This is a genomic window from Occallatibacter riparius (assembly GCF_025264625.1).
Taxonomy (GTDB): domain Bacteria; phylum Acidobacteriota; class Terriglobia; order Terriglobales; family Acidobacteriaceae; genus Telmatobacter; species Telmatobacter riparius.
On record NZ_CP093313.1, the window covers coordinates 6,102,130 to 6,159,800 of the forward strand.

The following is a 57,671-nucleotide window of genomic DNA, read 5'->3' on the forward strand; positions in this document are numbered from 1 at the left end:
CAGGCGGCCTCGCAGAACACCGCGGCAGTCACAGCGCTGCAGTCCACGGTCACAGATCTGAAGGCGAATGCCTCGTCGCTGGCCATCACGGTCTCCGATGAGAGCTCGAAGATTCGCAAGGAAATGGAGAGCCCCGAAGCATTGCACTACAAAGGCATCACGCTATCACCGGCAGGAAGCTTCCTGGCGGCTGAAACCGTGTGGCGCCAGGGTGCCACCGGCGGCGACATCAACACTGCCTTCACGGGCGTGCCACTCGATCATGCCGATGCCGCCCAGATGAGCGAGTTCCAGGGAACGGGCCGGCAGTCACGCCTTGCACTGAAGGCCACCGGCAAGCTGGCGAGCGCTACTCTCACCGGCTACTACGAAATGGATTGGCTCGGCACCGGCATCACGTCGAACAACAACCAATCCAATAGCTACGTGCTGCGCATGCGTCAGCTGTGGGCAGATGCTCGCTTCAACAACGGCTGGGACTTCTCCGCCGGACAGGGCTGGTCGCTGGCAACTGAAACCACCAAGGGCCTGCAACGCACCAGTGAGATTCTTCCCTCCGTTATCGATCCGCAGTACACCGCGGGCTTTGTGTGGACCCGTCAGTACGGCGCGCGTGTCACCAGGGACTTCGGAAACAAGTTCTTCGTGGGTATCTCAGCGGAAAATGCTGAGACTCTGAATCCTGCCGGTGCCAACTTGCCGACCAACCTGCTGATCGGCTCCCCCGGCACAGGCGGCGGCCTGTACAACTCCACAGCCAACTACTCCTTCAACCTGACGCCTGACTTCGTGGCCAAGCTCGCCGTCGAGCCCGGCTGGGGACACTGGGAACTGTTCGGCATCGGCCGCAGCTTCCGGGACCGCATCTATCCTACGGCTGCCGGTGCAACTCCCTACAACGACACGGTCTGGGGCGGCGGCGTCGGAGGCGGCTTCCGCGGTCCTCTTCTCAACAAGAAAGTCTCGATCGGTCTGAAGGGTCTGTGGGGTCAGGGTGTCGGCCGCTACGGCTCGTCCACGATTGCGGACGTAACTCTGCGTCCGGATGCAACGATCTCTCCGTTGCATGGATTCTCGGCGCTGAGCACGTTGGAGTTCACGCCCACCCCACGGTTGTCGGCGTATATCAACTATGGTGGCGACTATATCGGTCGTAACTGGGCAGTTGATCCGGTGAGCGGAAAGAACGTCGGTTACGGCACCTACGATACAGACATGTCGGGTTGCAACATCGAGTCCACCACCGGAGGCTCTTTCAGCCCCAGCACTCCGGCGAAATGCAAGGGCAACAACAAGGACGTGCAGGAATTCACTGCCGGCTACTCCTACAACTTCTACAAGGGACCCAAGGGCACGTTCCGCTACGGCCTTCAGTACGCTCTGTTCCGGCGCGATCTCTGGTCGGGCAACGGTGGAGTTACCAACCCAGGTGGCGGAGCCAAGGGCACGGATAACATGTTCTGGACCCAGGTTCGTTATTACCTCCCGTAGTCCTCAAGATGCACGGCAAGAAGGGCAGCCCGATTGGGCTGCCCTTTCTGCTTGCAGAAGAAGCCTGCAATCAATGAAGCAGTGGTTCGCCCGTGGCTTGAAAAGCGACACCGTCGAGAGATGCCCCGGAAGCCAGCACATCGCGCAGACGCTCCGGATTTGCGCCGCTGTGTGCAGCCGCCGCTTGCAGCAGGCTGATCGCCGCGGCCGCCCTCGTATCCGCGGGAACCCGGAAGATCCACGGCACGTTCGTCGAGGTCAGTGTCTTGTCGCCGCTGACTGCAATCACCGGCACAAACGCCTTCAACGCCAACTGCTCTGCCAGATGCGCCGCATCGCGATCGAGCGCAACGATAGCCAGCGCATGCTCATCCATCAGCGCATGCACAAGCTGAGTCGATGCCGCGCCCCAGTTCTGCTTGCTGTCTACGGGCACCGGCTTCCATTGCCCTAACGCCGTTTGCACCTCGGCCGACTGCGCCGCCTCCGCTGCGTTCGCACCGAACAGCACCACGCGCACATTGCCTAACGCAATGTCCGTACCCGCTGGTCCCGAGTAGCTCACGCCCTCCTCGCCCACGCGCGCATACGGGATTTGCGCATGCAACGCTGTCGCCGTTCCGGTCTGCGCAGCCGGCGGCTCCTTCTCCATCGTCGCCCGTCGGTAGGAAATCGCGCCATCATGCACCGTTGCCATATACATCGGCGCCACATTCTTCTGGTTGGGATCGAAGACCATGTGACCCGTCACGCCGTCGTAAGTCTCGATACTCGCCAGCGCGTCGTGGATACGTGCCCGATTCAATCCCGCCTTGCAGATCGACTCCAGCAGCGCATTCATCGCGTCATAAGCGAGCGCAGCAAATTGCTCCGGCGGCTCGTGGAAGCGCTCTAAATATCGCTGCCGGAATGCAATCCACTTCGGATCTTTCCGCGACGGATCGTACGGGAACACCGCCTCAAATCCCTCCGCTGCACTGCCGGCTTCCGTCAGCAGTTCCGGTCCAACAGTCCTGTACGAACCAAACACCCGCTGCTTCATCCCCAGGGCGCGCATCTGCTTCAGGATGTTTGCAGTCGGAATCTCGTCAGCCCAGATCACAATTGCGTCCGCACGCGATGACTGAATGACCTTGAGAGCGCGCGTGTAATCCGTGTCGCCCGGCAGGAATTTCTGCTCGATCACGATGGGATGTCCGAGCCGCCGCGAAGCATCGCGCAGCTTCAGCACGCCGAACCGCCCATAGCGGTTGTTCACGCGAAGAATCGCTACCCGCTTCAGTCCCAGTTCTGTAAAGATCCGCCTCGCCAGCGTGAGGCACTGCACACGGTCATCCTGCAGATCGGTGAAGTACCAGGGTATATATGTCTCGGGAATCGTAGGATCCGTGGACGCTGAGTTCACAACTGGAATCTCGGCTCTCAAGGCCACGCGGATCGCGATGTGTGTCGATTCCGAACTGATCGATCCAAAGATGGCCCAGTCCTGATCGTCATACACCATCTTCACGGTCTCATTCGACGCGGAGCCCCATATCTCCGGATCGGTAGGACGGTCGTCGCCGTAGACTGCCTTGGCCTGCCAGTTGTCGTAGTCGTTGTGGAGCATGAGGCGGAACGGCGTGCCGCCGTAACCGCCGCTCGCGTTCCATTCTCCCACTGCCATTTGCGCGCCGTGCAGCATGCGCCGCCCGAAAATCGAATCCGGATTGCGCTCGATCGGACCGAAGAAGCCGATTCGAACTTCGCTCACGTCCTTCGGTTCCGGCAGATCGCGTCCGGCGCCTGAGTAAATGTTCGGATGGGTGTAGTTGAGGTCGTAGGGAGCGGCAAACTTCGCATAGGGACTCAGATCCGCCGGCTCGCCCGCATACGGAGTCACCTCGCGGTCGCGCGGCGGACCCGGCGGATGGGCGCCGCATGAACACACGTGCGCATCTCCACCCCCGCGACCAGGATCTGTCGCTGGGGAGCCCGCGGTATCCTGTCCTGGCGCGCTCACACTGAGCAGCGCGCCCCCCGCAACCAACAACATCCACGCCTTCCGACTCACGACTTACTCCTTGTTTTTGGTCAGAAACATCGCGATCGCTTCGATTTCGATCAGCAGTTCAGGCCGGCAGAGGTGCGCCTGGATTCCCGTTGAAGCGGGCAGCGGATCGAGGCCCTGCTCCTTGAAGAACTTGGTGCGCTCTTCGTTGAACACGTCGTAATCCCGGTCGATGTCGCGCAGGTAGCACGTCGTGCGCACGATATCCTTCCACGTGCAGCCTTCGCTCTCCAGCAGGCCGGTGATGTTGTCATAAGTGCGGCGAAGCTGCGCCTTGAAATCGCCAATGTGGACACTCACGCCGTTTTCATCAATCGAGGCCGTGCCGGAGATGAGCAGGATCGTCAGTCCGTTCAGATCGATCCGCATGCCGCGCGAGAACGAACTGGGCTTGGCATACGCGTATGCCTCGTTGAGGACGCCGTGGTTGGTAATCGCCCGCATCTTGATCGGCGCGTGCGCAATGGTCTCCAGAACTTCAGAAAGACTGCTCATGATTGTTGTTTCTCCTTATGGATGTTGTCGGATCCCGTGACTCAAACCTTTGGCGGTTGCGACCCAGATGTCTTCTCCCTGGAAGTCGATACCGAGAACGTAGTTGTGCGCCGGAGCGCTTGTTACCTGCACCGGATTAATATTTCCCTGCGCGTCGCGCACCGTCATCTCCGGCTTGCCGTCTTTCATAGAGGGCCGGTACACGGCCCAGTTGGTGCCGTCGTAATAAGCCAGTCCTTTGTCGGTGCCGAACCATGCGCGGTTGGCGTCAAGCCCCTTCACCACGTTCGTGAAGTTTGAGGGCAAGCCGCTGTCTTTCGTGAGGAAGTTGTGCCAGTAGCGGCCATCGTAGCGGCTGTCGCCGAAATAGGTTGCCGCCCAAAGGATATTGTCTACATAGCTGACCGATGTGACAATCTCGTGGATTAACCCCTGATCCTTGAACAGCACCATCTCGGTCTCGCCATCCGGATCGTCGTACTTATCCCAGCGCCCGGTCTTCTGGTCGTACTCGAGCAGTCCGCTTCCCCATACCGCCAGGTAGACCTTCGTCGGTGTCGCACTCACGCTGTACACCCAGATTTCGTTCATGGGCGTATTGCGCTCGTTGTACAGCGTCCACCGGTCCGTCTTCAGATCAAGCCGCGAAGCGCCGGCGGCCGTGGCAGTCCAGACACTCTCGCCGTCGACCGCCACTCCGTACACCACATCGTTGCTCAAGCCGGAATTCAACTGCGTGAAACTGTCGATGCGCCCGCCCGACACGCGGCTCAGGCCGCCCATCGTCCCGGCCCATACGTCGCCGGTCTTCTTATCCAAGGCGAGCGACAAGACGGCGCGATGCGCCAGGCCATCGGCTGTCGTGTACGTCTTCCACGCGCCGTTCTCGTAGACCGCCAGGCCGTTCTCCGTTCCCGCCCACACGCGATCTCTATCAACCAGCACCGAAAACACGTGGTTATCCGGAAGCCCATTGGCCGTGGTGAAGTTCTCAAACCGGAAGTAGGGCACCGCATCCACCGCACGCATCTTCGATACGTCGGCCTTCGCGCCGGCGGGATGTGCCGCAGCTTTCGCCGGAGGCGCGGCATGCAACAGCGATCCGGCTGCTACCAATAATGCGATTGCAAACAGCTTCTTCATCGCGTCCTCAAGTACTCGATCAAATCGTTGAGTTCGTCTTTGGTCAGGTCGTTTGTCCGGCCATGCTTGTCCTGGGGGTTGTACACGGTCCAGATCTCTTCCAGCGTCTTCGCCGTGCCGTCATGCAGATACGGCACCGTTAGGCCTACATTGATCAGTTGCGGCGTGTCGAGCAACCCGGAGTTATCCGTCGCCTTCCCGGTGCCCACATCAAACGATTTCTGGCTCGTCCCCTTCGGCCCGCTATGGCAATAGCCGCACCTGTTCGCTTCTGCAATGGGCTTGCCGAATTTGTCTATCGGCCGGTCGAACAATACTTTGCCACGCTCCTGTGCCGGAGTAAGACTTCCATCCGCCTGCCGCCAGCGGTTTGGGCGCAATGGCAAGTGCCGCACATAGACCACCAAGTCGGTCAGCGTCAGGTCGTCGTAGTTCTCTGAACGCCAGAAATACTTCTCGGTGCGCGGGCCGCATTCCGTCGGCAAGTTTGGATTGCCGCCGTTCCACTTGAACGGCTCGGTTCCGTCGAGATCCTCGAGCAGGCGGTTGTCCACAATGTCACGACCGAATCCATCCGGCTCCAGATCCCACGTCAGCCCATCGAACGTCGAATCGATGTGGCAATTCGCGCAGCCAATCTGCCGCTGGAACGAATAGCGCGAGGTATAAAACGCTTGCTCTCCATGCCGCAAAACGGTAATCGTCTTGGGGCTTTCAAGTTGCACTGTCCGGATCACCTGGTTGGTGCGCGCATCAATCACACTGATCGAATCATCAAGGCGGTTCGCCACCAGCAGCTTCGATCCGTCACGTGTCATCGCCATGCCGCGCGGATCATGCCCAACCTCGACACGCGTGATGACGTAGTTTGCGCTGGCACTTAGGTCCCGCGCGCTCGATCCCGGATGTGCACGCGCAAATTGCAGCAGCTTCAACACGTCAATGACCGTGACGAACTCCGCGCCCTCGCATGTGACAAAAATGCGCGACTTGTCTGGCGAGATCGCAACGGCGAAAGGACGCGTGGCGTATCGCTCCAGTTCATCCAGCGGCACCTCAACCGGATTGCCCACGTCTGCGCCAAACAGCATCAACGTATCCGCGAACGCGCCGCTGTGCTCCAGGTGCGCGAGCGGAACTAGATTCTTGGGATGCAGCTGCGCCAGCACGCCAAGCCGGCCATCGCGCGAAAACGCAATATGGAATCCATGCGCGATGTCCTTCAGATGAATGCGATCAGCAATCGTCGCGCGCGCTGCATCAATGACAGTGATCTCCGACTCCGGCACTGCCCGGTTGCCCAAAGCCGTCGATGCGCGTGTCGGGTTCGGATAAATGTGCGAGACGTACAGCCGCGTCCCATCCGGGGACGCCGTGATGTAGCTCGCTCCCCGTCCCGCTGCCAGTCGTTTCTGCTCGGCCCCCGTGGCCGCATCCAGCACAGCCACGTCGTTCGAAATGCGGTTCGCCACGAACACAAACTTGCCGGCATTGTCCTGCACAACGCCTGAGGGCTCCGCGCCCACGGCCCAGGTCGCCGTCACCGCCAGCGTCCGCGTGTCGATCACGCTAACCGTGTCATCCCAGGTGTTCGTCACGAGCAGCCGGCGCCCATCCGATGAAAGCGACATCCCGCGCGGGACACGTCCTACGGCGATCTTCTTGATCGGCTTGTAGGTTGCGCCGTTCAGGACCCGCACCTCGTCACTTCCCTGACACAGCACATACAGCCGCGCGCCATCGGGCGAGAACACCATCTCCAGCGGCGACGCATAGGCCAGGACCTCACCGGAGCGTGCTTTGGTGGCCGTGGCCTGCACAACTCTTTCGCTGCAGATGGTGATCATCGCCGCCGCGATCGACGCTGCAAGCACGCCGGCCGAGATCGCCTCGATCACAGGTCTTTGGAGGAACCGCCTCACTTCGTCTCCTCGATCGTGATCACGTGATCGGTCGCAAGCTTCTCAACAGTCTGGTCAGCCCCGCTCGGCCAGTGCACAACGATCTTGTCCACCGCTGCAACCGCGCCCAGCCCGAAGTGCATCCGCCCATCGTCCTGCGAGAGGTAGCCGGTCCCCGCCACGCGTTCTGCGAGCCACTTCTTGCCGCCCGCGAACACCTCAACCTTGGCACCGATACCATCGCGGTTACTCTTCGCGCCCTTCAGCGTCACGGCCAGCCAGTGTCCCGTGCTCGGCGATACGTTGTGAATCAGCGTCCCCTTTGCGCCGAGATTCACAACGAACCCATCCACCTTGCCATCGTTGTCATAGTCAGCGAAGCATGCACCACGTGCCGTCGTCCGCACGCTCAGCACCGACCCAGCATCGCGCGAAATATCTTCGAACTTCGCGCCGCCCAGTCCGCGGAATAACGTATGCTCCTGCGGAATCAGGTGAATCAGGCCGCCGTGAAATATGAGGATGTCGAGCAGGCCATCGTTGTCGTAGTCGTAAACGCCCGTCCCCCAACTCACATACTGCGCATTCGTCTGCGAGACACCGTTCGACGCACCCGCATCCTCAAATCCCTGCTTGCCTGCATTGCGCAAATATCGGTTGTAATGGCCGTCCGTGACCCACAGGTCGAACACGCCGCGCTGTTCGAAGTCCGCGAACACAGGACCCATCGACGAAGTCGATTCGCCGTTCTGGCCGAAGGCCGTGCCCGTATCATTTGCAACTTCTTCGAACGTGCCGTCGTGCTTGTTATGAAAGAGGAAGTTCTCGGTGCGGTCGTTGGCCACGTAGATGTCGTCCCAGCCGTCGCCGTCGTAGTCCGCTGCCGTCACGCCCATCGTGCGTCCCACAAACGCGCTGATGCTCGACTTCTCTGAAACGTCCGTGAACGTGCCGTCGCAGTTGTTGTGGAACAGCTTGTTTGTCTCGCCCTCGTAGTCAAGCGGCCCGGGGTAGTTGTCCGCCGCATAGAAGGCGCGATACTTCGGATCGAACTTCACATAGCGCCCGACAAACAAGTCGAGGCACCCGTCCTTGTCGTAGTCCAGCCACGTCGATGCAATTGCCCAGCCGTCCACCTTGATCCCGGCCTTCGCGGTCACATCCGTGAAATGTCCGTTGCCGTCGTTGTGATAGAGGATGGCGCGACCATATGCGGTAACGAGCAGATCCTCGAAGCCGTCGTTGTCGAAGTCTGCCGCGGCCACCGCGATCGAATACATGTCCGGATTCAGCCCGGCCTTGTCTGTAACATCCGTGAACGTGCCGTTGCCGTTGTTGCGAAACAGATGGTTGTGCGGCAGCGGATTCGGCTTATCCTTCAGCGGATACGGGTGCATCGAATCATCAAGTGGCCTGCCGTTCGCAACATACAGATCCGGCAGCCCGTCGTTGTTGTAGTCGAACCACACGCATCCCGCGCCCGTCCCCTCGAGCAGCGAACCTAGCTGGCGCGAGCCGAAGCTGTGCACGAAATCAATCCCGGCCTTCGCGGTCGCGTCTTCAAATTGGATCGCCGACTTCTGCGTTGGCTGAGGAGCTTTTGCCTGGGCCCATCCAATCTGCGCGCCGGAAACAGCAATCACTGCAAGTGCAACAAGCAACTTCATCTCAATGGCCCTCCACCGCGGTCTGTTGCGCCACGCCTGTCAGATTCACGGGCGTGGTCGTTCTCAACAGGACTGCCGGCACGCGATTCTCCGCGGCCCGTTCCGGACCCGTGTGGCAACCTACGCAAATGCGCTGTTCGCCCTTGCGAACCCAGAACCAGCCATGCTCCTGCCGTAAGACCGTTCCCTTTTCATCCAGCAGCGCGAACCGGATCGCCCGGTCTGCCGGCGTCTTCACGAAGAACGAGCCGTCCGCTTCCACCGGCGCCGTACCAAGCGCGACCGTGTTTCCGTTTACATCAAGTGAATCGACACGCACGCTTACCGGCAACGCCTTCAAATCACCTTCGCGCGATTCACGCGCATTCAGCGCCAGCAAATTGCCGGAATTCCACTCGTGCAGCCCGGAGGGGTGCCGGTGCGGCCGCTCTCTTTCCCGCACGAGCACCGGCTCAACCAGTTCCTCATCACGCTGAACAAAGAATTGCTGCAGCGACTGCGCACCCGTCTTCCACAGGTTCAGCGATGCATGCGCCTCATCGCCCGCCCGCGCACTCACCAGCCACTGGCTAGCTCCGACCTCCGCTACATCGCCGCCGTATTGCGCCTTCGGCGCATGGATCGCGGCCTCTGCCGCCAATGGGGACGTGAACCGCGCCAGCCCGTCGCCATGCGTGAACACCACGTCGCCGGATGCAAGTTGCCTTCCGCCCCAGCGCGCCGCTCCGTGATCGCAGCGGTACGACTCAACGCCTGAGCCATCCGCGTACACCAGATAAAGCTCCGGCGTCTTCCCTTCTCCCAGCGGATACATCGATTCGAAAAGAATGCGCCCATCGGCAAGAACGTCTGTCGGAACCGCGCTCGCGTTGATGTGCGTCAACTGCAGCGGATCGGATCCATTCACTTGCGCTGTCTCCAGCTGGAATCCCTGCGCGGTTCGCTGCGCATAAATCAGGCGTTCATCCGGTAGATACAGCGGCCGAATTGCATCCGCTTCGCCGCCAATCACCTTCCGCAGCGAATGATCTGCCAGCGTCAGCTCCCAAATCGACCACGGCTCGCTCGCATTCTTCTTTCCTGCGAACAGCACTCTCTTCGCGTCGAACGAAACATCCGCATCTGCGCTGGCGGCGAATCCCTCCACCAATGGCTCAGCCTTTCCCTTTTTCACCAGCAACAACTGCGCCCCGCGCGCAAATCGCTCCTCGCCGCGCAGTGCAGCCGTCGCGTCGTATGTCGAAGAAGCAGTCGCAATCACCGGCGCATCCGCGCTTCGCGCAGCCTGTCCCGCGAATCCGCAAATCCCCAGCACAACCGCGCCCGCAACAGAGGCCGCCAGCAGCCCGTACAACAGCCTCATCCCACGGCCTCCATCACGCGCGTGCGCTCACTCTCATGAGCCGGCATACGCATCGGCCGCAGGGCGATATAGGGCTCGAGCGACTCCATCATCTGGTCGAACTCGGCAAAGCTCAGCGTCTGGTCCGCATCGCTCCACGCCTTGTCGGGGTTGGGATGCACCTCGACGATCACGCCGTCCGCGCCCGCCGCAACTGCAACGCGCGACAGCGGCGCCACCAGATCGCGAACGCCCGCTGCATGGCTCGGGTCCGCAATCACCGGCAGATGCGAAATTTGCTTGAGCAACGCGATGGCCGCAACATCGAACGTGTTGCGCATAGCCGTTTCAAAGGTGCGAATGCCGCGCTCGCACAGGATCACGTTCGGGTTTCCATTGTCGAGAATGAGTTGCGCGGCGCGAAGAAAATCCGCAATTGTCGCCACCATGCCGCGCTTCAGCAGAATCGGCCGGCCCGACCTCGCAGCCGCCTCGAGAAGCGCATAGTTCTCCATGTTGCGCGTGCCGATCTGCAGAATGTCCGCATACTCGGAGACCATCGGCACATCGCACTCACTCATCACTTCGGTGACAATCGCGAGCCCGCTCTCCTCGCGCGCACGGGCGAGCATCTTCAGGCCGGCCAGGCCCAATCCTTGAAATGCATAAGGAGAACTGCGCGGCTTGAATGCGCCTCCACGAAGGATGCGCGCGCCCGCGCGGCGGATATGGTTGGCGGTTGCCATGAGCTGGAACTCCGTCTCAACCGAGCACGGCCCAGCCATGGTGATGAATTCGTTCCCGCCTATCTCTACATCCAGCACCGGCACTACTGTCTGTTCACGCCGCGTGCTCTTCAAAACATCCGGGGACTCGGAAAACTGCTCGTGCCAACTGACCCGCACGTCCGGCTCCATTCCGGGGAAGAAAGCTCAGCCTACTCCGTTCAGAGAGTCCGCGCCTCCACCCAAAGATTGAGCTTTGTGAGCCACTTACGGGCGCACCAGCCTCTCCGGTTCTACGTGCGAAATGAACGATTGTCTGTGACGAATGAACTTGACCGATACGCAGACGAAAGTGTCTAGTAATGTCCTCGAAGCGCTATCCTCCGCACTCTTCCCTCGTCCAATCTTCGGAGTGTCTGCCTTGTCGCAGCGAGCGCATCATCCTCGCGCCGTCGGCGGTGCGCAATAGCCGAAGGCAGCGTCGACGACTGCCGCCACGCCCAGCGCGACCTCGTCTTCGAACGGCCTCGCCGCAATCTGCACACCGATCGGCAATGCTTCTGCTGATTTGCCAACAGGCATAATTGCAGCCGGCGCAGCGAGCGCGTTGAACCACTGCGTGTAACGCCACGCATCCAGGTACTCCACGCGCTGCCCATCGACCATCCAGGCGCGCTCGCCATGCTTGAATGCCGGCACACTCGCCGCCGGGCACAGCAGCACCGGATACTCGCGCATCTCCTCCAGCGTCTTCGCGCGCAGCACATCGAGTTCCGCCCATGCATTCAACAGGTCGGCTACACTCAGCGGCCCCGCGTCCTCGGCGAATCCGAGAAACTCGCGGAAAATTGGACTGAGCTGTTCGCGACGCCCGCGGATCGCCGGCTCATAGAACATCGCGCCGCACTGCACAAAGAACGTCCACCACAACTTCCGCAACTGCTCCAGCGTGCGCGGCCGGAACGGCTCCACGTTGAAACCCGCCTCACGCAAGGCCAGTGCAGCCGACTGCACCGCGGCCCGCGTCTCCGCCGTCACCGGCGCCAACCCGTCATCCTCAAAGAATCCGATCTTGTGCGATCGCAGCTCATCGATTGTGTGCGTACGCAGAACCTGTGGCGGACTCACCGGATCGTCCGCATCCTGCCCTGCAAGCGTGCGAAAGATCAGCGATACATCCTCAATCGTTCGCGCCATCGGCCCAATCGCCCCTAGGATCGCAAACGGCCCCACGCACGGCGGCAGATGCCCGCGTCCCGGCACGCGTCCCGGAGTCGGTTTCAGCGAACATATTCCCGTGAAATGCGCCGGCACACGCACGGAGCCGCCGCTGTCCGATCCCAAACCAGCCGCCGACATACCCGCCGCAATCGCCGCCGACTCGCCACCGCTCGATCCACCGGGCGAGCGCTCCAGGTCCCACGGATTCCGCGTCTGCCCATGCAGCAGGTTGTCCGTCTCATAGGCCATCAGAAATTCCGGACAGTTCGTCGTGCCGAGAATCAGCGCTCCCGCCGCGCGCAGCCGCCGCACAACCTCGGCATCCTCGCGCGGCACATCGCCCCTGTTCAGCACGCTCCCGATCTCGCATCGATACCCCGCAGTCGCAATCGACGATTTCACCGTTACCGGCAGCCCGTGCAGCGGCCCTCGCGGTTCCCTCGCGACATCCATCGCACGCGCCTGTGCCCTCACTCGCTCTGCATCGAAATCCGCGAACGCGTTGATTTGCGGCTCCAGCCGCTCGATCTGCGCGATGTGCGCCTCGGCCAGTTCCGCAATGCTCACTTCACCGGCGCGCGACAACTCGAGCTGCCGGACAGCAGGCAGCAACACCAGTTCATTCATTGACGTGCGGCCCCACGCTTGGTGCTCGAGTCCTCCTGCGGCGTCGATACCAGGTCGCGATAGTCGAACCGGTACGAACGCACCGGCTCTCCCGAATCGAAGCGGTCATTCCAGTTCAACTGGTAGCTCAGCGCGCCATTCTCATCCGGGAACGACTCGCTCGCCGGATAGGGATACTTGCTCATTCCATGGAACGGCATTTGCGAAACCGTGAACGGCGAAGCATCCCACCAGTCCATGTCCTTCACAAATCCATTCGCATAGAAGAAGTAGTCGCGCTTCCAACCCCTCGGCAGCACAGGCAGCTTCGCTTCATCGAACCGCGCGGCGATCTCCTCGCCGCTTCCGAAGATCACGTATCGATCATCGATGCCCTTCACCAGTTCCGTCACGTCGCCGAAGCGCGTGTAGTTGCCGCGCTGGTGCTGGAACGGCCCTGTCAGGCTCACGCGATCGTAGTCATAATCCAGATCGCCCGGGCTCGCTCCATCAATCTGCTTCGGATAGCCACGGAAGTGCAGCGTAGCCGTACTCACCGGCACTTCAGTCGTTCGCGCCTGCGCGTGCTGGCTCTGATCGATGAGCACCTGGTCCCAGTAGATTTCGAGATTCGTCATCAGGCGAATCTTTTGCGCCCCCGCCGGAACCTTGCCCGTCAGGTCGATCACAATCGTGCGCTCCAGCCCAGCCGGGAATCCCGCCTCGCCCGGCGTGATCCGCTGCCATGTTCCATCCGGCATCTGCGCCTCCGCGTACGGCGACACAGGCTTGATCCCCGCCTGCCATGCACCGTACAGCGAAGTCGCGCTGAAGTAATTCACATAGCCCGTCATCAGCAGCCGCAGGGGCCCGCCCGCCTTCACGTCCCCCAGGTTCAGCGTCAGCGCGTGCATATTCGCAAACCCGTCATACGGAGTCGCCGTGAATCCGCTGGCGAAGCTGTGATCGCGCCGGCTCAGCACATCCAGCACATCGCGTCCTTCACCATCCCATGCGCCCGCGGGCAGACGCGCATCCTCTGATGCAACCACCTTGCCCGAAGCGAACGGCGGATCATCGAGGAACTTCTCATCCGGGTTCACCTCGACATTCGCCGGATGATCCACCGCTACCAGCCGCAACTGATCGATGTAGTTAACCTCTTCCATCGGCTCGATGAAGCGCACGCTCAGCTTGCCATCGATGCTCGCGAGCTGCTTGCCATCAACCTTGATCCACTCACCCGGATTCGGAATGTTTCTCCGCGTCGGCGTAAACCAATGCCCCACCACTCCTGCGCCAATCACATCCGTCACCAGCTTGTACTTGTGCCCATCCCATGCAAACAGCACAGGGCACGAGCTGCCGCGACGGTCCGCTTCCTTCATCGCGATCACCGGCCCCTCGGGCAGATCGATCTCGTCCTGCAGCACGCCCGTCGGCCACAGAATGCGCAGCAACTCCACCTGCTCCGCATCGCCCAAGCCCACCAGGATCTGCGGCGCCGATTGTGTCTGGTATCCCACCGCGCCCGCCAGCTCCCACTTCTGCCAGTGCCCGTTGGCGAAGATCTCCACCTTCGCGCCGATCGCCGTCTTGTTATCCGCGTAGCCGCTCAGATCCAGCCGCACCGAATGATTCTTATTTCCACCCACATTGCGCAGCAGCACCGGCGCAGCGTTCTCCTGGGTGACAATCACGTCCGCGGCACCATCGCCATCCACGTCCCCGGCGATCAATCCGCGCGGCGCGGTCAGCTTCACCGCATCAAGGCCCAGCGTCTTGCTCACATCTTCAAACGTGCCATCGCCGCGATTACGCAGCACACGCACCTGGGGCCCCGCACTTGTCTCCACCACGACAGCCAGATCGATCCAACCATCGTTGTCGATATCAAATGGAGTGACGCCCCACCCCCGCACTGCATCTTTCAGGGGCAGTTCCACGCGCTCAAACCGCCGTCCCAGGCCCTTCGGCCCTTCCACGTTGCGCCACAGCGTCACGCCCGGCGCTCCGGAGTGCGTCACAGCGATGTCCATCCAGCCGTCTTTATTAAAGTCCAGCACGGCGATACCTTCCGTCGCAGGCAGCTTCTCTTCATACAAAGCCTGAGTCGGATACTTCCCCTCGCGCGGATTCACAAAGAGCATCGGCGCAGCGCCATCTCCCGTCACCGCAATATCCACCGCACGATCGTTGTTGAAATCCGTCAGAATCGCCGCGGCCGTCCTGCTGCTTCCGCCCAGCCCTGTCGGCTCCGTCCACTCGGTAAACGTCTTGTTGCCGTTATTCCGCCACAACACGTTCTGCGTCCCACCCGTTGCAGCAGAGCCCGTCACGAACAGATCCAGATCGCCGTCGTGGTCGAAGTCGAGGAACGTAATCCCCGAAGGCTTATTCAGCGCCTTCAGCCCCGCATCCGCCGTCACATCCTGAAACTTGCCCTTGCCCAGATTCCGGAACAGCCGCACCGAATCATCCAGCACCACCGCCAGGTCATTCGATCCATCCGCGTCATAATCGCCAACTGCGCAAGCCACCGCACGCCCGCTCGCCTTCAGTCCTGCAGCTGCGGCATCCACACTCTCGAACTTCCCATCCGCCGTGCGATGCAGAACTCCAATCGCCTGCTCGCCCGACTGCATCACCACCAGGTCCATCTGCCCCGCCCCGGTCACGTCGAGCATGCAGGCCCCGCCCGTATCACGTTGAGATGATAGCGGCTCCGCCACCAGCTTCACCGGAATCATCCCCTTCGGCTTCGCCTCGTGCTCCTCGATTGGCGTCACCGTCGAATACCTTCCCTGCTCTCCATACGCCAGGCCGATCGCCGCTGATACCTTCGTGCTCGTCAAATGCTGGAACGTCTTGAAGTGCTCCCGCGCATCCTGCGTATTCCCACTCCGCTGCAGCGCACGCGCCAGCGCGAACTCCGCGGAAGCATGCATGGGATTGATCTCCAGTGCCTGCTTGAACGTCGCAATTGCCTTGTCGAACTCCTTCAGCTCGGCGTAGCAAACGCCTTCGAAGTAATACGAGTCGACATCCCGCGAGTCCAGCTTCACCGCCTCCTGGAAGCTCTTCAGCGCCGCATCAAGCTCATTGCCGGCGTGCTGCGCAAGGCCCAGGTTGTACCAGGCCTGCGGACTCTTCGGGTCCAGCGCGATCGCCTTCTGCAACACGTCTTTTGCGGCGTCCAGCTTCTGCAGGGTCATCAGCGCGATGCCCTCGTTGATCGCCGCCTGCGCCATCTTCGGATCTGCCTTCATTGCTTCGGCAAAGCTATCGGCGGCCTTCTCCGTAAACTGCTGCCCCATCTGCGCCACGCCGCGATTGTTCAGCCGCACGGCCGCATCCCTGGCGCCCGGCTCGCCGTGAACCCGAACCGCGGCCACAGTCAGAACCGCCAAAACCACAAGCTTCGACCCATCCATCAGCTTCTTGTCCACCACGACCCCAAACAGATTCGCAATTTCTGGAACTTTTCAGTGTATTCGAGGCAATGAACCCCTGGCTCGTTCGCATTGCCGTCGCATCCGTCCGATCGAAAATCCAGCCGGTTTTATACTCTGATATGTGAACCACAGAGTTGCATCATGAGTCCGGCCACCTCGCGCCGCCGCATCGGTGTGATTACCACCTCGCGCGCCGACTACAGTCATCTCTATTGGCCTCTTCGCGAGCTCGCCGCCCGGCCTGACGTAGAACTCGGCCTCTTCGTGCTCGGCGCGCACCTCTCCCCCGCCTTCGGCTCCACGGTTCAGGAGATCGAACGCGACGGATTTCCCATCCAGGCCCGCATCGAATGCCTGCTCGGCTCCGACACCGATACCGGTATGGCCAAGACCATCGGCATCGCCATGCTCGGCCTGGCCGACGCCTTGACCGCCTGGCGGCCAGACATACTCCTCCTCATCGCCGACCGGTACGAGATGCTCGCGCCCGCCTCCGCCGCACTCGCCATGCGCATTCCCATGGCTCACATCGAAGGCGGCGAGGTGAGCCAGGGCGCAATCGACGATGCCGTACGCAACGCGCTTACCAAGCTCGCCCACATCCACTTCACATCCACGCCGACGGCTCGCCTTCGCGTGATCTCCATGGGTGAGGAACCGTGGCGCGTTCATCACGCCGGTGCCCCCTCCATCGATCACCTGCATCGTTCGCCCCTGCTCGATCGTTCCGCACTCGAAGCACGCCTCGGCCTCAGCCTCGCGCACCCATGCGTTCTCGCCGCCTGGCATCCGGTCACAATTCATAACGACACCAACACCGAGGCCGATGCGCTCTTCACCGCTCTCGCTAAGTACGATGGGCAACTTATCTTCGTCTATCCCAACTCCGACGCGGGCGGTCACGCGCTCATCCAGCGCACACAGGAGCTCGCCTCCGTCCGCGCTGCGACACACGTATTCGTGAATCTCGATGCCGTAACTTACTGGAGCCTTCTCGCCCAGGTCGACGCAATGATCGGCAACTCGTCCAGCGGCATCATGGAAGCCGCTTCGTTCGCTCTGCCGGTGATCAATGTCGGCATGCGCCAGCAGGGCCGCGAACGTGCCCCCAACATCATCGACGCACCTGCGGAGGCCGCGCACATTGATCAGGCGCTCCATCGCGCCCTGAGCGTCGAGTACCGCAACTCACTGGCCGGAATGCAGAACCCTTACGGCAATGGCACCGCTGCACAAACCATCTCCCGGGTCCTCGCCGAGGCGCCTCTCGATCGGCTCCTGATCAAGGCGCCCGCGCCCCTCACCGTTACATCCGTGCAACATTCTTAGGACACAAATCGAGGCCGCGCCACGAAGGAGTCCGCTTCCGAATACTTATGCGGTCCTCATGAGGGCTTCACAATGTGGTCCGCGCGAATAAACGATTTACTGGTCAACTTAGCTCGAAGGTTGCCAAGTTATTGATTTCTTGATAGATTGTTAATGTCAGTTAGCTTCTCTTAGAGCACAATAATTCCATCAGAGTTGGACAACCGCACAAAGAAGGCTGGCATCCCTCAAGTTTTATCCGGGTTCACCCGATTTTGCTCCCAGGGCCACGAAGTTTCGGGTATTCCATCAATTCCAGAGCCGAAAGCAACTCTGTGAAAGATGATCGCATCAACTCTTGAGCAGGTTAACAAGCTGAATCAACCTGAATGTTTCAGTCTTTGGGTCTAAGCTGCGGCTGCGCCGCTTTCCCCATATCTGGCCTTCCGGTCACGCAAGTCTCAAGTTGTGATTGCACGGCAACGGACTCTCGTCGTTGTGATGCGGCCTTCGCGGTGTATCTCCCTTAACTGATTTCATTCAGGATGAAGAGCAGGTGTATATGGTGGTAAAAGCGCAGAGCAAAGGTCAGGGTCTCTCCGGGATCCACGTCGGCAGCGATAACGTCCGGCGTTACTTCCCCAAGACCGTCTCGACTATCGAATTGCAGTTGGATCATCTTCGGATCCAGTGTGGACTGGCTCCTGATTTCTGGCAGGGCCAGCCTGAAATTTACGACCCGCGTTTGTGCGCGTGGCTCGAAACCAAGCACATGCATGCGAGTCGCAACCGCACTCCCGTACCGCTGGCAATGATTCCGGCGGGCGAGAACGCTTTCCGCTTGCAACCTGTATCCGCAGTCAGTCTCCAGCGCGGCAAAGTTGCCAATCGCACCGCCGCCTGAGAGCCTCTGCTCCCTGCATCTACGCCGGAAGTGACGCGCTGATTTAATCGCCATCACTTCCGGCGTTGCTTTTTGTAGCATGTAAACGTTTCGCTTTTCGATTCCCGCCTGCGCCGCTCCGGGTTGATATCCTCAACAAGGAATGAACACAGCACAACTTCAGCAGGCCGTCGAACGTGCCTTCGCCGCCGGTCCCGGCGCCATCAGCGATCCCTCAGCGCGCACCGTCTTCAGCGAATTCCGCAGCAGCCTTGAGCGCGGCGATATCCGCTCCGCATCGCCCGACTCCGCCAGTTCCACCGGTTGGACGGTCAATGTCTGGGTCAAGCAGGGCATCCTTCTGGGCTTCCGCCTCGGCATCCTCGAAGACTTCTCGGGCTCCGGCCTCTACTTCGTCGACAAAAGCACCTATCCGGTGCGGCATTTCACCAGCAGTGACGGAGTGCGCGTCGTCCCCGGCGGCTCTTCCGTCCGCGCCGGCGCCTTCGTCGCCCGCGGCGTCGTCTGCATGCCGCCCATGTACATCAACGCGGGCGCCTATGTCGATGAAGGCACCATGGTCGACTCTCACGCGCTCGTCGGCTCCTGCGCCCAGATAGGCAAGCGCGTGCACATCAGCGCCGCCGCCCAGATCGGCGGTGTCCTCGAGCCGGTAAACGCCAGCCCCGTCATCATCGAAGACGATGTGCTCATCGGCGGCAACTGCGGCGTCTACGAGGGCACGCTCGTTCGCTCCGGTGCGGTACTCGCGGCCGGAACAATCCTCACGCGCGGCACTCCGGTCTACGACCTCGTGAATGGCGCCGTCCTCCGAGCCTCCGACGAAACCCCGCTCATCATCCCGCAGGATGCCGTCGTAGTCCCCGGCTCCCGCGCCGTCACCAAAGGCAAAGGCCAAGAGTGGGGCCTCAGCCTCTACTGCCCCGTCATCGTCAAATATCGCGACGACAAAACCAACCTCAGCACCACCCTTGAAGACCTGCTGCGATGATCCGTTTCGGCATCGTTGGACCGGGCCGCGCCGCGGCCCGCTTCGCGCAGGGGCTTGCCGCCGTACCCGGCTCTGAACTCGCAGCAGTCTGGGGCCGAAACCCCGAGCGCACCGCTCAGTTCGCACAGCGCTTCTCCGTTCCAAGGTCCGCTGCAACCGTCGCCGACCTGCTCGCCTCCAGCATCGATGCCGTCTACATCGCCACGCACCCTGACACGCACGCCGGTCTCTCCATCCAGGCCCTCGCCGCCGGCAAGCACGTCCTCTGCGAAAAGCCCGCCACGCTGAATGTCCGGCAACTCGAAGACGTTCTCTCCGCCGCGCGGCGGCATGATCGCCTCTTCATGGAAGCCATGAAGCCGCCCTTCTTCCCGCTCTACCGCAAGCTGCGCGAGCATCTTCAGCACGATCCCATCGGCCAGGTCGGCTTTGTCCGCGCCGGCCATTGCGACTCAACTATCGCGCCCGACTACCCGCTTAACTTCCCCGAGCTCGGCGGCGGCGGAATCCTCGGCATCGGCCCTTATGAAGCCTTCCTCGCGCTCGACTGGCTCGGCCCACTCAAGCGCATGCAGACCATGGGTCGCCTCAGTCCCGCCGGCGTCGATAACTTCGCCATCTTCCAGACCGAGCACGAGCGCGGCATGGCGCAGCTTCACACCGGACTCGACCTGCTCAGCCGCGGCGATGCCCTGCTCTGCGGACCGCTCGGCTACGTCCTTCTTCACGCCAACTGGTGGAACCCCACGCGCGCCACCATCCACTACACCGACAACCGCACCGTCACGCTCGAGGAGCCATTCACTCACGGTGGCTTCAACTACGAGACCGAGCACTTCTGCGAGCTGATCCGCCAGGGCAAATGCGAAAGTCCCGAGATCACGCATGCCCTCTCGCTCGGCATGGCGCAGCTCCTCGAACAGGCGCGCACCTCACTCGGCGTCCGCTTCCCCGGCGAATAGCAGCAAAAAGAAAAGCCGCCCCGAAGAGCGGCCTCGCTTCCTTCCTCTGATCGATTTCTACTGCTGCGTCGGACGCGCCGTGCTCTGTGTCTGCACGCCCTGTCCCGGCTGCGAAGCATCGCCCGTCTGCCCCGGCTGGCTCTCCTGCACGCCAATCGACTGCCCCGAAACCACAAGCTGCACGCGGCGATTCTGCGCGCGGCCCGACGACGTCGCGTTATCCGCCACCGGATGCGACTTGCCATAACCCTGCGCCGTCACGTTCGCATCCGGCACGCTCTGCTGTACAAGATAGTCGCGCACCGAATCGGCACGCTGATCACTGAGCTTGAGGTTGTACTCATCCGATCCGATGCTGTCGGTATATCCCTCCACCTGCACCTTCAAATCGGGATACGCCAGCAGAATGCCGGATACCTTCGCCAGCTTCTCGCGCGCTTCCGACTTGAGCGTGTACTTGTTGAAGTCAAACAGCACATCCGGCATGCTCACGATCAATCCGCGCGCCGTCTCCTGCGTCTGCAGCACCTGATTTAACTGCTGCTTCAGGCGCTCGCGCATCTGCTGCTCCTGCTGCTGCGCAGCGTTTGCCTGTTGCTGTGCTGCCTGCGCCTGCTGCTGCGCGGCCTGGGCTTGCGCTGCGGCCTGCGCAGCATCGGCCTCTGCCTTTTCGCGAGCCGCGCGCGCAGCCTCTTCGCGAGCCTTGGCTTCCTGCGCCGCTGCTTCAGCCTGCGCACGCTGGGCGGCTTCCTGCTGCTGCTGTGCCTGTGCGTCCTTTGCCGCGCGCTCCGCGTCCTCACGCGCCTTGGCCTGCGCCGCTTCGTCCTCTTCCTTGATCTTGCGAATGGTGATGATGCGCGCGTCTTCTGCGGCCTGCACAGCCTCACGCGCATACGTGATCGTCTCTTTGCGTTCCCTCTTGTGCAGGTCGCCCTGTTCCGCATTCTCCAGCGCGGTCTTCGCCGTCGCTATGGAGTCCGCAGCATACTTGTCAGCGCCGCCTGCCTCCGCAATCTGCACGGCATTCTCCGCCTCATAGATCTCCAGCGGCGAGCGCCCATTGCGCCCAATCGGCTTCAGCACGCTCTTACGCCCGGCCGTCTGTGCATAAGCTCCGCGCGGCATCAAGGAATAGTGCGCCACCACGCTCTCAACCACGCCCGTAGTGCGCTTCTCCACCACATTCTGCATCACCACCAGGTCGCTCGGCATAGTCACCGCGAAGTAAGGCTCCGCCGTCACAATCAGCCCGAACGCCTGCAGATTCGTTGTCACCTGCATCTCCAGCTTGCCCTTGCCGCCTGACGGAAGCACCTCACCCAGATTCACCGGCCGCCCCTCCGGCGTAATCGCCCACAGCACATACGTCAGATACTCCGCGCCAAACCCATTCGCCGGACTGAGCCCTTCCAACTCCAGATCAATCGAGGTCCGCCCAGCATGGGCATCCACCTTTGCGGTGCCCTTCGCTTCCGGCATCAGTTGCGTACCTTCGAATCCGATGTGCGTCGCGCCGCTGCGATGAAAATAGTTGACGGCCGGAATATCGCGCGCCACCACCTGGATTCGGTAAAGCGGCTCGCCTCCGTTGATCTGCGGAACCGGCTGCTGCGCCTGGGCCCCCTGCGTCTGGTCCTGCTGCTGCTGAACAGGGTTGCTTTCCTGCGCCTGCAATGCAGCGCATGCGGTCCCAGTCAGAAGAGCAATCGTCAATCTAAGTTTCCCGGTAGTCATTTTCTATACCTCGCAATAGGCGTTCTCTAGATAACTCGCTAACTCGCACTTAGCGCCAGTCATTGTGGCGCGATTTCACACGAGGAATGGATGCCGCCTCCCATAGCGCAGTTGGTTTTCAATGCAGTTTCCGCAACGCCCGCCGCCGCTCCGCTTCCCTCGTGGTTCCCACCATTTACGCGTGCATTGCATCCCCTGGCGCAAGGGATGCGGTATCATAATCCATCTATCAAAGGCCGCTTCGATTCCTATGGCTGATTTCAACGCCCTTCTACTTGATAAGACCCAGCCTCTCGATATCCGCAAGGACGCTGCGGTAAAGCTCGCGCATGAAGTCGAACATTGGGAGTTGGGGAGAATCTTCTTCCCCGTATTCGATTCCGAATCGGAAGATCCCGTTCTGCGACTATGGACATTGGCAATTCTCGCGGCTCAAAATCCGGCCGCCACCATCGAGACCCTGGTTAGGCCATTCGAAGACGCACAGGTCCGACGCGGCGCGATCGAAATCCTGAACAAACTCGCACCAGTGACTGGGGAGCGTGAGGTGCTGCTCACCACCGAACTTTCCGCGCTGCGCGGAGCACTCACGCAGCAAAAGATCGAGGCTTTGCCTCTGGATGAGCGATGGAAGCAGATCCTGTCTGCGAAGCTCAACCAATCGCGAGCTTCCGACTCTGAGATAAGTCGCAGTTGCGATGTGATCAATCTCCCTCGGCGGTGGGGTCGCGATCCCCGCGTGCTCGCATTTCTCAATGAGGAACTTCAGCATCCGGACAAAAACCGTCGACGCGATGCAGTTTCGGGGTTGTGCACACTGGGGGAAATCGCGGAAGCGCTTCGCGTTGTCGACGACTCATCACCAGCGGTCCGCTCCACGCTTGCCAACAGACTCGGCTACTACTACGAAACCGCGGGAATTGAAGCGCTGAAGCGCCTGCTCGCAGACAACGATCCGCTAGTTTCCAAAGATGCCAAAACTGCGCTCCGCCTCCTCAACCAAATCGATATGCCTGAAAGCAACGACCAACCTGCCCGATCGTCGGCTTTGGGCCAGCTTCTCTCCGAGATCAGCCGTTTACAGTTGGCAGACCGTAGAATCGCCGCAGAGATTCCCGACCACAAAATCGTTGCAAGCTGGCTGGGAGAACCGGGCGCTACAGAGACCGAGATCGCTTTAGCCGAAGAGCGCCTGGGAGTGCGGCTGCCGCCCACCTACCGGGCATTTCTGGCAGAGACTAATGGATTCGACCACATTGGCCCGTTCATCTACAGGCTCTATAAGGTCGAGGAAATCGAGTGGTTCCGGGTTCGCAATCAGGATTGGATCGAGGCGTATCAGGTCGGCGATGACACGTCCCCTGAAGAACACCTGGCCAACCCGGATGACTGTGTCCGTTTCAGAGCGGCCTACCTGTCATCCTGTCTGCAAATCAGTGAAGAAGGCGATAGCGCGGTGGTCCTACTCAACCCTGAAGTGGTCAACGACGAGGGCGAGTGGGAGGCATGGTTCTTCGCCAACTGGAATCCCGGCGCAAGACGATATCCATCATTCCAGGCGTACATCGAGTCCGAACTCGAATCGATCAAATACCTTCAAGAATCGAGACGTCAACGGGGTGAAAAAATCGGCTGACCGCCGATAAGGAAGTTTCGTAATTTGAAGTGGTGCGCACCGTGTCTGCCAATCGCCTGAGGCGCAAGGTTACTTGGGCAGTAATCCAGCTCAGAGCCACAGCGCCTTATGCCCCGGACAGGCGTCCATGGCGTGCTCCACCAGCATCTCGGACAGCTCGAAGCCGTGCCGCGCGTAGTACCACGCAGCCCCGTGCACCCGTTCCTGCAGATGCCCGCCCGGGTAGAGTGCATTGGCGATCGCCTGCGCATGCCGCGCCAGCGATTCCTCCTTCTGCATCTGGAACCGCGCCGCCAACCGCCGCAGCCGGTTCATCTGATAGCGCATCTTGCTCGCCGCCGTGTCAGCCGAGCGGCCCAGGCCCGCATCCATCGCGTGCATCCACTCCAGCAACGCGTTCAACTCGCCGTCCAGAGCATTGCCCGCCGCAGCGAGCTTGCGCTTGCCGTCAATCGGAAGCGCCCGCGCTGCCAGCAGTTGCGTCAGCCCATCTAGCGATTCCGAGAACACACGGTCCAGCGTAAGCTCGTGCCGCCGCAGCAGCTCCGCAATATCCGGCTCCACAATCGTGGCCGAGAAGCGCGGCTGCACCGGCGTCATGTGCCCCAGTATCCGCTCAAACAGCACCTGCGATTGCGCAAAGTATGCCACCTCGGCCGGTCCGCCAATCGTGAGCGAAGTCGAAAAGAGGTAGTCCTGAAACACCGGCCGCAGCAACGCCGACGGCGAAATCCGCTCCGGCTCCAACTCCAGAATCCCCAGCAAATCCGCGGTCGAAAGCCGCTCGCGTCCAGCCTGCCAAAGCCCGTTCGGCTCAGCCTGGCTCGCAGCCGTCCGCTTCAGCGCAACACGCGCGCCAGTCCGCTTGTCCAGAAGGAACAGCAAACTCGACTGTCGGACTACAGCAACCTGCGCATGATACCCAGCCGCCTGCAAAGCAGCATCCCGCTCCACCAGCGCCGCGTGTAGTTCATCGGCTCGTTCAATGCCAGCGCGCAGCACGGGCGCGCCCAGCGCATGAACCTCGCGGCTGCTCGCGTCAAACACCAGCAGCCCTTGCGCCGCAAACGCGCGCCGATAAAAGTCTCCAAACGCCTGCGCAAACGTACGCCCCGGCTGATACGCCTGGTTCAACGCCTCCAGCGCGTCCGACCAGCCCAGGAGTTCGCCGGCCTGCTCCAGCAGCGGCTCAATCGGCCCGTCCAGAAGAACGCCGCCCACAGGAACTGCGGCATCCGGCGCACCTTCATACACCAGCTTCCGCAGCTCACGGCGGAATGGAAACTCAACGTTGTTGATCTCGGCGAAGTCGTGGTCCTCGCTCGCCAGCCAGAAGATAGCCACATGCGGCCGTCCCGACCCAGTCGCCTGTCGCGCGCGCGCCACAGCCGTCGCGGCCTTGAGCGGCACCAACAACGGCCCGCCGAACAGCCCCACCTGCTGCCCCGTCAGCACTGCTCCCGCGCCGTGCCGAAGCGCCTCAATCGAAGCTGCCCCTGCGTCTCCGGGGTTCTGCTGAGCCAGTATGTCGAGGATTGCCGTGCGGTGTGGGGGAAGTTGGGCCTGTTGCTGCCATCGATCAGGATCGGAGTCGCCGTAAAACCGGCGTGCTGCGGGTTCGCCGGAACAGTAGTCCACAAACAGCCGGCTCATGCCTGGAGCCACGGTAATGGGATGACACTCAGCAGTCGGCAAAGGGATCAACTCTCAAGACGATGGGAATCTGGCAACGCGAGCTTCGGAACGACTGATCTAAGGATGCCATGCGACACCGCTTCGATGCAGGAATGCTCCACAACGGACCCGCGGAGCAGCCAACCGGCGCCTGCGTATACTCGAACTGATTGCGAAGCGAGGAGATACGACCCCCGATGCCCAAGTCAGCGCCCTCAAAGCCCAAGAAGGCTGCCAACTCCGAAACCAAGTCCCAGTCCAAGGCCCCAGCGAAGACCGCCAAACCGGTCAAGCTCCCCAAGAAGAAGCACCTCCCTGAGGGCTCACCGGAGCTGACAGAGACGGCCCAGATCGTCAGCTCTGACGTCGTCTACAAGGGACCGATTTTCCGGGTGACGAAGGACAAGATCGTCGAGCCAAACGGTAAAGAGGGCGTAAAGGACGTCATTCGCCACAACGGAAGCGCCGTAATACTCGCCGTCGACAGCTCCAAGAGCAAAAAGGATCCCTGGATCGTCATCGAGCGCCAGTACCGCCACGCCGCTGCCCAGTTCCTCTGGGAGCTGCCGGCCGGCACCCTTGATCCCGGAGAAGATCCTCTCCTCGGCGCGCAGCGTGAGCTTGAAGAGGAAACCGGCTACCAAGCCAAAAAATGGAAGCCCCTGGTCAAGTACTTCGCCAGCCCCGGCTTCCTTGGCGAAGCCATGAACGTCTTCCTCGCGGAAGGATTGGTACCCGGCCAAGCCCGCCCCGAAGAAGACGAAGACATCGAGTTCCGCCTGGTCAAGTTGTCGGAAATCATGAGGATGATCCGCAAAGGCCATGTCCTCGATGGCAAGACACTCACCTGCGTCCTTCTCTATCACGAGCTGCTCAGGAAGAAATGGCGCTGACCGAACTCATGAAGTGCGCTCTAAATTCTTGATCTTTTTGGCTTCAACGAGCCTGTAAGAATGTCCCACGTTATGAACAGGGATACGTAAACATCGAAAAACCTTTGCCTTCAATTTGACGTCATACAAAGGTAGCAACGGCGCGGATTCCCCTTCTCACCCATGGTCCACACGTTGCGTACTTCTAAGTGCAAGGAAGGCGGGGGCCTGTGGCTCAGTACAAAGGTAAGGTCAAGTGGTTCAACAACGCCAAGGGCTACGGATTCATCGGACGTGAAGACGGCCCGGATGTATTCGTCCACTACTCGGCGATTCAGCTGGACGGTTACAAAACCCTGAAAGAAGGCGATGATGTTGAATTCGACATCGTTCAGGGCCAAAAAGGACCCCAGGCCGACGCTGTGATGCGGCTCAAGGACAATAACTCGACCGCTCAGCATAACGCAGCCTGATCCAGCAGCTTCTCCGGCGTTGGCAAAAGACCGCCATCGAGCGGACAAGCTTAGTGTCCCTCCACCTCGATCGGCGATCCTGACTACCTGCAGATTCCATGTGCGCCAGTTGCGCGTCCCAGTTGCGGGCGCGCATTTCTTCTTTCGGCGAGCATCGCTCCCGTTCTGCCCTTATTCAGATCGGCTAAGCAATTCCCGCATCCGGCTTTCCTATACTGATATCGGAGAGCCTCGCCGATGGACAACCTCACCATGGCCCGCCTGCTCGAGCAGACTGCCGATCTTCTGGAGATCGACGGGGCCGACGGTTTCCGCATCCGCAGCTACCGCAACGCCGCCGAAGCTATTGCGCAGACCACCGCGGACCTGGCCGCCATCTGCGACGACACCGCCAAGCTGCTGGAGATTCCCGGCATCGGCAAGAGCATGGCCACCAACGTGAAGGCGCTGGTCTGCACCGGCACCACTCCCCTGCGCGACCAACTCCTGGCCAAATACACCGTCAGCATCCTGGAACTGACGAGGCTGCCCGGGATGGGACCAAAGACCATCGCCCTCTTCTGGTCGGCCGCGCAAATCAATTCCATCGACACGCTCGCCGTGGCCATCGAGGCCGGCAAGCTCGCGGATCTGCCGCGCATGGGCGCCAAGCAGATCGAAAAGATCAAGAAGGGCATCGACGACTACCGCCGCAGTTCTGGCCGATTCCGCATTGACCAGGCGCAGGAAGCCGCCGAAGCGCTCACGAAATATCTGCTGTCGTTTGCAGGTTTCGACCGCGTCACCCCTGCCGGCTCGCTCCGCCGAGGCCGCGAAACTGCGGGTGATCTCGACCTGCTCGTCACCGGCCCCGCATGCCAGCCCGACCAGACAGGCCCCGGAGTGGACTACGTCGCCGCCTACCCCGGCATCGCCGACCTCATCGTGAAAGGCGAGAACAAGGTCAGCTTCCACCTCGCGAATGGAATGCAGGTGGATGTGCGGCTGCTCCCCGGCGAATCCTACGGCGCCGCGCTGCAATACTTCACGGGATCGAAGGCGCACAACGTCACGCTGCGCCAGCGCGCGCTCAAGATGGGCTACACGCTCAGTGAATGGTCGCTGGCTCGTCTCGATGACGAATCGGTTGTGGCCGCCGCAACCGAAGAAGAGATTTACGCAGCTCTTGGCATGGATTGGATTCCACCCGAGCTGCGCGAGAACCTCGGTGAAATCGACGCTGCCGTCAATCGCTCGCTTCCTCGTCTCATTGAAGAACGCGACATTCGCGGCGACGTGCACATGCATACGCATGAAACCGACGGCCGCAACTCCATCCGCGAAATGGCTGAAGCAGCCATCGCCTGCGGCTACGAGTACATCGCCATTACCGACCACTCGAAGGCGCTGGCCATGACCAACGGCCTCGATGAAGCCCGCGCACTCGCCCACATCCAGCGAATCCGCGAAGTTGAGCGCGAACTCGAAGGACGCGTCCGCATCTTCACTGGAATCGAGGTCGACATCCTCGCCGATGGCGCCCTCGACATGGACGACGAAGTACTCGCCCAGATGGACGTGGTCATCGCCAGCATCCACTCGCGTTTCGATCAGAGCCGCGAAGAGACTACCGCTCGCGTCCTCCGCGCCTTTGAGAATCCCAACGTCCGCATCCTGGGCCATCCCACGGGCCGGCAGATCCTCCGCCGTGAGCCCGTCGCCCTCGATATGGCCCTCATCCTCCGCCGCGCAGCCGAGCTTGGCGTCGCTGTGGAACATAATGCCTCGCCCGAACGTCTGGATCTGTGTGACCGCGATTTGCGGCTCGCCAAGGAACTGGGCTGCCGAATCGTCATCAACACTGACGCGCACGAGATCCGCACGCTCGGCAAAATGAGCTTCGGCGTGCGCCAACTGCGGCGCGCATGGCTCGGGCCCCAGGACGTCTTGAATACGCTCCCGGCCGCGGAGTTTGTGTCATCTTTACGAACTCGGCCGCAAACTACGGCATAGAGGCTTGAATGCATTTATATCGATTGCTAGGGCGCATTCGTGTCGCTACGCTCGCGATGGCCTCCACCGCGGGCCTGTGCGCACAAACGCCTCAGGCGCCGAAGGCGCAGGTGGCCCCACCGCAGGTGGCGCAGGTGGCCGATGAAGCTACACTCATTCAGCGCGTCGATGCTGCGAATGAGAACCGCTACGCACACGTGCTCAGTTACACCGATACCGAGCACTACGCCGTCTTCCGCGGCAACGACGATACCCATCCCGCCGCCGAAATGACGGTGAAGATCACTTACGAGAAGGGCAAGGGCAAGACTTACGATATCGTCTCGAAGTCAGGCTCAACCATCATTCAGAAGTTTGGCCTCGAGCCTCTGCTCGAAAACGAGAAGCAAATCAACGACCCCTCCGTGGTGAAGGACTCCTGGTTTGCTTCAGCGAATTACGACATGCACCTCAAGGCGGGCGAGACGCGCGACCTGGATGGACGCACCTGCGTCGCGCTCGCAGTCACGCCGAAACGCAAGGCGCCCAACATGATCGACGGCACAATCTGGGTCGATCCGAGCGACGGTACGATCGCCATGATCGAAGGCCTCGGTAGCAAGAGCCCTTCGCCCTTTGCCTCCACAACACAGATGATGCGGCAATATACCAACATCGACGGATTCTCGATGGCCAACCACGCGCGTGCCGAGTCACACAATGCCGTGTTCGGAAAAACTGTGGTGACCATCGACTACACCGACTATCAGCTCCATACCGATCTTCCTCAGCATTGATCGAACACAGCTTCGGCGCGCCCCCTCGATTCCAAACCTCAAAACAACCGCCTGATTCCGCGATGACATCCCAACCCATGTGTCGGTGAGGCTTGCCGGCGCACAGGAGGAATTCGATGAAGGATAACTCTGAATCCCGCGGTAACTCGAACATGCAGGACCGGGGCAATAGCAGTAACTCGCAGAGCCGAAACGACCAGTCCCAGATGAAGAACCAGCAGGGCCACAATGACCAGATGAAGAGCGGCCAGAAGCAGACCGGCAGCCAGAACAGCGCCCAGGGCAGTTCCGGGCACAACGCCCAGAACAGCTCTTCGTCGAGCGGCCAGCCCGGCGGCTCCAGGGAAAGCGAACCCAAGGTCATGCAGCATACCAGCGCTGGCACTACCGGTACCGGCAGCGGGCAAATCTCGCCCAGCACCCATCACGCCCAGTCCGGCCAATCCGGCAGCAAGTCCTCCGGCGGCTCCCAGTCCGGATCGTCGGGATCAGACCGCAATCGTTAACCAAGCCTTAGCAGCCAATCCGGCCCGCGTCACACCAAATTGGCGCGGGCCTTGTGCTTTCCGGGCGGCCTGAGCGCGCCTCCCGATTCTTCCCCCAAAATCTCCCTGATCCGGCTATGATGATGTCGCTATGAGCCTTCTCCAGCAGGGCCCCTCTTCCCAGACCGACGACGCCGCCCGCGGCGAAGAACTCACCAAAGGCACGAGCCATATTGTTGTGGCGTCGATCATCGCGGCCATCGTCGTGATCATCGCAATCGCCATTTATGTGATCTCCGGGCAGAAGCCGCCCGCCTCAACCGGCGAGGTCACACGCGTAGTGGCCCACATGATGCATCGCGAGTCGTCGGGCCTCGACGCCAGCGGCCGCCCCATGCCCAAGGATGCCTTCGACCAGGTGCTTGTCTTCACCCACGTAAAGCTGCACAACCAGAGCAAAAACCCGCTCTTCCTTCGCCAAATGCTCACCAACGTGACGCTCGACGACGGCGTGCACACCAGCTACGCCGCGAGCCCCACAGACTACGAGCGCCTCTTCCATGCCTATCCCGAGCTGGCCAGCCTGCACGGAAAGCCCATTCCAACCGAGGCCACCATCCCCGCCGGCGAGTGGGTGGAGGGCGACTTCGTTACCTCCTTCCGCATGGACAAAACGCAGTGGGAGTCTCGCAAGGGGCTCAACTTCAACGTGAGCTTCCGCTATCAGCCTGATCTCAAGCTGACTGCGACCGGCCCCGTGAAGGAGCAGTAAAGGCAAACCTGAAGCGCACTTCAGGCCTGTCCGGAATCGCACAGTCAATCCACGGCGCGGACATGCCCGCCCCTACACCCTGGACTAAGTTATTTATTTCCAACACGGCTTTGCGTGAAACCTGGCACGCCACATGCACTTCTTCCCTGCGACAAAAGCCTTGGAGGAATCTGTGCTGGCGGATATTCAATACGCATTGCGGCAGTTGCGGCGGTCGCCGGGATTTGCGCTTACGGCCATTCTCACGCTGGCCCTCGGCATCGGCGCTAATATCGCAATCTTCACGCTGATCAATTCCATGCTGCTGCGCCCCCTCCCCTTCGCGGACCAGGCACGGCTCATGCGCATCGACTACAGCAGCGCCCAGGCCGACACAACGTTCTTCCCCAAGGGTTGGATACGCGCGCTTTCGGAACACTCAAAGAGCTTCTCCGCCGTTGCCGCATTCGGGCCCGATGCCGAGTCCAACGTCGGCGATGGCGGCTCGCCCGCGCGCGTTTTCGGTGTCGAAGTGACCGCCAACGCCCTGGACACGCTGGGAATCCACCCCGCCGCGGGCCGATTCTTCACCACAGACGACGCCATCGCCGGGCACGAGCCTACGGTGGTCCTCAGCTATGGCTACTGGCGCGAGCACTACGGCTCCAGCCCTGCCGCAATCGGCCAGACAGTGCGCATCGACGGCGTCTCGCGGCGCATCGCCGGCGTGATGCCCGCCGGCATCCGCTTCCCCTATGCAGACACTCAATTTCTGACCCCGATCACGTTCAAGGGCGACAATCCGCTCGATCCGTGGGCCACCGGCTACGACCTCCGCGCCTTCGGCCGGCTTCGGCAAGGCGTCACACCTGGACAGGCCCAGGCCGAATTGCGCAGCCTGCAACGGCAGCTCCTTCCGCTCTTCCCCTGGCGCATGCCCGACATCTGGGCCTCCGAAATGACCGTCCTCCCGCTGCTCGAGTCGCAGGTGGGGGCGCTCCGTCCGCGCCTGCTTCTGCTGTTCGCGGCCGTAGGACTGATCCTTCTGATTGCCTGCGCCAATGTAGCTAACCTGATGCTGGCGCGAGCCGCCGGCCGTGAGCGCGAAATCGCCATTCGCGGTGCTCTCGGCGCCACCGGCTCACGGCTTGTCCGGCAGCTTCTGTCTGAAAGCGCGGTGGTCGGCGTGCTGGCAGGAGTCGTCGGGCTGCTCGCAGCCTGGGGCAGCGTGGGCCTGCTGGTCCGCTTGCTGCCGGCCGACACCCCACGCGCACAGGATGTCTCGCTCGGCTGGCCGGTGATGGCCTTCGCCGCCGGCGCGTCACTCATGGCTGCCCTGCTCTTCGGCTTCATTCCGGCGCTGAAGATGGCCAAGCCCGCCCTCGGCGATGCCCTTCACCTGCGCGGCCGCGGTACGGCGGGCAAAGTCGGCCAGTTCCGCGTTTCGATGATCCTCGTGATGGGCCAGATCGCACTCTCCGTTCTGGTGATTACCGGCGCGGGCCTGCTGCTGCACAGCCTGTGGCGCCTGTCCCAGGTGGACCCGGGCTTCAAAACCGAGCGCGTCATGACCGCCGAAGTCTCGCTTGACGCCTCCGCCTGCCAAGCCAAAGGACACTGCGACGGCTTCTTCCGTACGCTGTTGGAGCAGCTGAAGGGAATGCCCGACGCCGACAAGGTGGCACTCACTGACTCGGTTCCACTCACCGCGCAGGCCGGCGGCTACGTCTATGACGCTGAGAACCACCCGCGCGACGCGCGGCAGGGCGCGCTGCTGGCAACCGGCCGCAAAGTCACTCCCAGCTACTTTGCCGCCCTAGGCCTCACGCTGGCGCATGGCCGTCTTTTGGATCAACAGGACCTTTCCGGTGCAACCAGGGCCGTCGTCATCAACCAGCGCATGGCCGAGCGCCTGTGGCCCCATCAGGACCCGATTGGCAAGCACCTGCTGGCCGTCGGCGACGAGCCGCAGCCCACCGTGTGGGTGTCGGAGAAAGCAGTCACCGTCGTCGGCGTCGTGAACAACACGCACGAAAACGGCCTTGCCACCGACTTCGGCGAAGAGGTCTACCTGCCCATGACTCCGGACCGCGAGCAGCCTGTGCTCTATGTATTGCTGCGCACGCGCACCACAACGCGAGCCGCGGCCGATGAACTGCGCAGCGCCGTCGCCGGCGTCGACGCGCAGGTGCCGGTTACGCGCATCCGCACCCTGAATGAAGTTGTCGCCGCTTCACAATCCGCGCCGCGTTCGCTCGCCATACTGCTGCTGGTTTTTGGCGCACTCGCCCTCGCCATCGGCGGCGTAGGAGTCTACAGCCTAATCGCTTACATCGTCAGTTGGAGAACCCGCGAGATCGGCATCCGCCTCGCGCTCGGAGCGCAGCGCAGCCAGATCGTCGGAGCCGTCGTGCGGCAGAGCCTGATGCTGGCCCTCGGCGGAGCGGCCGCAGGCCTCATCGGCGCAGCCTTCGCCGGCAAGCTGCTGCAGCGGTTCCTGTTCGACGTGAAGGCCGTGGACCCCGTCACGTATGTCGGTGTCGCTGGGCTGATGACGGTGCTTGCCCTGCTGGCAGCCTGGATTCCGGCACGCCGCGCAGCAAGCGTCGATCCCATTCAGACCCTGCGCTTGGAATAGGGCTCCCTCCCCACCCAACGAAGAAGGGCTTCTCCATCCGGAGAAGCCCTACTTCGTTGAACAGCCTCAGCCGCTATTGCCCCAGCGGCGGTGGAACCGGCGCGCTCTTGGGCGTCGACAGATAGCCCTTCACCTGGTTCTTCGAATCAATGGAGTTGACCACCACTTCGAAGAGGCCCCCGCGATCGCCGCCGCTGTAGAACTGCAGCGGTTCATTCACGTTGCGGTCCTTCTTCTCGTACTTCTTATCGTCAGCGTAAACGTTGAGCGTGAACTTGCTCTTCTTCGAATCGGTCTTCTTCAATTCCAGGCTGACCGTGCCCACCGGCTGCTTCTGGTTTTTTGAGAGCGTGAACTCGTAGTAGTTGCGGTCGCCCTTGTGCTTCAGAATCTCGAGTTCGTCGTGATTGCGGGCGATCAGGCTGCTGTGTCCGTCGACATCCCCACGCATCGTCGTCAGCGTCGCCACTGCGCCGGCCAGATCGCTCTTCGTTTTGCCGAGGTCTGTCTTGACTCCGCCCACATCCGTCTTCACCGACGAGACATCGCTGGCCACCGCGGTCACCTGCTGCGCGGTTTCCTTCTGCGCGGTCTCAAGGCGACGCGAAGCGGCTTCCTGCGCGTTCTCACGCGCCAGCAACTGCTGGGCACGCGCATCCATCTGCTTCTGCGTCAAGCCGAGAGACTTCTCCAGCTCATCCGCGGTCACGCGAAGCTTGGCGTCGGTTTCGCGCAAATCCGCGGCCAGTTGCACATTGTGCTGCTTGGCCACTGACAGTTCCTGTTGCTGCGTCGCGAGCTTGCCGCTCAGATTCCACGCCCATATCAGTGACGCAATGCCCAGCAGCAGCGCCGCGGCAATCGCACCAAGCAGCGCACCGGAATATCCCCGCGGTACGGTTTCGTGTTCGTCGTTCATGTTCTGACTTCGACTCCTTGGCGGATTTCATTCGCGTCCGCTCCAATTTTTTCAACGCCTGAGTTATCCGTTAGACGTCGCTGCCTCGTTCTCCTCACTAAATCTTCCCAAATTCTGCGCCGCCCGCAACGGATTTCAGGCCATGCTCGCAACAATCTAATGGGAAATAACAGAATATCGAAGGATGGGCAACCGCGCGAGAAATCCCATCAGGCGGGAACCTTGGCCGGCATTGGCGGATTCCGGGCCGGGCCGCCGTGACAACTACGGAATCGCTACGATATAAAGAAGTTTACCTTCAGCTGGCACTGGGCTGCCTCCGCAATGCCCCGATTTTCTGCCGCTGGTCTCTGGAACCATCCACGTAAAAGGGGAATCAAAGCACTTATGTCGACTGCTGTTGCGGGTAAAGGTCTGGAAGGTATTGTCGCGGCGAACTCCGGAATCTGCTATATCGATGGAGACGCTGGCGTGTTGGCCTATCGTGGTATCGATATTCATGAACTGGCCGAAAACTCGACATTTGAAGAGACGACCTACCTGCTGTGGAACGGCATTCTCCCTAACGAGTTCGCATTGCGGGAATTCCAGCAGCAGCTCGCCCTGGCGCGCCAGCTCGACCAGCGCATCGTCGACCTGCTGAAGAGCTTCCCGACCTCCGCAACGCCGATGGAGGTGCTGCGCACCGCGGTTTCCGCCCTCAGCTTCTACGACGCGGACGAGAAGGATAATTCCCACGACGCCAACGTGCGCAAGGCCTACAATCTGACCGCGCAGATCGCCATGATCGTGGCCATCTACGATCGCATCCGCAAGGGCAAGGAAATCATTCCTCCGGACCGCTCTCTGTCGCATGCCGGCAACTTCCTGTGGATGCTGAACGGCGAAAAGCCTTCCGAGACCGCCACCCGCACGCTCGACATGGCGCTGGTGCTCCATGCCGACCACGAGCTGAACGCATCCACCTTCGCCGCGCGCGTCATCGCCGCCACCCTCAGCGACATTCACTCCGCCATCACCGGCGCCATCGGCGCGCTCAAGGGACCGCTCCACGGCGGCGCCAATGAAGGCGTGATGCGCCTGTTGCTGGCCATCGACAAGGCTGGAAGCGACCCGGTCGATTACGTGAAGAACATGCTGCTGGCCAAGCAGAAGATCATGGGCTTCGGCCACCGCGTCTACAAAACCGAAGATCCGCGCGCCACCCACCTCCGTCGCATGAGCGAAAAGCTGGGCAAGGACTCCGGCACGCCGAAGTGGTATGACATGTCCCGCGCCATCGAGCTCTACATCAATCAGGACAAAAAGCTCAACGCCAACGTCGACTTCTACTCGGCCTCGACCTATCAGACGCTCGGCATTGATATCGACCTTTACACGCCAATTTTCGCGTTGAGCCGCATCGCCGGATGGGCCGCCCACGTCATCGAGCAGCTCGATGACAACCGCCTGATCCGCCCGCGCGCCGATTACATCGGACCCGAATATCCATCGCCTTGGATCCCGCTGGAAGAGCGGCCATAACAAGCCGCTGCTCTCAGATTTTCGTGGAACCCAGCCCACGTCTTGTGTACTCTGAAATCCTCCACAGCCCGGATTCGGCCCCGAGTTCGGGCTGCAGTGATTTGGTCTCAGCGGAATTGCAGTTTCGATGCTTTCCACCGCAAGGAGAAGACCATGATTCTGGGATTGAGCACAGGGCTGTTCACTGGCATTCACGTCGTGTTGAGCCTGCTTGGCATAGCCACAGGCTTCATGGTGCTCTTCAGCATGATCGGCAACAGGAAGTCCGCCGCATGGACCGCTTGGTTCTTCATCAGCAACATCCTCACAGACGTGACAGGATTTCTGTTTCCCTTCAAGGGAATCACCCCCGCCATCATTCTCGGTGGCCTGTCGCTGGTGGTGTTGCTGGTGGCGTTGATCGGCTACTACATCAAGCGCCTCGCCGGTGGGTGGCGCGGCAGATACGTAGTAGCAGCAGCCGTTGCGCTGTACTTCAACGTCTTCGTGCTGATCGTGCAGTCGTTTGAGAAGATCGGCCCTCTCAAGGCCATCGCGCCCACGCAGGCCTCTCCGGCCTTCGGCATCGCGCAATTGATCGGGCTCGGCCTGATCGTCCTCCTGACTGTCATTGCCTACAGGAGATTCAAGCCTGCGGTCCGAACGAACGCCCTCGAAGAAGCCGTGAAGTAAAGATGGTCTTCCGGGGTTAGTCTACTGCTGCTCGAAACCAGGCCGGGAATTCCTCCAACGCCACACAACATACGGCAGGGTAACCAGAACAAACAGCAACAGCGCATGACCCGCAGTATCGGCGATCTGCGACGCAACGGGAAAGAACCGGATGCCTACGTCGCCGGCACCTTGATTGACATCCACGGCACCCGTCGCCCCGATGAGAGCCACGACGAGTGACCCCAGGATCACTGGCCAGACCGCCTGCAGCCTTTGCCGACCGGCGAGGAGGATCATGGCCCAGCCAGCCAGCAGCGGAGCGGTGTAATAAAGCGTTCTGCCTACGCCGAAATAGACGGTTGCGAACCCATGGAGCGGAATAAAGGGCGTCGGTGAACCCTCCAAAAACCAACGCCAACCCGACCAGAGAATCAGCAGCGAAATACTCCAGGCGGCCAACAGGCCCAGCACCGGACCAACGCCCAGCACCACCCAGGGGGCACGTGCCGTCCACGAGCGCAAGTCGCGTTTTTCAATCATGGTGCGTGCCAGGTCTTCTACCCGACCCAGACGCGTGAGCGCCAGGGCTTCAGCCTCGACGCGATTCCGTCCGGCCCGCTCCTCTTCTGCGGTCAGATCCGCCCAATGTTCGCGCAGTTCGGTCAGGTATCGATGCACATGCCGAGGCGCTACGCCCGCGCGCAGCAACTGCTCCCGCAGTTCACGCAACCACATCGCCATATTGCCCTCCTGCCAAGGTTTTTTGGATGGCCCGCGCCAGGTTCGTCCATTGCCCCGCCAGTTCCGCCAGCCTTCTTGATCCCGCTTTCGTCAGCGAGTAGTAGATCCGGCTCCGCCCGGCGACGGTTTTGCGTCGCGAGCGCAGTGCTCCCGCGCGCTCCAGCGTATGCAGCACCGGATACACCACTCCTTCGCCGACGACAATCACTGCATCCGTGCGATCGCGGAGTGCCTGAACTATTTCATAACCGTACATCTCCGAGTCCTCAAGCAGCCTCAGGATCAGCAACTCGGGCACGCCATTCATAAAATTCGGATTGGTTTCCCGTTGAGCCATTACACCGAGGATCATACCTCGCGGTTCAAGGTATAGCAAGCATATTTCGGGGCTCAAGGGTTACGTTGAGCTGATGTCAGACCTCTTGGCTGCCACTGAACTCTCTTCCAAACAGGAAACGCCGGCCGCCCGGGCGGCCGGCGTTTCCTGTTTGGGGTGAGCTCATGCCCCGATCGCGGGGTCTGTCATGCTCTCCTCTCCGGTTTCCACGTGCCCGGCAATCTGGTATCGAAAGCCGGCATCCTGCTCCACCTCGACGACGAAGTCGTACCAGCCGTGGGTCTTGTGCAGGTGGAACGTTCTCTCTCCCCATTCGCCCGCAGCGATCTCTCCCGTCTCCACTTCGCCGCTGTACACATCGGTCAGGCGAATCTTCACCGCCGAAGAACCGAGGTTTCTTCCCGCCAACGTAATCGCATTGTCTTCTTTACGATAACGCGTGCGAACATCGAGGTTTGCGCTGGTCGCCGAGAGGCCGCCTTTGAACGTGCGCAGGAAGCCGTTCGGTCCATAGACCGATAGATCGTACCCGGTCAGATTGTTGCTCGTTAGCGGCCACGTGTCAGAAACGGAATCATGAGTGCCGACCGTATAGGTCCACGGTCCCAGGCTGCTGTTTCCTGAACGGACCTGGAACACCGCCGTTTTGCCGCCATTGCCGAATTCGATCGAGAACGTACCGGCGGCAACATTCGCTTGGCCATGCGCGAACAACTCATAGGGCACCGGTCGCGCCGGACGCGTCCCCGCCTCCTGTGGCGGCAGGCTCTGGTTTGCTGGTGGAGTGGGCACGTAGTCCTGATACCGGTCCTGATTCGGAGGAACATACGAGCTGGTATCGGGCAGCGCCACAAATTTGGTGTTGGGCTTTCGGAAATCGAAAGCCGATGTGAGATCGCCAGCCACCGCGCGCCGCCAGGGCGTGATGTTGCTTTCCATCAGCGCGGGATTGCCGTGCGCAAATCGCCGCTCAATGAACTGGATTAGCGACGTGTGGTCGAACACCTCCGAACTCACGTAGCCGCCCTTGCTCCACGGAGAGATCACGATCATCGGCACGCGCAGGCCGAACCCAATCGGTCCCGGCATGAACGACGAGTCGCCGGGAAAGATCTCGTTCACAGTCGACACCATAGAGATGCCCTGCGCACGATTCATCGGCGGCGTCGGTGGAACCTTGTGGTCGAACAATCCGTCGTTCTCGTCATAGGTGAGGAAGATCGCCGTTTTGCTCCACACTTCTGGATTCGCGGTAAGCGCATCGAGGAACTGTGCGATGTACCACGCGCCATAGTCGGCCGGCCAGTTGGGATGTTCCGAGTAAGCCTCTGGTGCCACGATGTACGAAACCTGCGGCAGGCTGTTGGCCATCACATCGGCGCGGAACTGATCGACGAGGTGCGGCGCCACTTGCGGATTCGACCCGCTCAGCGCCTTGATGTTGGTGCCCCTCAGCGCCGCTTCATAGAGCGCGCTCCCGGGCGCGGAGTTCTGATACTGATGGAAGTACAGCAAGGAGTTGTCGCCGTAGTTGCCAATGTAGGCGTTGCCCGTCCAGCCCCAGTAATCGGGTCCGTCCAGTCCATCACCCGCGTCCTGGTACACCTTCCAGCTGATACCGGCTTTCGACAGCCGCTCGGGATAGGTCGACCAGTCATAACCCGCCTCGGCATTGCTGAGCACTGGGCCGCCGCCGTTCCCGTCGTTCCCCACCCAGCCCGTCCACATGTGATACCGGTTCGGGTCCGTCGGTCCCAGGAGCGAGCAATGATAGTCGTCGCACACCGTGAATGCATCGGCCAGCGCGTAGTGGAAGGGGATGTCCTGGCGCGTGAGATACGCCATGCTGGTCGTGCCCTTGGTTTGTACCCAGCCGTCATAGATGCCCTGGTTCCAGGCGATGTGGGTTAGGTCCCAGCTATGGTCGGTGTCTTCAATGAAGGTGAGGCCTAGGTTGGAAAGATCCGGCCGGAACGGCAGCACATGACCATTTGAGCCATCTGGCTGATACCACACCGGGTCTCCGTTGGCGAACTTCTGGACGCGCGGGTCGCCGAATCCACGCACCCCGCGTAAAGAGCCGAAATAATGATCAAACGAGCGATTCTCCTGCATGAGAATCACAATGTGCTCTACATCCGCAATGGTGCCGGTACGGTGGTTGCCTTCATGTTCAAGCGCGCGAGCGATGCTCGCTGGAAACGCAGCAGAAACTGCTCCTGAGCCGAGCAGCTTTAGGAACGCACGACGGTTCGTGGCCACGGCATTTACCTCCTTGGGGGAAACACGGAGATGCTACTGCCCAGCGACCATACCTATCCTGTATTGCAGGAGCTTGACTCCTGCATTGCAATCTGGTGACTTACCTCAGGACATCCGACAGAACGAAATCGCGACTACTGCCGCGCCTTCCACATCAGATACAAACCCCAGGCCGCCACGGTGCTTGCGTCACGCACCTTGCCTTCGTGCATCATCTGCTCAAACTCAGCCACCGGCATGTTGTGCAGCACGATGTCGTGCTCCTCTTCGTCCGGGTCCTTGTCCGCATGTGTCAGCCCCGTCGCCAGGTAGACATGCTGCTTCTGGCGCGTGAAGCCATACGCAATCCAGAGATGGCCAAGATAGGTCATCTGCTCCGCTTGCAGACCCGTCTCTTCCTTCAGCTCTCCGCGCGCTAGTTCTTCGGGATCGGCGTCGGCCATCTCCCAGCCCCCCTGCGGAAGCTCAAGGGCCTGTTCCTCGATGGTGTAGCGATACTGCTCAATCAGCCAGATGCGGTCGCCCTCGATCGGGATAATGATCGCCGCATCGTCCTTTTCCACGACGCCGTAGATCCCCTGCTTCCCATTCGAGCGAAGGATGTCGTCTTCGCGCACCCGCATCCAGTTGTTGCGGTACACTTCGCGGCTCGACAGGGTAGTGATAGAGGGAACCGGGGCGTCCGAAACAGGCCCCTCGCGATGGTTGTAATTCACAGCAATAGTGTGACATGCGTCTGGAGGGATTTCAAACCCAGGATTGCGGCAGGGCCTAACTGGCCGAAACAGCTTCCGCCCCGGCCTTCCCATCGCGCAGCCGATACTCGCGCAGGCGGCCCATCAACGAAGCCGGACCCGTAACAGCGAGATGCACCAGGTTGCCTTCATAGCTCCGGTTACGTATCAGCATGCCCGCCTCGATCGCCGCCAGGACAGCGCCCTCCTGCTGCGGCACCCGCAGTTCCGCCTCTACCAGCGGATCGGTGTGGAGCGCACGGTCGATCGCCTCCAGAAGCTGATCGGTTCCCTCCCCCGTCCTGGCCGATACCGCCACTTCGCTGCCCGCAGCCGAGGCTTCCAGCAACCCGTGCCGCTCCGTCTCGCCCAGCAGATCGATCTTGTTCATCACCTCGAGGCGCGGCTTGTTCAACGCTTCGAGCTCCCCAAGCACCCGCTCCACCTGGATCTTCTGCTCTTCACCATAAGTCGAAGCGGCGTCGCGAACGTGCAGCAGCACCTCCGCTTGTTCCACCTCTTCCAGCGTGGCGCGGAAGCTCGTCACCAGCGTGTGCGGAAGATTGCGGATAAATCCCACAGTGTCGGATAGGAGCACCTTCCGGCGGCTGGGCAGTTCAATCGCGCGCAGCTTGGGGTCGAGCGTCGCGAACATGCGCGCCGACTCCAGCACCTGCCCACCCGTGATGCGGTTGAACAGCGTGCTCTTTCCCGCGTTGGTATACCCGACAAGCGCCACCGTAGGCACCGGAACCGCCTCGCGGCGCTGGCGTTGCTGGCGGCGAACGCGGCGCACGGCATCCAGATCCTTCTTGAGCTGATCGATCCGGCGCTGAATGCGACGGCGGTCGGTTTCAAGCTGAGTCTCGCCGGGGCCGCGGGTGCCAATGCCGCCGCCGGTCTGCGACATGCTTTTGCCTCGCCCTGTTAGCCGCGGCAGCATGTACTCGAGCTGCGCCAGCTCCACCTGCAACTGGCCCTCGCGGGTCCGCGCGTGTCGCGCAAAAATGTCGAGAATGAGCTGGGTCCGGTCCAGCACCCGGCACGGCAGCGCAGCATCCAGGTTTCTGAGCTGTGTCGGCGAGAGATCATGATCAAACAGCACCAGATCTGCCTGCGTCGACTCCGCAACCCCGGCAATCTCTTCAATTTTGCCAGAACCAATCAGCGTCGCCGGATCGAGCTTTGGCCGTCGCTGCAGAATCTCCGCCGCAATCTCAGCTCCCGCGCTCAGAACCAGCTCACGAAACTCAGCCAGGGACTCCTCGGCATCAAGAGCCGTAGACGACGCTCCGGGCTGAGGCGCGACAGTCCGCAAAGGCTGAGCTGGATTTATGTCGGATTCTATATCAAGACGTGCAGCCGCGCGAGCAGCTTCAGCACCTGCGCGGTTGGTGCGGGAGCGGACCGGAATGTCCACTCCCACCAGGATGGCTCGCTCGGGCCGGACTCCCGGGAAACCGGGCTCCTGTTCTGGAAACCCCGGCCTTCCGCTCAGCCCGTCGATGCCTCGATTAACTACCAATCGTTACTGCTCCTCGCGACCCATCCCCAGTCCCGGTGGCGGAAGCGGAAGACGGAACGCTCACAGGAGCGGGCCCTAGTCCGCTGTGCATCCCCGGTGCGCGGTGCTCGCCGTGCAATACGCTCCGGTTGCTCACAACGGTCGAAATAGCGTGCTTGAAGATCAGTTGTTCCTGGCTGTTGTTCTCCAGAAGAACGGAGTATTTATCAAATGACCGAATCTTACCGGTGAGTTTGACTCCGCTGACGAGGTAAATGGTGATGGGGGTCTTGTCCTTCCGAACAGTATTCAGGAACGTATCCTGAATATTTTGTGCCGGCTTGTTTTCCATGATGCCGATCTCCTACTTTCCTCTAGGGTTAGATGGTGGCTACTAGCTATTCCGGTACAGACAAATAGGCGGGGGCCGGTCTCCGAATGTCGAAAACCGTCGCAATTCCCGCAATATGAAAACTGTAGGCGAATTCAGTTTCCTTTTCAACCTCCTGACGGTTGAGTTTCTATCCGCCGCATAAAAGCTGCCGGTCCTAAACTCTTGCTTCCACCGCGCAGCGGGCATTTACCCAAAACAGTCCAGCATGGCCCGAATATATAGTGGTAGCCGACTGGCAAATGTGACAGATTACGTCCAATTTGCGCAGCCAATACGGCCAGCTCCCCGCCCCGAGCGCACGTCCAGGCCCGGACAACGAGGATTTCCCATGCACATTCTGATGCGACGAGCGGCGATGCGCGTTTTGATATCCGGAACAATCCCGGCCGCCTTCGCTAGCCACATCAAAACCAACTACGGGCCACCTACTCGCTCTCCCTGTGAGCACCTGTGGCCCGCACATCCCCACGGCGCCCTTCTGCACCCTCAAAAAATCACCTAAGCCGCTCATTTCGGAATACCTAATCCATCCCCTACAATCGAGACACATGAAATGTCCCTACTGCGGGTTCGCCCAGGATCGTGTCGTCGATTCGCGTGAAAGCAAAGAGGCCGACTCAATCCGCCGCCGCCGCGAGTGCGAAAAGTGCGAGCGGCGCTTCACCACCTATGAGCGGATCGACGAGATCCCCTACATGGTGGTGAAAAAGGACGGCCGCCGCGAGCGCTTCGACCGCCAGAAGATCCTCTCGGGCCTGCTCCGCGCCTGCGAAAAGCGCCCCGTCTCCTCCACCCAGCTTGAGAAAGTCGTCGACGCTACCGAGCAGTACGTCATGGACGCCCAGGAGCGCGAGCGCTCCACCCGCGAGATCGGCGAGCTCATCATGGACCACCTCAAGGGCCTCGACACCGTCGCCTACATCCGCTTCGCCAGCGTCTACCGCGACTTCAAAGACGTCCGCGAATTCAAGGAAGAGCTCGAAGGCCTTCTGGAAGGCAATCGCTCCAGCAAAGGGAAAAAGTAGCTATCCCAACTCCGGTGCTGTGTCATCCTGACGACCCGAAGCGAAGCGCAGGTGAGGAAGGATCTGCGGTTGCTTCGGGAAGTCAAAGATTGCCACAATCCTTCAAGAGTTAGGTGCGAAACCATGAGCATCGACCCGAAGAAACTGGCGGTTGAATACTATTTCGGCGATCTCCAGTATTGGAAGCTTCCCGCTATTGCCGCCGATGCGCTCGAAGAGGGCTACGATGGGCCAGCACTGAGGAGCCTCGGAGGGCTAGCGTCCCTGAGCACCGGTGAAATCCGCGCCGAAGATGTTCAGCCTGGCGAGATCGATTCCGCCTTTCGTGAAATGGGAGTTGATGCTCCCATCTCCAAGCAGAGGGCGGAATGATCTTGGCGACGGAATGTGTGACGAACGCGATCGACGGGCACTCGAACGTCTTTGATGCAGCTACACACATTCGCATCCACTTGTGCGAATTGGCAGAACCCCCAATCCCTTTGAGGCGCATTGTCGAGTTATCTAAGGAGGCTCGAAATGCCCCAAGGGTCGAATGGAGCCGCATTGAGACGGGCCTCAGAGCCGCGTTTTTGGACTTTTTGCGCTACAGAGACGCTACCAGCCGGTTAGCTGCTCTCGGCGGCAGCGATCCAACAGCGGAGGCCGCACCGAGGCGTAGGCCAGAGAAGTGATCACCCAACCGCGCCGCGATACCCTAGAAGCTAGGAGCTAGCAGCTAGAAGCCAACCATGTCCGAAACCAAGACCCACAAAATAACGTTAATCCCCGGCGACGGCATCGGCCCCGAAGTCACCCAGGCCGTAGTCCGCATCCTTGAAGCCACCGGCGTTAAATTCGACTGGGAGCAGTTTGCCGCGGGCGCTGAAGCCTTCGAGATCTTCGGCGAATACATCCCGCAGGCGCTCTACGACTCCATCGAGCGCAACAAGGTCGCTCTCAAAGGTCCCGTCACCACCCCCATCGGAGGCGGCTTCAAGAGCATCAACGTCACGCTGCGCAAGAAGTTCGACCTCTTCGCGAACTTCCGCCCCATCAAGCTCCTCCCTGGCCTCAACTCGCACTGGCCAGGCGTCGACCTCATCATCGTCCGCGAAAACACTGAGGGCGAGTACGTCGGCTTGGAGCACGAGGTGGTCCCCGGCGTGGTCGAATCCATCAAGGTCATCACCGAGAAGGGCTCCACCCGCATCGCCCGTTTTGCGTTTGAATACGCCCGCAAGCATGGCCGCAAGAAGATCCACTCCATTCACAAGGCCAACATCATGAAGCTCTCCGACGGCCTCTTCCTGCGCTGCGCGCGCAAGGTCTCCGAGGAGTTCCACGACATCCAGTACGGCGAGCACATCATCGACAACACCTGCATGCAGCTCGTCATGAATCCGTATCAGTACGACACGCTGTTGCTCGAAAACCTCTACGGCGACATCGTCAGCGATCTCTGCGCGGCCTTCGTCGGCGGACTCGGCCTGGTGCCCGGCGCCAACCTCGGACACGACTGCGCCATCTTCGAAGCAGTGCACGGCTCGGCTCCGGACATCGCCGGCAAAGACATCGCCAACCCCACCGCCCTGCTGCAATCGGCCATCCTCATGCTCCGTCATTTAGACGAAGAAGCGGCGGCCGACAAGGTGCAGAAGGCGCTCGAAACCGTCTACTCCGAAAAGAAGTGCCTCACCCGCGATGTGGGCGGCACCTGCGGCACCACCACGTTCGCCGACGCCGTGTTGCAGGCGATGGCCTGAACTCCTAATCCGCCCAAAAGAAAATCGCCGGAGCCTCAAGAGCTCCGGCGATTCCGTTTTCAGCCTGTCCGCGTGTCTAGTACGAAAGCACGCATCCACCGGCGTTGCTGTTGAAGGCGTTGCTCCACAGCGACTGCACCGGGAAGCTGCTGCCGTTGGGGAACGTCACCTTTGCAGAAGCGCCCTGCCCCGACGAGATCCACGCGCACTTGTCGCCGTTCTCTGAGCCGCCCGAATCCAGCCAGCCGCCGTTCGGGAACTGGTCGGTCTCGGTCTCGGCCATCTCGTGCCCGCCCACGATCGTGATGCCGGCATTGGCGCCGAGCCCGTTAAAGTTGGCTCCGCAGCTAGCACCGCCGTCCGTCATATACGGCAGATTCGTGTACGCGATGTTGCCGTAGTTCGAACTGGTTGAGCTGTGCCATGCGCACCACTGCACTGCAAAGCCGGACATGCTGTTGCCGTGCGAAGTCGCAATCACGTACTGCACTGTCTGATTGCTCGTCGACGACGTATTGCCGAAGTGCGCCGCGGCATTCACCGCCTCGGCCGCGAGCTGTGACTGCGTGGGTTTCGAGGGAGCCGCGGTCGTGTTATCCGCCCAGACCCCGGCCAACATGCCCGACGGGTTTCCCGCGTGCTGACCGCTGCTGCCGCAGGTGATTGTGCCACTGGCTACGCCCTGGCAATACTGGGTCACGCTGTTGTTCCACGAGCTGCCACCAACGCCCGTGTAGAAGTTCTGCAGGATCTGCGCCTCGCCGCTCGGATCATTGTTCGTCCATTGCGATCCCCACAGCACCAGGTAAACCTTCGGCGCTGTCTCCACGCCAATGCCACCCACGCCGCCGTGGTAAGAGAGGTTGTTGCTTCCGCCGCCGCAGTTATGGTGGCAGGCTTGCCCGTGAGATTCTTTGCGGAACTTGTCCATTGCTTCCACAGTTGGATGAATGGTGACAGGCCGCTGGCCCTGCTCCAGGATGACGGAGCCACCCGGATTCACATTCGACGACCGACCCTGAGCGTTAAGGTATGCGAGGGGAGTTGCGATAAAGCAGCCCAAAAGAGGCAGCACCACCCTCGGAGCAAATAGATACTTACTCATTCTGAAGACCTCCAAGTGTCTTTTGTTGAATTGAGGAAGTTGCCTGTGCCGGGCCGTTCAGTGTCAAAATGCCATCTGCCGTGCCCCGTTCCCGGCACAGAGTAAATTGGACCGAAGCTAATACAGGTTTGCGATCACAGTCAAGTGACGAAAGTCGGCTGCACCCGGCCGGTTGCACACTGGCGGCCAGAGGGTCTATTCAAACGATATGCACTATCTGCTCTTCTATGAACTGAGCCCGGACTACCTCGAGCGGCGCGGCGAGTTCCGCAGCGCGCATCTGGCCAAGGCATGGTTGTCCAGCGACCACGGCGAGCTCGTCCTGGGCGGCGCACTCGCCAATCCCGTCGACGGCGCCATCCTGCTCTTCCGCGGCGATTCCCCCGCAGTTGCAGAAGAATTCGCCAAATCCGACCCCTACGTGCTCAACGGCCTGGTCAAGCGCTGGTATGTCCGCGAGTGGACCACCGTCGCCGGAAAAACGGCTTCCGTCCCCGTCTGGCCAAACTGATGCATGAGCCGCAATCGCGGACAGTGGCGGCTATTGAAGTCGTGCCCGCCGCCTTGTGCGACCAGCCGGTGCTGGCGGACTTGCTCGCTTCCTATGCCACAGAGTTCAGCGAGTTTCACGCGGTCAGATTTCAAGCAGATGGCACGTTTGTCTATCCCGGTCTGGCGGATTATTGGCACAAGCCGGACCGGTTTCCATTCCTCATTCGTATCGAAAGAGAAACAGCCGGATTCGTCCTAGTCACGCGCCTCGACTCCTTGCCGGGCCGAGAGCCCGTCTTCGATGTGGCCGAGTTCTTCGTGACGCGCGCCTTTCGTCGGCGCGGCGCCGGAACCACTGCCGCGCATGACGTTTGGAGCCGATTCCCTGCTCTCTGGCAGGTGCGCGTGCTGCAAACTAACCGATTGGCCTCTCGCTTCTGGGAAAACGCGATCGGCCGGTTCATGGGAAATCCCTGCCAGCCTGAGTCACTCCACATTGGTAACGAGGCTTGGCATCGATTCGCCTTCGATACCCGGTCCGCACCGCAGAAGACGCCCTTTTAAAGAGCTCCCATGGCCAAAACTCCGAGAATCAATGCCCCAACGCGCTCGGCAAAGTAGGAGAGAGAATCTGCGCCAGCCGTGGAATATCGAAGTACAGAAGCGCGATAATCGCGCACGAAAGCGCGCTGATCTCAACCATCAGCAGCGGCTGCCGATAAAGCTTCTCCGGATTCTGTACCGCGCTGTGCGGCTCAAATGCCATCTTGAAATAGGTCGACATGATCAGCGCCACCAGCGGGAACACCAGGATCAGCTCGATCCGGTACCGCATGATGAACGCACCAAAAAACAGCATCGCCGCCGCCGCATAGAACGTCACCGAACTCAATAGCGAAACCTGCGTGTAGTGCCGGAACGACTTCCGATATGCGCCCGCAACCTCAGCGTCGCCAATCTCGCGGAACTCACTGAATCGTTTCAGCGCCATCAGATAACATCCCGCCATCCAGTAGCAGAGCAGCAGCGACGCAGGCGGCACCAGCGTCGACGTCACCATGAACCAGCCCAGCAACAACCGCAGCGGATTGTTCACCGATTCGGTCAGCACATCCAGGTAAACCTTGTCCTTCGTCCGTGCCGGAGGAATGTTGTAAACGCAGCCCATGATCCACAGGGCCGCGGCCGTCCATGCAAACGGAGCGGAGATCGTGAACGCCAGCGCCATTCCCACCAGCATCATCACAACCCACTGCACATACGCGGCCGGCACGTTCACCAGGCCTAGCGCAGCCGGCCTCGATTTCTTCACCGGATGCAGCCTGTCGAACGGCGCATCAAGCACCTCGTTCACCACGTAATTGCTGCACGCAATCAACGTTGTGGCCACAAAGCCCACTGCGATATTCCGCCCCAGCGTCCATGACAGCGCCGACGAACGCAGCACGCTAAGCGGCACCACAATTCCCGGGATCACAAAGATGTTCTTCATCGAGTGATCCAGCCGCATGATCTGCGCGTGCGCCGCCAGTCGAGCCGCAAGAGTGGGACGGGCAACGGGTACGCGGGAAATGGCGTCTGGAATGGGCATCTACTCTGCTTGGCGGCGAACCACCGAATTATAAGAGGACGGTCTAGGAAGGCTACGGAAAAACTTCCCAAATGCCTCGGTCTTGAAAGGGCACGGCTTTAGCCGTGCCGCTACATACTCCAAAGGGAGCGCGGCTTTAGCCGCTGAGGGATGGATTTGCAACTGCAATATCATTAACTCTGAATTCCGCAGCCTCTGAAAAATCACCTTCCGTACATCGATCATACCGTTACGCTTGAGACTCTGGCTCGCCCAGTTGAATGAGTCGCCCTGCCATTTCCCTTGCCGTGCGAAATCCCCTCGCCAAGGCTTCCCAGGCTGCTCGAACCCGCTTTCCTGTACACTGAAATGTCTACATCCATCATGCGAAACAAATATCCAATTGGCATTCTTGGGGCCACCGGAATGGTGGGCCAGCGCTACATTCAGCTACTTGAAGACCACCCCTGGTTCGAGGTGGCGTGGCTTGCAGCCAGCGACCGCTCCAGCGGCAAACCCTACGGCGAAGCCGCCAAATGGCGTCTCGATACCCCCCTGCCCGAGCGCATCGCCAAAATGACCGTCTCCCCGGCCGACCCCGACGGGGCACCCAAGATCATCTTCTCCAGCATCGATGCGCCCATCGCCCGCGACCTCGAGCCCAAGTTCGCCGATGCCGGCTGCGCCGTTCTGTCGAACTCAAGCGCATTCCGTATGACTCCGAACGTGCCCCTGGTCATTCCCGAGGTCAACGCCGAACACCTCCATCTGATCGAGGAGCAGCCCTCGCGTAAAGCTTCCGGTGGCTATATGGTCACCAATCCCAACTGCTCCACCATCGGCCTGGTCATGGCGCTCAAGCCTCTTGAAGAGCGCTTCGGCATCGAGAAAATCTTCGTGACCACCATGCAGGCCGTCAGCGGTGCCGGCTACCCAGGCGTGGCCTCCATGGACATCCTCGACAACGTCGTGCCCTACATCGGCAGCGAAGAAGAGAAGATGGAAGCCGAGACCTTGAAGCTCCTCGGCAAGCTCGAAGGCCACGGCGTGACTCCGCTCGCCGCCGGCATTACCGCGCACTGCAACCGCGTGCCGGTAATCGACGGACACACGGAATGCGTTTCGATCCAGTTCAAGCGCAAGGCCACGGCCGAAGAGATCCTGGCAGCCTGGGATGAGTACAAGCCACTCGCCGGCAAAGACCTGCCCTTCGCGCCCAAGCAGCCCGTGCAGTTCTCCGCCCTGCCCGATCGCCCGCAACCGCGTCTCGACCGGAATCGCGAAAAAGGCATGGCCGTCACCGTGGGCCGTCTGCGTCCCTGCAATCTGCTGGACTGGAAGTTCGTGCTGCTTTCGCACAACACCGTACGCGGCGCCGCCGGCGCAACCATACTGAATGCGGAACTGCTGGCAAGCCTCGGCAAGCTCGAGACGCTCGCGGCCGCGCACGCATAAAGCGCGCCGGAGGCGCAGAGGTTGTTAGCCCCGCGTTTTAACGTGGGGTGAGGGGTACACAAATCGATTGCAGAGTCCCGTAGGGACGACGCAAGAACATCGCAGGTCGGGAAACGCATGAGTCTTGTGGTCATGAAGTTCGGCGGCACGTCGGTCGAAGATCCGGCCGCGATTAATCGCACCGCCACCATTGTTGCCGGACGCGTCGCCGCAGGCAAGCACCCGGTTGTTGTCGTCAGCGCCATGGCGCGCGTCACTGACCAGCTTCTCCGCTGTGCCGCCGCCGCCTCTCAGGGCGACCGCACCGGCGCGCTTGCAATCAGCTCGCGCCTCCGCTCGCGCCATCGCGACACTGCCGCCGCGCTCCTGAAGGACCCCAAGCAATCCGCCGAGCTCGTCAACTGGGTCGATCAGAAATTCGATCAGCTCGACGAAGTCCTCCGCGGCCTGGCTGCCATCCTCGAGCTCACCCCCCGCATCTCCGACCTCATCGTCAGCTACGGCGAGCGCCTCTCCAGCCGCATGATCGCTCATGCCTTTTGTGAGCGCGGCATCGACGCCGCACCGCTCGATTCGCGCGAAGTCGTCATCACCGACTCGCAATACCAGAAAGCCATCCCCATCGATGCCATCATCGAGATGCGCGCGGCCGAAAAGATCCGCCCCCTCATCGACTCCGGCAAGGTCCCCGTCATGGGCGGCTTCATCGGCGCCAACGAGGCCGGCATCACCACCACCCTCGGCCGCGGCGGCTCCGACTTCACCGGAGCCCTCATCGGCGGAGCCATGCATGCCGATGCCATCGAGATCTGGACTGACGTCGACGGCATCATGACCAGCGATCCGCGCGTCTGCCCTGACGCCCTGCGCGTCAAAGTCATCAGCTTTGAAGAAGCCGCCGAGCTCGCCTACTTCGGCGCCAAGGTTCTGCACCCGGCCACCATCCTGCCCGCCGTCAAAAAGAACATCCCGGTGCTCGTGCTCAACAGCAAGAACCCCACGAACGAGGGCACCCGCATCATCTCGCTCGCGCCGCACTGCAAGAGCCCCTTCAAGTCCATCGCGGTCAAAAAGAAGCTCTCCATCATCGATGTCGTCGCCAGCCGCATGCTGATGACCCACGGATACCTCCGCGAGATCTTCACCATCTTCGACAAGCACCAGACCGCGGTCGACATGGTCTCCACCAGCGAAGTCTCCGTCTCACTCACCGTCGACTCCACCGACAAGCTGCCCGCCATCGCCGCCGACCTCAGCAAGCTGGCCGACGTGAAATATGAAGGCAAGAAGGCGCTCATCTGCCTCGTCGGCGAAGACATTCGCGGCCAGAACGGCATGGCGGCGCAGGTCTTCAACGCCGTGCGCCACATCAACGTGCGCATGATCTCCCAGGGCGCCAGCGAAATCAACATGAGCTTCATGATCGACGAGGAAGACGCCGACGAAGCCGTGCGCAGCCTTCACGCCGCCTTCTTCCAGGATCCGGACCCCGCCGTCTTCGACGTCGAAGCGCGCAAGCCAGCCCTCACCTCCTAACCTCCCTATGACACTGTCATCCTGAGCGAAGCGCAACGCAGTGGAGCGGAGTCGAAGGATCTGCGGTTGTTCTTGCATTTGCTTTTCTGGTCTGTCATTCCCGTAGGGAATCTGCTTGTCGCATTGCGGGTTCCCCCACAGATTTGTCATCCTGAGCGAAGCGAAGGACCCGCTTTTGATCCGGGTTGCACGCAGTAGGTAGGAGCAAGAGAAGATGCCTTTCCGCCCGATCCCAACAATCCTGCTCCTCGCCGCACTCCTCGCCCCATCCCTCCGCGCCCAAGCCCCGGCCCGCGCCGCCCCCACACTCGAATTCGTTTACGAAGAGACCGTCACCCTCGGCCCCGCGCAGCCGGTGGGCGACACCCCGCAGGGCCATCGCAACATCGTCCCCATCACCGGCGGAACCTTCCAGGGCCCTCGCCTCAAAGGCAAAATCCTCCCCGGCGGCTGGGACTGGCAACTAGCGTCCCCGGGCGGCTGCTTCACCATCCACGCCGACTACATGATCCAGACCGACGACGGCGTCATCATCAACGTTCGCAACGCTGGAACCCAGTGCAAGAGCAGCGACGGTAAAGACGGCGCTCTCCTCACATCGCCCGCCTTTGAAGCCCCCAAGGGAAAGTATGATTGGCTCAACGGCGGCGTCTACGTCGGAACGCTCGAAGTCACCCCGTCGAACGGCACACCAGCCGTGCACATTCGCTTCTACAAAGCACAAGCAGCAGCGCCAACCCACCCCTGACAACCGAACCCAACGCGCTCGCTTACCGCGTTTTAAGCTAGTAGCTAGCAGCTAGAAGCCAGGAGCTAAAGAAGAATGCTCTTTCTCGTACTCGGCAAAGGCAAGACCGGTTCGCTCGTAGCGGAGATCGCACACGAGCGCGGCCACGGCGTACGCGCCCTCGACATCAATGAGAATCGCGGCGCATCGGCCCTCACCGCTCCCACCCTCGCAGGCGTCGACACCGTCATCGACTTCACCAGCGCCGAGGCCGCCGTCCAAAACATGCGCGCCGTCCTCGCCCTCGGCTCCCGCATCGTCGTCGGCACCACCGGCTGGTACGCTCATCTGGACGAGATGAGGTCCAAAGCGCAGAAGCGCGGAGCGCTGCTCTACGGCACCAACTTCTCCATCGGCGTGCAGAAGCTCTTCCGCCTCACCGCCGAGCTCGCCCGCCTCGACGGCTACCAGTTCTCCATCTCGGAGACGCACCACAACACCAAGCTCGACGCCCCCTCCGGCACCGCCCTCACATTGCAGGAGATCATCCACGCCGCCCGCCCCGGCTCTTACGTCCCCATCACCTCGCATCGCGTCGGCGACGCCAAGGGCGAGCACATCGTCACCGCCAACAGCGACATCGACGTCCTCGAACTCCGCCACGACGCCGCCAGCCGCCGCGGCTTCGCCTTAGGCGCAGTCCGCGCCGCCGAGTGGCTAGCTAAACAGCAGCCCGGCGCCTATGACTTCCGCGACATCTTCGACCAGCTTTAGCGGTAATAACAAACTTTGACAAATTCTGTTATCGAGTCCAGCATGTTCCTTGAGGAGATCTTCCCCATGAACGTGTCGCTTACCCCTGAACTCGAAAAGTTCGTCGCCGACAAGGTTGCCACCGGCCGTTACACCTCCGCCAGCGAAGTCGTGCGCGAAGCCCTCCGCCTGCTCGAACGCGAAGAGAAGTCTCGCGAAGAGCACATTGCCGACTTTGATCGAGAACTCGACGCGCGCGTCGCGGCGCTTGACCGAGGAGAACGCGTCTCGAAAGAAGAGTTCCTCCGTGAGATGGAGCAACTCCTGGGCCGAAGAAAGAAGCGCATTGCGTGAACGAGTATTCGCTGACTGAGTCGGCCAAAGCCGAAATTCGGGAGATCTGGGAATACATCGCTCACGACGACGAAGACGCTGCGGATCACTGGGTCATTCGAATCATAGAAGCACTGGATCTGCTCGCGCGCAATCCGCGCATTGGGCATTCGCGCCGAGATCTCACCAGCCGCCCCTTTCTCTTCTGGCCAGTTGGGAAATATTTGATCGTCTATCGTCCGGTTGGCGAAGACATTGAAGTCATTGCCATCACCGAGGGCTCTCGCGACGTGCGGAACTACTTGCGCATGCGTTCATAAGTCACAATCCACACGCGCCCGCCGTTATAAACTGTCTTGTCATGCAAACAACTGGTTGTGGCACCGCGATCGTCACGCCCTTCCGCGCCGACGGGGCGATCGATGAGCAGGCGCTCTGGGCGCTCGTCAATTGGCAGGTCGAATCCGGCATCGACTTCATCGTCGCGTGTGGCTCCACCGGAGAAGCCGCCACCCTCGAAGAAGACGAGTGGCTCAGCGTCATCCGCATCGTCATCGAAGCCGCCGCGGGTCGCGTTCCCGTCTGGGCTGGATGCACCCACAACTCCACCCGCACCCTGCTCCGCCTAGCCGCGCAGCTCCGCCAGGTCAAAGGCGTCAGCGCCGTTCTCTCCGCGAACCCCTACTACAACAAGCCCACGCAGGAAGGCCAGTACCAGCACTTCCTCGCGCTCGCCAAAGCCGTAGCGCCGCTGCCGGTCTGCCTTTACAACGTGCCGGGGCGCACCGCCGCCAACCTCGAGCCCGAGACCGTCATTCGCCTGATTGAATCCGCCCCCAACATCCAGGCCATCAAAGAGGCCTCCGGCAAGCTCCCGCAGATCGCCGCCATTGTCCACGGCGCGCCGCGCTCCTTCAAAGTCTTCTCCGGCGACGACAATATGGCGCTCGCCGCCATCGCCTCCGGTGCGCAGGGCCTCATCAGCGTCGCCTCAAACGAGATGCCCGCCGAAGTCAGCCAGATGATCCGCGCCGCCCTCGATAACCGCTGGGACGAGGCGCGCGACATCGAGCGCCGCTCCATGCGCCTCTTTGAAGCCAATTTCTGGGAGTCAAACCCCTCGCCCGTGAAGACGGTCCTCAGCCTCATGGGCAAATGCAGCGACGCGGTCCGCCTTCCGCTGGTCCCCCCCAGCGCCACCACCCGCGCCAGACTCGAGCGCCTGGCCGGCGAGATGGGCCTGCTCAAGTTCGCCCCCGTTGAAGGCGACCTGCGCATGTACTGACCGGCACGCTCGTTGGGATTGGGTAGGTCAGGGCTTCAGCCCTGACACTCCGTGCAGGGAAGAGAGACGGGGGCTTTAGCCCCTGCGGACCGAATGCACAACTCCGCGCATGCCTGCGATCGCTCGCAAACAAGCTTTTCAGGATTTCACCGGAAAAATGCCGGCGCGGGCGCACCAAACCCCCAGCTATTCCCGCGCGCGCAAAATCAGCTTGAAAAATGAGAGCTTACGAGGCCTTGCCGCGCAGCTCCTGCTCTGCCCGGAACCAGTCTTCCATGTGGTATCCGTGGTTTCCGCCGCGCTCCTGCCAGTACTTGTGCGCCAGCTTCGCAACCTCGTCGTGAGTTGCCGAGCGCTGCGGCATCACGTGCACATTATCCGTAACGGGATTGGCCGTCTCGCCCTCCGCGCTCTTCTTCGCCGCTGTTTTCCGCGGCTTGGCTGCTGCTTTAGGCTTATCCGCGCTCGCGGTCTTCGTGGTCCTCTTTTTAGGTGTATCCGTCATTCCTAGTCCTCCAGGAGGGTATTTGCAGCTTTCGAAAGTGCCCTTGCCAGGAGCCCAGACCGCCGTTCGTCGATTGTCGCGATGGCTCTGGCCGGGCGGGGTCTGCTACCCCTATCGAAATCTGCCATTGGGGCCAAACGAACGGGCCGTCCCTCCTAGGATACCGAAAACTGGCTGTCCTCCATACCCCATTGCGAGCCGGGCACCCGGGCGGTAACCTGTCTTTTTTGAGGGAGAGAACGCCCGTCTCCATTTCAATTCAATGACTTAACGGTAAGATTCGTCTTAGAGAGCACGCCTGACTGTACAGGCAACCCGACCAGCACCCCGGCTCGAAAAACTTCCTGTCAGTCCATGTCGATTGCAGCCCTCTCCGCCCGTCATGGGAGTAAAGGCGCTTGAAACGCCTACAATCCCAAACAACGAGGTTTCCCCATGCAATATCTCCTCATGCTTTACTCCGACGAATCCGCCTGGGCCGCCATGTCCCCTGAGCAGCAGCAACAGGGCTACGCAGCCTACCGCGCCTACCGCGATGCGCTCGAGTCGTCCGGAGTTCTGGTCGGCTCCAACCGCCTGCGCCCCGCCACCACCGCAACCACCATCCGCACCACCAACAACAAGCTCCAGGTCCTCGATGGCCCCTTCATCGACTCCAAAGAGTCCCTCGGCGGCTACTTCCTCATCGAGGCCCCCGATCTCGACGCCGCCCTCTCCTGGGCCGCCAAGTGCCCCGGCGCCCACCACGGCTCCATTGAAGTGCGCGCCATCTGGCCGACCGAAACGCCCCAGGTGTACTCTGGCGCTCACGAGGCGACAGTCGCCACTCGATAAATCCCAGCGATCAGGTGGCAGCCCATCCAGCCCCAGGCCACCTGATCACCTGACCACCTGACCACCTGACGAGTCCATGACTCCCGAGACCGCCCACGTCTACCAAACTGCCGAAGCCGCCGCCCGCCACAGCTACAGCAAACTGGTAGCGTGGCTCGCCGCCCGCTCGGGCAACGTAGCCGCGGCAGAAGACGCGCTCTCCGAAGCCTTCGCCTCCGCGCTCCAGACGTGGCCCACGCAGGGCTGCCCGCAAAACCCCGATGCCTGGCTGCTCACCGTCGCCCGTCGCAAGCTCATCGATCAAACTCGCCGTCAACAGCCCGAAGCCGGCCCGGACGAGCTCGACACCATCGCCGCCTCCCTCGACGAAGCCGCCTCCGGCGCGATCCCCGATCGCCGCCTCGGCCTGCTCTTTGCCTGTGCCCACCCGGCCATCGAAGCCTCCATCCGCGCGCCGCTCATGCTCCAGGTAGTCCTCGGCCTTGAAGCCGCGCAGATCGCATCGGCCTTCCTCATGTCGCCCGCCGCCATGAGCCAGCGCCTGGTCCGCGCCAAAACCAAAATCCGGCAGGCCGGAATTCCCTTCCACATCCCCGAACGGGAGCAGATGCCCGAGCGCCTCGAAGCCGTCCTCGACGCCATCTACGCCGCCTTCTCCGAGGGCTGGCAGGACCCAGCCGGAACCGACCCCGCGCGCCGCGAACTCGCCGAAGAAGCCATCTACCTCTGCCGCATCGTCACGGACCTGCTGCCTTCCGAACCCGAAGCCTTCGGCCTCCTCGCCCTCATGCTCTACGCCGAAGCCCGCCGCGCCGCCCGCCGCAATCCCGCCGGCGAGTTCGTCCCCCTCCGCGACCAGAACACCGCCCTCTGGGACACGCGCATGATCGACCACGCCGAGGCCGCCCTCCTCCACGCCAGCCGCTCCGGCCGCATCGGTCGCTACCAGCTTGAGGCGGCCATCCAGTCGGCGCATGTCGAGCGTCATCGCACCGGCGTCACCAACTGGCCCGCCATCCTCACCCTCTACAACGCGCTCTTCGCTATCACCGGCTCGCCGGTTGCCGCGCTCAACCGCGCCCTCGCCCTCGCTGAAGTCGCCATCGGCCCCGAAACCGGCCCCCAGGCCGCACTCCACACCCTTGACGACCTCGCCGCCGACCCCCGCCTTCTCGATTACCAGCCCTACTGGGCCGCCCGCGCCGACCTGCTCGCCCGCACCGGCCACCCCTCCGAAGCCACCCAGGCCTTCGAGCGCGCCATCGCCCTCGAACACGACCCCGCCGTCCGCAGCTTCCTCGACCGCCGTCGCGCCGCTGTCAGCTTGGTGGCCACGACCGACTAGTTCGATTCCGGCCCTCGACGGACCTGAGCTCTCCCGTGCTCCATCCTGTCACCTCGCCGGGGGGCCCATCGACAGGTCTTCGTCGATGGATGGTTGCGGGCGACAGGGCGGAAACCACTGAAGCCCACCCAGCGAGAATGGCGGCGAAGCCGCAGTGGCCGCACCGCAGGTGCATTTGCGGCCCCCCAAGCACATCGTCTACGATTGCCCCAGTTTGGTGGCCCACCTTCCGCATGCACGGAGCCTGCCCATGACAAGGTCCACGCTGTCCTGTTTTGCCTTTTTTGGCCTGCTCGTTTCATCCCCGCTCTTCTCGCAGGCCCCCCAGCCCACTCCGGCTCTTCCGCCCACCACGCAGACCGCGCCACCTCAGGCCCAGGCCCCCCCACCCCCTCCCGTCCCGCCCGACGCCCCCTACAAAAACGCCGCCCTCCCCGTCGAGCAGCGCGTTTCCGATCTGCTCTCCCGCATGACCCTCGACGAGAAAATCTCCATGCTCGCCGGCTCCGGTTGGATGGAATCCATGCCCGTCGCGCGCCTCGGCATCCCCGCCATCAAAATGGCCGACGGCCCCATGGGCGTTCGCTCCTGGCTCGGCAG

51 protein-coding genes and 1 pseudogene (2 of these 52 only partly in view) are annotated in these 57,671 nt (G+C 61.4%); 31 read left to right on the forward strand and 21 right to left on the reverse strand.

All coding sequences use genetic code 11. From position 1 onward, the window contains the following. On the forward strand, positions 1-1,491 hold the 3' portion of the coding sequence (locus MOP44_RS24900) for a hypothetical protein (RefSeq protein ID WP_260793193.1). Its footprint begins 297 nt before the window's first position; 1,491 of the gene's 1,788 nt are visible here — the last part of the coding sequence; its start codon lies off the left edge, out of view; it ends in the stop codon at positions 1,489-1,491. A gap of 70 nt (positions 1,492-1,561) precedes the next feature. Here MOP44_RS24900 and MOP44_RS24905 read toward each other — a convergent pair whose 3' ends face one another. The 9 genes from MOP44_RS24905 to MOP44_RS24945 form a co-directional block, all read right to left on the reverse strand. After that, entirely contained in the window at positions 1,562-3,544 is a 1,983-nt protein-coding gene (locus MOP44_RS24905; RefSeq protein ID WP_260793194.1) for an ABC transporter substrate-binding protein, read from the reverse strand. A 3-nt stretch (positions 3,545-3,547) separates the two neighbouring features. After that, complete coding sequence (locus MOP44_RS24910; RefSeq protein WP_260793196.1) at positions 3,548-4,036, reverse strand: Rid family hydrolase; 489 nt, start codon at positions 4,034-4,036, stop codon at positions 3,548-3,550. Between the two features lie 15 nt (positions 4,037-4,051). Beyond that, a complete protein-coding gene (locus MOP44_RS24915) occupies positions 4,052-5,179 on the reverse strand; it encodes a ligand-binding sensor domain-containing protein (protein WP_260793198.1) in 1,128 nt (375 codons plus the stop codon). Continuing rightward, complete coding sequence (locus tag MOP44_RS24920) at positions 5,176-7,101, reverse strand: YVTN family beta-propeller repeat protein (protein WP_260793200.1); 1,926 nt, start codon at positions 7,099-7,101, stop codon at positions 5,176-5,178. Before MOP44_RS24920 ends, MOP44_RS24915 begins: the two co-directional genes overlap by 4 nt. Continuing rightward, entirely contained in the window at positions 7,098-8,747 is a 1,650-nt protein-coding gene (locus MOP44_RS24925; protein WP_260793202.1) for a CRTAC1 family protein, read from the reverse strand. The genes MOP44_RS24920 and MOP44_RS24925 overlap by 4 nt, the downstream gene beginning before the upstream one ends. Position 8,748: 1 nt before the next feature. After that, positions 8,749-10,110 (reverse strand): HzsA-related protein, encoded by a 1,362-nt coding sequence (locus MOP44_RS24930; protein ID WP_260793204.1) that lies wholly within the window; start codon positions 10,108-10,110, stop codon positions 8,749-8,751. Further along, complete coding sequence (gene aroF / locus MOP44_RS24935; RefSeq protein WP_260793205.1) at positions 10,107-10,994, reverse strand: 3-deoxy-7-phosphoheptulonate synthase; 888 nt, start codon at positions 10,992-10,994, stop codon at positions 10,107-10,109. Before aroF ends, MOP44_RS24930 begins: the two co-directional genes overlap by 4 nt. Before the next feature lie 258 nt (positions 10,995-11,252). Next, positions 11,253-12,662 carry an amidase gene (locus MOP44_RS24940; protein WP_260793207.1) on the reverse strand — a complete coding sequence of 470 codons (1,410 nt, stop codon included), beginning with the start codon at positions 12,660-12,662 and terminating at the stop codon, positions 11,253-11,255. Next, entirely contained in the window at positions 12,659-16,093 is a 3,435-nt protein-coding gene (locus tag MOP44_RS24945) for an FG-GAP-like repeat-containing protein (RefSeq protein ID WP_260793209.1), read from the reverse strand. Before MOP44_RS24945 ends, MOP44_RS24940 begins: the two co-directional genes overlap by 4 nt. A gap of 144 nt (positions 16,094-16,237) precedes the next feature. Here MOP44_RS24945 and neuC point away from each other — a divergent pair, with 144 nt between their 5' ends. From neuC to MOP44_RS24965, 4 genes are all read left to right on the forward strand, one after another. Then, complete coding sequence (gene neuC, locus MOP44_RS24950) at positions 16,238-17,425, forward strand: UDP-N-acetylglucosamine 2-epimerase (protein ID WP_260793211.1); 1,188 nt, start codon at positions 16,238-16,240, stop codon at positions 17,423-17,425. A 541-nt stretch (positions 17,426-17,966) separates the two neighbouring features. Beyond that, positions 17,967-18,308 (forward strand): hypothetical protein, encoded by a 342-nt coding sequence (locus MOP44_RS24955; protein ID WP_260793212.1) that lies wholly within the window; start codon positions 17,967-17,969, stop codon positions 18,306-18,308. Between the two features lie 142 nt (positions 18,309-18,450). Next, complete coding sequence (locus MOP44_RS24960; RefSeq protein ID WP_260793214.1) at positions 18,451-19,299, forward strand: 2,3,4,5-tetrahydropyridine-2,6-dicarboxylate N-succinyltransferase; 849 nt, start codon at positions 18,451-18,453, stop codon at positions 19,297-19,299. Next, positions 19,296-20,261: a Gfo/Idh/MocA family protein gene (locus MOP44_RS24965; RefSeq protein WP_260793215.1), complete on the forward strand. Its 966-nt coding sequence runs from the start codon at positions 19,296-19,298 to the stop codon at positions 20,259-20,261. Before MOP44_RS24960 ends, MOP44_RS24965 begins: the two co-directional genes overlap by 4 nt. Before the next feature lie 57 nt (positions 20,262-20,318). Here the strand turns inward: MOP44_RS24965 and MOP44_RS27915 are convergent, their stop codons facing one another. Further along, positions 20,319-21,974 (reverse strand): OmpA family protein, encoded by a 1,656-nt coding sequence (locus MOP44_RS27915; protein ID WP_313901033.1) that lies wholly within the window; start codon positions 21,972-21,974, stop codon positions 20,319-20,321. Positions 21,975-22,245: 271 nt separating this feature from the next. On the opposite strand from MOP44_RS27915, the gene MOP44_RS24975 reads away from it, so the two are divergent. After that, entirely contained in the window at positions 22,246-23,631 is a 1,386-nt protein-coding gene (locus tag MOP44_RS24975; protein ID WP_260793216.1) for an SMI1/KNR4 family protein, read from the forward strand. A gap of 90 nt (positions 23,632-23,721) precedes the next feature. Here the strand turns inward: MOP44_RS24975 and bshC are convergent, their stop codons facing one another. Further along, positions 23,722-25,296: a bacillithiol biosynthesis cysteine-adding enzyme BshC gene (gene bshC, locus MOP44_RS24980; RefSeq protein WP_260793218.1), complete on the reverse strand. Its 1,575-nt coding sequence runs from the start codon at positions 25,294-25,296 to the stop codon at positions 23,722-23,724. A gap of 206 nt (positions 25,297-25,502) precedes the next feature. Between bshC and MOP44_RS24985 the strand changes: the two genes are divergently transcribed. The 7 genes from MOP44_RS24985 to MOP44_RS25015 all read left to right on the forward strand — a co-directional run bounded on the left by MOP44_RS24985 (position 25,503) and on the right by MOP44_RS25015 (position 33,292). Continuing rightward, positions 25,503-26,198 carry an NUDIX hydrolase gene (locus MOP44_RS24985; RefSeq protein ID WP_260793219.1) on the forward strand — a complete coding sequence of 232 codons (696 nt, stop codon included), beginning with the start codon at positions 25,503-25,505 and terminating at the stop codon, positions 26,196-26,198. A gap of 209 nt (positions 26,199-26,407) precedes the next feature. Beyond that, on the forward strand, positions 26,408-26,650 hold the full coding sequence (locus MOP44_RS24990) for a cold shock domain-containing protein (protein WP_260793221.1): 243 nt from the start codon (positions 26,408-26,410) through the stop codon (positions 26,648-26,650). A 237-nt stretch (positions 26,651-26,887) separates the two neighbouring features. Next, the gene (polX, locus tag MOP44_RS24995) at positions 26,888-28,642 is read left to right on the forward strand and encodes a DNA polymerase/3'-5' exonuclease PolX (protein ID WP_260793222.1); all 1,755 of its coding nucleotides are present in this window, start codon (positions 26,888-26,890) and stop codon (positions 28,640-28,642) included. An 8-nt stretch (positions 28,643-28,650) separates the two neighbouring features. Then, positions 28,651-29,418, forward strand: a complete 768-nt coding sequence (locus MOP44_RS25000) for a hypothetical protein (RefSeq protein ID WP_260793224.1) — start codon at positions 28,651-28,653, stop codon at positions 29,416-29,418. Positions 29,419-29,534: 116 nt separating this feature from the next. After that, a complete protein-coding gene (locus MOP44_RS25005; RefSeq protein WP_260793225.1) occupies positions 29,535-29,924 on the forward strand; it encodes a hypothetical protein in 390 nt (129 codons plus the stop codon). 130 nt (positions 29,925-30,054) lie between these two features. Beyond that, positions 30,055-30,675: a hypothetical protein gene (locus MOP44_RS25010; RefSeq protein WP_260793227.1), complete on the forward strand. Its 621-nt coding sequence runs from the start codon at positions 30,055-30,057 to the stop codon at positions 30,673-30,675. A gap of 172 nt (positions 30,676-30,847) precedes the next feature. Then, positions 30,848-33,292, forward strand: a complete 2,445-nt coding sequence (locus MOP44_RS25015; protein ID WP_260793229.1) for an ABC transporter permease — start codon at positions 30,848-30,850, stop codon at positions 33,290-33,292. A gap of 73 nt (positions 33,293-33,365) precedes the next feature. Here MOP44_RS25015 and MOP44_RS25020 read toward each other — a convergent pair whose 3' ends face one another. Continuing rightward, a complete protein-coding gene (locus MOP44_RS25020) occupies positions 33,366-34,211 on the reverse strand; it encodes a hypothetical protein (RefSeq protein WP_260793230.1) in 846 nt (281 codons plus the stop codon). A gap of 387 nt (positions 34,212-34,598) precedes the next feature. Between MOP44_RS25020 and MOP44_RS25025 the strand changes: the two genes are divergently transcribed. Together MOP44_RS25025 and MOP44_RS25030 are read left to right on the forward strand one after the other, a co-directional pair. Next, positions 34,599-35,735, forward strand: a complete 1,137-nt coding sequence (locus MOP44_RS25025) for a citrate synthase (protein WP_260793232.1) — start codon at positions 34,599-34,601, stop codon at positions 35,733-35,735. Positions 35,736-35,888: 153 nt separating this feature from the next. Beyond that, entirely contained in the window at positions 35,889-36,407 is a 519-nt protein-coding gene (locus tag MOP44_RS25030; protein ID WP_260793233.1) for a hypothetical protein, read from the forward strand. A gap of 21 nt (positions 36,408-36,428) precedes the next feature. Here the strand turns inward: MOP44_RS25030 and MOP44_RS25035 are convergent, their stop codons facing one another. From MOP44_RS25035 to hfq, 6 genes are all read right to left on the reverse strand, one after another. Beyond that, positions 36,429-37,130: a hypothetical protein gene (locus MOP44_RS25035; RefSeq protein ID WP_260793235.1), complete on the reverse strand. Its 702-nt coding sequence runs from the start codon at positions 37,128-37,130 to the stop codon at positions 36,429-36,431. After that, positions 37,111-37,467, reverse strand: a complete 357-nt coding sequence (locus MOP44_RS25040; protein WP_260793236.1) for a PadR family transcriptional regulator — start codon at positions 37,465-37,467, stop codon at positions 37,111-37,113. The genes MOP44_RS25035 and MOP44_RS25040 overlap by 20 nt, the downstream gene beginning before the upstream one ends. A 162-nt stretch (positions 37,468-37,629) precedes the next feature. Next, entirely contained in the window at positions 37,630-39,729 is a 2,100-nt protein-coding gene (locus tag MOP44_RS25045; protein ID WP_260793238.1) for a phosphocholine-specific phospholipase C, read from the reverse strand. A 134-nt stretch (positions 39,730-39,863) separates the two neighbouring features. Further along, positions 39,864-40,445 (reverse strand): NUDIX domain-containing protein, encoded by a 582-nt coding sequence (locus tag MOP44_RS25050; protein WP_260793240.1) that lies wholly within the window; start codon positions 40,443-40,445, stop codon positions 39,864-39,866. A 55-nt stretch (positions 40,446-40,500) separates the two neighbouring features. Next, a complete protein-coding gene (hflX, locus tag MOP44_RS25055) occupies positions 40,501-41,889 on the reverse strand; it encodes a GTPase HflX (RefSeq protein ID WP_390905509.1) in 1,389 nt (462 codons plus the stop codon). Between the two features lie 88 nt (positions 41,890-41,977). After that, positions 41,978-42,319, reverse strand: a complete 342-nt coding sequence (hfq, locus tag MOP44_RS25060) for an RNA chaperone Hfq (RefSeq protein ID WP_260793242.1) — start codon at positions 42,317-42,319, stop codon at positions 41,978-41,980. 590 nt (positions 42,320-42,909) lie between these two features. Between hfq and nrdR the strand changes: the two genes are divergently transcribed. The 3 genes from nrdR to MOP44_RS25075 all read left to right on the forward strand — a co-directional run bounded on the left by nrdR (position 42,910) and on the right by MOP44_RS25075 (position 45,131). Beyond that, on the forward strand, positions 42,910-43,386 hold the full coding sequence (gene nrdR / locus MOP44_RS25065) for a transcriptional regulator NrdR (RefSeq protein ID WP_260793244.1): 477 nt from the start codon (positions 42,910-42,912) through the stop codon (positions 43,384-43,386). Positions 43,387-43,509: 123 nt separating this feature from the next. Further along, positions 43,510-43,758: a hypothetical protein gene (locus MOP44_RS25070; RefSeq protein ID WP_260793246.1), complete on the forward strand. Its 249-nt coding sequence runs from the start codon at positions 43,510-43,512 to the stop codon at positions 43,756-43,758. 359 nt (positions 43,759-44,117) lie between these two features. Then, a complete protein-coding gene (locus MOP44_RS25075; protein WP_260793248.1) occupies positions 44,118-45,131 on the forward strand; it encodes an isocitrate/isopropylmalate dehydrogenase family protein in 1,014 nt (337 codons plus the stop codon). Between the two features lie 76 nt (positions 45,132-45,207). Here MOP44_RS25075 and MOP44_RS25080 read toward each other — a convergent pair whose 3' ends face one another. Continuing rightward, on the reverse strand, positions 45,208-46,236 hold the full coding sequence (locus MOP44_RS25080) for a hypothetical protein (protein WP_260793250.1): 1,029 nt from the start codon (positions 46,234-46,236) through the stop codon (positions 45,208-45,210). Between the two features lie 208 nt (positions 46,237-46,444). On the opposite strand from MOP44_RS25080, the gene MOP44_RS25085 reads away from it, so the two are divergent. Together MOP44_RS25085 and MOP44_RS25090 are read left to right on the forward strand one after the other, a co-directional pair. Next, entirely contained in the window at positions 46,445-46,747 is a 303-nt protein-coding gene (locus tag MOP44_RS25085; RefSeq protein ID WP_260793251.1) for a YciI-like protein, read from the forward strand. Positions 46,748-46,770: 23 nt separating this feature from the next. Then, a complete protein-coding gene (locus MOP44_RS25090; protein WP_260793252.1) occupies positions 46,771-47,292 on the forward strand; it encodes a GNAT family N-acetyltransferase in 522 nt (173 codons plus the stop codon). A gap of 28 nt (positions 47,293-47,320) precedes the next feature. Here the strand turns inward: MOP44_RS25090 and MOP44_RS25095 are convergent, their stop codons facing one another. Further along, a complete protein-coding gene (locus tag MOP44_RS25095; RefSeq protein WP_260793254.1) occupies positions 47,321-48,319 on the reverse strand; it encodes a UbiA family prenyltransferase in 999 nt (332 codons plus the stop codon). A 363-nt stretch (positions 48,320-48,682) separates the two neighbouring features. Between MOP44_RS25095 and asd the strand changes: the two genes are divergently transcribed. The 7 genes from asd to dapA all read left to right on the forward strand — a co-directional run bounded on the left by asd (position 48,683) and on the right by dapA (position 54,387). Beyond that, positions 48,683-49,753, forward strand: coding sequence for an aspartate-semialdehyde dehydrogenase (gene asd, locus MOP44_RS25100; protein WP_260793256.1), 1,071 nt, complete (start codon positions 48,683-48,685; stop codon positions 49,751-49,753). A gap of 117 nt (positions 49,754-49,870) precedes the next feature. Continuing rightward, a complete protein-coding gene (gene lysC, locus MOP44_RS25105; RefSeq protein ID WP_260793257.1) occupies positions 49,871-51,289 on the forward strand; it encodes a lysine-sensitive aspartokinase 3 in 1,419 nt (472 codons plus the stop codon). Positions 51,290-51,503: 214 nt separating this feature from the next. Beyond that, on the forward strand, positions 51,504-52,037 hold the full coding sequence (locus MOP44_RS25110) for a DUF3237 domain-containing protein (protein ID WP_260793259.1): 534 nt from the start codon (positions 51,504-51,506) through the stop codon (positions 52,035-52,037). 75 nt (positions 52,038-52,112) lie between these two features. After that, entirely contained in the window at positions 52,113-52,790 is a 678-nt protein-coding gene (locus tag MOP44_RS25115; RefSeq protein WP_260793261.1) for a 4-hydroxy-tetrahydrodipicolinate reductase, read from the forward strand. 15 nt (positions 52,791-52,805) lie between these two features. Continuing rightward, on the forward strand, positions 52,806-53,123 hold the full coding sequence (locus tag MOP44_RS25120) for a type II toxin-antitoxin system ParD family antitoxin (RefSeq protein WP_260793262.1): 318 nt from the start codon (positions 52,806-52,808) through the stop codon (positions 53,121-53,123). Further along, complete coding sequence (locus MOP44_RS25125; protein ID WP_260793264.1) at positions 53,120-53,422, forward strand: type II toxin-antitoxin system RelE/ParE family toxin; 303 nt, start codon at positions 53,120-53,122, stop codon at positions 53,420-53,422. Before MOP44_RS25120 ends, MOP44_RS25125 begins: the two co-directional genes overlap by 4 nt. Positions 53,423-53,463: 41 nt before the next feature. Next, positions 53,464-54,387: a 4-hydroxy-tetrahydrodipicolinate synthase gene (dapA, locus tag MOP44_RS25130; protein WP_260793266.1), complete on the forward strand. Its 924-nt coding sequence runs from the start codon at positions 53,464-53,466 to the stop codon at positions 54,385-54,387. Positions 54,388-54,613: 226 nt separating this feature from the next. On the opposite strand, the gene MOP44_RS25135 is transcribed toward dapA, so the two are convergent. Then, complete coding sequence (locus MOP44_RS25135) at positions 54,614-54,892, reverse strand: DUF2934 domain-containing protein (protein WP_260793268.1); 279 nt, start codon at positions 54,890-54,892, stop codon at positions 54,614-54,616. A 435-nt stretch (positions 54,893-55,327) separates the two neighbouring features. Here MOP44_RS25135 and MOP44_RS25140 point away from each other — a divergent pair, with 435 nt between their 5' ends. From MOP44_RS25140 to MOP44_RS25155, 4 genes and pseudogenes are all read left to right on the forward strand, one after another. Next, positions 55,328-55,726, forward strand: coding sequence for a YciI family protein (locus MOP44_RS25140; RefSeq protein WP_260793270.1), 399 nt, complete (start codon positions 55,328-55,330; stop codon positions 55,724-55,726). 76 nt (positions 55,727-55,802) lie between these two features. Continuing rightward, a pseudogene (locus MOP44_RS25145) lies at positions 55,803-55,985 on the forward strand (hypothetical protein); the annotation flags it as partial. A 201-nt stretch (positions 55,986-56,186) separates the two neighbouring features. Further along, positions 56,187-57,071: an RNA polymerase sigma factor gene (locus MOP44_RS25150; protein ID WP_260796728.1), complete on the forward strand. Its 885-nt coding sequence runs from the start codon at positions 56,187-56,189 to the stop codon at positions 57,069-57,071. A 250-nt stretch (positions 57,072-57,321) separates the two neighbouring features. After that, positions 57,322-57,671 carry the start of a glycoside hydrolase family 3 C-terminal domain-containing protein gene (locus tag MOP44_RS25155; RefSeq protein ID WP_260793272.1) on the forward strand. 1,978 nt of this gene lie beyond the right edge of the window, so 350 of the gene's 2,328 nt are visible here — the first part of the coding sequence; its start codon is at positions 57,322-57,324; its stop codon lies beyond the right edge, outside the window.

Excerpts from the sequence above, each read along its gene's own strand:
- MOP44_RS25020 (WP_260793230.1), bottom strand. The coding sequence starts at position 34,211 with ATGAACGACGAACACGAAACCGTACCGCGGGGATATTCCGGTGCGCTG.
- MOP44_RS24925 (WP_260793202.1), bottom strand. The coding sequence starts at position 8,747 with ATGAAGTTGCTTGTTGCACTTGCAGTGATTGCTGTTTCCGGCGCGCAG.
- MOP44_RS24965 (WP_260793215.1), top strand. The coding sequence starts at position 19,296 with ATGATCCGTTTCGGCATCGTTGGACCGGGCCGCGCCGCGGCCCGCTTC.
- MOP44_RS25135 (WP_260793268.1), bottom strand. The coding sequence starts at position 54,892 with ATGACGGATACACCTAAAAAGAGGACCACGAAGACCGCGAGCGCGGAT.
- MOP44_RS25095 (WP_260793254.1), bottom strand. The coding sequence starts at position 48,319 with ATGCCCATTCCAGACGCCATTTCCCGCGTACCCGTTGCCCGTCCCACT.
- MOP44_RS24915 (WP_260793198.1), bottom strand. The coding sequence starts at position 5,179 with ATGAAGAAGCTGTTTGCAATCGCATTATTGGTAGCAGCCGGATCGCTG.
- neuC (WP_260793211.1), top strand. The coding sequence starts at position 16,238 with ATGAGTCCGGCCACCTCGCGCCGCCGCATCGGTGTGATTACCACCTCG.
- MOP44_RS25000 (WP_260793224.1), top strand. The coding sequence starts at position 28,651 with ATGCATTTATATCGATTGCTAGGGCGCATTCGTGTCGCTACGCTCGCG.
- MOP44_RS24930 (WP_260793204.1), bottom strand. The coding sequence starts at position 10,110 with ATGAGGCTGTTGTACGGGCTGCTGGCGGCCTCTGTTGCGGGCGCGGTT.
- MOP44_RS25010 (WP_260793227.1), top strand. The coding sequence starts at position 30,055 with ATGAGCCTTCTCCAGCAGGGCCCCTCTTCCCAGACCGACGACGCCGCC.
- MOP44_RS24955 (WP_260793212.1), top strand. The coding sequence starts at position 17,967 with ATGGTGGTAAAAGCGCAGAGCAAAGGTCAGGGTCTCTCCGGGATCCAC.
- MOP44_RS25115 (WP_260793261.1), top strand. The coding sequence starts at position 52,113 with ATGCTCTTTCTCGTACTCGGCAAAGGCAAGACCGGTTCGCTCGTAGCG.
- MOP44_RS24910 (WP_260793196.1), bottom strand. The coding sequence starts at position 4,036 with ATGAGCAGTCTTTCTGAAGTTCTGGAGACCATTGCGCACGCGCCGATC.
- MOP44_RS25150 (WP_260796728.1), top strand. The coding sequence starts at position 56,187 with ATGCTCCAGGTAGTCCTCGGCCTTGAAGCCGCGCAGATCGCATCGGCC.
- hfq (WP_260793242.1), bottom strand. The coding sequence starts at position 42,319 with ATGGAAAACAAGCCGGCACAAAATATTCAGGATACGTTCCTGAATACT.
- MOP44_RS24975 (WP_260793216.1), top strand. The coding sequence starts at position 22,246 with ATGGCTGATTTCAACGCCCTTCTACTTGATAAGACCCAGCCTCTCGAT.
- MOP44_RS25005 (WP_260793225.1), top strand. The coding sequence starts at position 29,535 with ATGAAGGATAACTCTGAATCCCGCGGTAACTCGAACATGCAGGACCGG.
- MOP44_RS25025 (WP_260793232.1), top strand. The coding sequence starts at position 34,599 with ATGTCGACTGCTGTTGCGGGTAAAGGTCTGGAAGGTATTGTCGCGGCG.
- MOP44_RS25110 (WP_260793259.1), top strand. The coding sequence starts at position 51,504 with ATGCCTTTCCGCCCGATCCCAACAATCCTGCTCCTCGCCGCACTCCTC.
- MOP44_RS25030 (WP_260793233.1), top strand. The coding sequence starts at position 35,889 with ATGATTCTGGGATTGAGCACAGGGCTGTTCACTGGCATTCACGTCGTG.
- MOP44_RS25140 (WP_260793270.1), top strand. The coding sequence starts at position 55,328 with ATGCAATATCTCCTCATGCTTTACTCCGACGAATCCGCCTGGGCCGCC.
- MOP44_RS25075 (WP_260793248.1), top strand. The coding sequence starts at position 44,118 with ATGTCCGAAACCAAGACCCACAAAATAACGTTAATCCCCGGCGACGGC.
- MOP44_RS24985 (WP_260793219.1), top strand. The coding sequence starts at position 25,503 with ATGCCCAAGTCAGCGCCCTCAAAGCCCAAGAAGGCTGCCAACTCCGAA.
- dapA (WP_260793266.1), top strand. The coding sequence starts at position 53,464 with ATGCAAACAACTGGTTGTGGCACCGCGATCGTCACGCCCTTCCGCGCC.
- nrdR (WP_260793244.1), top strand. The coding sequence starts at position 42,910 with ATGAAATGTCCCTACTGCGGGTTCGCCCAGGATCGTGTCGTCGATTCG.
- asd (WP_260793256.1), top strand. The coding sequence starts at position 48,683 with ATGCGAAACAAATATCCAATTGGCATTCTTGGGGCCACCGGAATGGTG.
- MOP44_RS25085 (WP_260793251.1), top strand. The coding sequence starts at position 46,445 with ATGCACTATCTGCTCTTCTATGAACTGAGCCCGGACTACCTCGAGCGG.
- MOP44_RS25035 (WP_260793235.1), bottom strand. The coding sequence starts at position 37,130 with ATGGCGATGTGGTTGCGTGAACTGCGGGAGCAGTTGCTGCGCGCGGGC.
- MOP44_RS25080 (WP_260793250.1), bottom strand. The coding sequence starts at position 46,236 with ATGAGTAAGTATCTATTTGCTCCGAGGGTGGTGCTGCCTCTTTTGGGC.
- lysC (WP_260793257.1), top strand. The coding sequence starts at position 49,871 with ATGAGTCTTGTGGTCATGAAGTTCGGCGGCACGTCGGTCGAAGATCCG.
- MOP44_RS24940 (WP_260793207.1), bottom strand. The coding sequence starts at position 12,662 with ATGAATGAACTGGTGTTGCTGCCTGCTGTCCGGCAGCTCGAGTTGTCG.
- MOP44_RS24960 (WP_260793214.1), top strand. The coding sequence starts at position 18,451 with ATGAACACAGCACAACTTCAGCAGGCCGTCGAACGTGCCTTCGCCGCC.
- MOP44_RS25070 (WP_260793246.1), top strand. The coding sequence starts at position 43,510 with ATGAGCATCGACCCGAAGAAACTGGCGGTTGAATACTATTTCGGCGAT.
- polX (WP_260793222.1), top strand. The coding sequence starts at position 26,888 with ATGGACAACCTCACCATGGCCCGCCTGCTCGAGCAGACTGCCGATCTT.
- MOP44_RS25040 (WP_260793236.1), bottom strand. The coding sequence starts at position 37,467 with ATGGCTCAACGGGAAACCAATCCGAATTTTATGAATGGCGTGCCCGAG.